Here is a 57,671-nt window from a genome sequence, read left to right on the forward strand (position 1 = left end):
ATGCCATGTCGGCACAGATCATCAGCCAAAATGCCAGCAACCCATTCTTTAAACCCTATGATACTTTTATGGAAATTCCGGCCTTCGATAAGATTAAGCCCGAGCACTTCCTCCCAGCATTTAAGGCGGGTATCGCTCAACAACACGAAGAAATCCAAGCGATTGTCGATAATAAAGACAAGCCGACCTTCGCCAACACCATTGAAGCGATGGAGTTTTCGGGCGATCTCGTGACCCGCGTATCCAACGTCTTCTTTAACTTAACTGGCGCGGATACCACTCCAGAGCTGCAAGCGATTTCCAAAGAAGTCTCGCCAATGTTATCGTCGGCCGAAGACGATATCTTATTGAACGATAAGCTGTTTCAACGCGTTAAAGCCGTTTATAACAGCAAAGACAGCCTAAAGCTCAACACGGCTCAGGCCAAATTACTGGAAGACACCTATAAATCGTTCACCCGTGGCGGTGCTAACCTCAGCGAGCAGGATAAAACCAAGCTGCGCGCCCTGAATGAAGAAATCGGCAAACTTAACTTAGCCTTTGGCGACAATCTGTTAGCCGAAACCAATGCCTTCGAGCTCGTGATTGATAAGCAAGCTGACTTGTCTGGTTTACCCGCCGATGTGATTGCCACCGCCGCCGAAACCGCGAAAAAACGTGGCCATGAAGGCAAATGGGTATTTACCACGTCACGCCCGTCTATCACGCCGTTTTTAACGTATGCCGATAATCGCGAACTACGCGAAAAACTCTATAAGGGTTATATCGAGCGTGGTAATAACAATAATGCCAATGATAACAAAGTCATTCTGGCAAAAATTGCCGCGCTACGTGCCGAACGTGCGCAGCTCATGGGCTATAAAACCCATGCGGATTTTGTGTTAGAAGATCGTACCGCCAAGACGCCTGAAAATGTCTACGGCTTACTCAATAAAGTTTGGCCAGCAGCCCTTGCCCAAGCCAAAGCTGAAGTTGCGGATATGCAGGCGTTAATCGATAGCCAAGGCGGCAAGTTTAAGCTGCAAGCTTGGGATTGGGATTACTATGCCGACAAAATCCGTGTCGCGAAGTACAGCTTTAATGAGCAGCAAACTCGCCCTTACTTCTCCCTCGACAGCACCCTAAAAGGCGTGTTCTACACAGCCAATCGCCTCTATGGTTTAACCTTTAAAGAACGTACCGACTTACCCAAATACAACCCCGAAGTGCGTACTTGGGAAGTGTATGATAAAGACGGCAAGCTTATGGCCATCTTTATGGGCGACTATTTTACCCGTGATAGCAAACGCGGCGGCGCTTGGATGAACTCGTTCCGCAAGCAATACCATATGAATGGTGTCGATTCTAAACCCATTATAGTCAACGTGTTGAACTACCCTCGCCCAGCGGGTAATGAACCTGCGTTGCTCACCTTCGATGAAGCCAGCACCCTGTTTCATGAGTTTGGCCATGCGCTGCACGGCATGTTATCCAATGTCGAATATCGCTCACAGGGCGGAACAGCAGTACCTCGCGACTATGTGGAGTTCCCTTCACAGGTCAACGAAAACTGGATGACTCAGCCCGAAGTGCTCGCGCAATTTGCTAAGCACTACAAAACCGGTGAAGTGATCCCGCAGGAACTGGTGAAAAAAATCCAAGCCGCCAGCAAGTTCAACCAAGGCTTTGCGACCGTTGAATATATGGCCGCCACAAAGCTCGATTTAGATTGGCACACCCTAACCGATACCACGCCTAAGGATGCCGCCAAGTTTGAGGCCGACTCGTTAGCTGCCATGGGATTGATTAATGAGATCAGCCCACGTTACCGCAGCACTTACTTCTCGCATATCTTCGCGGGCGGTTATTCAGCCGGTTACTACAGCTACCTCTGGTCGGATATTTTGGGCGCCGATGCCTTCGAAGCCTTTAAAGAAAATGGCATTTTCGATAAAGCGACCGCCGATGCCTTCCGTAACAACATCTTGTCTAAGGGTGGCAGTGACGACCCTATGTTGATGTATAAAAAATTTCGTGGAAAAGAGGCAGGAATCGAACCGTTGTTGCGTAGCCGCGGTTTACTTGCAGAGTAATCAACCTCCAGCACGGTAAATGCCATGCTGGCGTTTTACCAAGTATCTAATCAAAAACAAACGGGGAGCATATAGCTCCCCGTTTTAATTACAAATTTTAATGACTAATTAATTCTTATCGGCAAAGACAGAACTTGAGTTGCCACACCACTTGGGGTTTCAACTTCGACAATGAAGGTACCCGCGTTAGGTTTTTCCTCACCCTTGATCGACACACTAAACTCACGCCCAGCATTATAATTGCTACTTGGCCATGTATATTCTGCACCACTAGCTATTGAACCTGCACTTGCTTTAAATCGAACGATGGTGCCAGCAGGCATTTGTTGGTTGTGTAAATCAGAGATGGTGAAGTAAACCGTTGCGGCATCCTTACCAATAATATCAATACTCTGGTCTTTACTTAGGCTATAGCTATCGTCAATAAGTACATCTGCTCTAGGTGTTGCATAAGCTGTACTTCCTGACATCACTATCACTAAACTGCCTCGAACATAGAGTGATTTGGGTTCAGATATTCCATCTGCACAACCAGCATGAGCAGGTACAGAACAAAGCACACCATTGTATTTACTGTCTTTGAGATCAAAAACACCGTTAGAGTTAAAATCGATTAACTCTTCTAGCTCTCCCCCCGCTTGGCCTCCAGACTGTTGAGGGTTGAAAAAACCGTCCTCATTATAGTCGTTAAAAGCATCATCTAAATCGAAAGGTTTACCGCTCACATCTTTTTGAGTTAAAAAGGCGCTAAATTCGGATGCATCAAAGCGGCCATTACCATTTAGGTCAGGGAAAGATTCCTCGCCAATCGCGGTAGCCGTTATGGTTGCTCTACCGCCGTATTTTTGGCCGTAAACGTTGCCTAAATTAGCTGCAAGTGTAGCAACAGGTGGACGAACTAATGCGCCAGTAGCGTCTATCAACGTTTGGCCTTCAGGTCTGGCAAGTTGACTGGTCCATACCACACTACAAGTCCCTTTTACCGTTTGACAAGCATCCTCAATCGCACCACCTTCAGTAGTGAATGAAACTGTAGTTCCATCTGGTACAGGGTTGTTAAATGCATCCGCTAAGCGAGCAGTCACTGTTACTTTAGTACCATCAACATCCCAACCTTCAGCATTCAAAGTCGATGCAGATAGTGAAAAACTATCTTGGTCAGGAATGCCTGTAGATACTATTAATTGACTAGATTGACTAGAGATAACTGGGGACGAACCTGCGACAACACCTGTAACACGAACAGAAGTAGCCACTGTACCGGTTTTAACGACAGTTTGGACAATCCCTTGGTTGTTAGTCGTTGCACTTACGGGATCTAGCTCGATACCACCAGTTGTAGTGTTAAGACTAAAGTTGACCAGCTGATTGCTCACAGGATTACTGTTAGTATCCAACACCTTGAACTTAACTTCAGAAGACTCTGCACCACCCGTACCTAAAATGGCAATGTTTTGTGGTGTTGCGGAAAGAAATACGATACTGCCAACATTGGCTGGTAACACATTGATTGAAGCAGTAGCAGAAAGGTTTAAACCACCAGCATTGGCCGTAACATTAATGGGATCGGGACCCAAACACCCCTTAGCTAAATAAGTGGTAGTAGCAACTCCATTCACAGAAGGAACAGGAGAACTAATCTCTGCTTCTGGAGAAGATTTAGTGGAACATGAAGAAGAGAATTTTACATCGACAGCTTGAGTAAATGGCTTACCTTGGTCATCCTGAATCACTACAGAAATTGTGGCTGTGCCACCTGCGGTTAAGTCTGTCACGCTGACACTTGCTTTACCAGCAACAAATGGATTGCCACTGCCCATTACAACATTAGTTGCACCCACCACGACCACAGCCGTACCTTTTTCACCACTGGCAAGCGAAGCAGTAATGGTTCCGGCACCTAAGGTATTACCAGCATAAATATCAACACTCGCTTTTCCTTGAGCATTGGTTACTGCAGTTTTTATAGGTAAATCACCAATATCATTATCAAAAGTCACAATCGTAGGTTTATTAATACCTGTCACTGTTGCGGTGAGTTTTCCAGGATTTAATGAGGTAATAGTTTGAATTGCGTTTCCGTTCGTGTCAGTGAGAGCAAGATTAACTTGCGCACCACCGCCAGCCTCACCACCATCGCCTTTCATAACAAAGCCAATTTTGCCAGATTCGCCTGTATCAATTTTTGCAGTCACTGTACCAGCACCTGCGATAGTTGCAGTATTTAATATAATGGTCGCAATACCTTCGCCATTAGTTAATGCTGTCGCTGTAGAAGGGTCAAATGATCCGATATTGGCGCTACTTAAACTAAATGTCACCAATTCACCAACTAACGCACCGGCTTTGGAGTCAACAACTTTCGCAGTTACTGTTGCGGGAGCTAAAGCGGAAATATCGGTATTGGAAATACCCATAGTGACAGTGATAACACCTGGGGTTGGGGGGGTGCCGGAGCCATCATCGGAGATACTGCCTCCGCCTCCACATGCAACCAAAAAAAGTGAACATAGTCCTGCGAGAAAAACCTTATACGCTGACTTCATTGTCAGGCTCCCTGTTATTCTAATGATAATACTAAGATTGACGCTTATAACTTATAGGCTAACATTACACAATTTTCACGTAACTTTTCCATTACTCTCTTATTTTATTTTGCATATTTTGAACTTAGTTTAACATTAGAACTCATTTAAACTTCTGCATTTTCTTGCTAGTCTTGTCGTCGCCAATATTAGAACGTATAAAAAACACACAGGAACCCCCATGGCAACCTCATCACAACATAAACTCGGCCTTACCAGTAAAATTTTAATCGGCATGGTTACGGGTATTGCAATTGGACTATTTCTACGTAATTACTTTCCGGATAGTGCATTTATTAAGGATTATATTACCAACGGCTTTTTACATGTTATCGGTACGATTTTCATCTCAAGTTTAAAAATGTTAGTCGTTCCACTGGTATTTATTTCCTTAGTCTGTGGGACATGTTCCTTAAGTGAACCCTCAAAATTAGGGCGATTAGGCGGCAAAACATTAGCCTTTTATTTATTCACAACCGCTATAGCCTTAGTACTAGCTATTATCAGTGCAGTGATAGTCCACCCGGGTAATGCTTCACTCGCGTCAGAGAAAATGCATTACGTTGCAAAAGAAGCGCCGAGTCTCGCTGATGTATTAATCAGCATAGTGCCGACCAATCCAATGCAAGCCATGAGCGAAGGCAATATGCTGCAAATCATTATTTTTGCAGTGATTTTCGGGTTTGCTATCGCTCATATTGGCGAGCGTGGTAAACGTATTGCTGTATTGTTTGAAGATTTAAACGAAGTGATTATGCGCGTAGTGACCCTGATTATGCAGCTTGCGCCTTACGGTGTTTTTGCTCTAATGAGTAAACTTGCCTTAACTCTCGGCGTAGAAACTTTCAGCAGCGTGGTTCAGTATTTCTTTGTCGTACTCGTCGTATTGCTTATTCACGCTTTTATTGTATATCCCATTTTACTCAAGGTGTTTTCAGGTTTAAGTCCGTTGATCTTTATTCGCAAAATGCGCGATGTACAGTTATTTGCCTTTTCCACCGCCAGCTCTAACGCTACCTTACCTATTACCATAGAAGCTTCAGAACACCGACTTGGTGTAGATAATAAAATCGCCTCTTTTACCCTGCCATTAGGTGCCACCATTAACATGGATGGTACGGCTATTATGCAAGGTGTCGCAACGGTATTTATCGCTCAAGTATTTGGCATTGAGTTAACCCTTACCGATTATGCGGCGGTGGTTGTAACCGCGACTCTGGCCTCGATTGGTACTGCAGGCGTTCCTGGTGTTGGCCTTATAATGCTCGCGATGGTGCTTAACCAAGTTGGCCTCCCCGTTGAAGGTATTGCGTTAATTATTGGTGTCGACCGACTACTGGATATGGTACGTACCGCAGTAAACGTCACTGGCGATTGTGTGGCCACAGTCGTGATCGCTAAATCAGAAGGCGAATTTAATGAAACCGTCTTTAATAATACTCAAGCTGGCAAAGTTGCCCCAAGCTTCGATGAGCAAGTCCATAAAATAGATTAAAAATATCCCTATAATTTATCGTTTATGTGATCATTCCAAGCCCAACATTGTTGGGCTTGTTTATTCTCCAATATCACTATTCTGTGAACAAGCAAATAGAATAGTCCTTTAAACATCGCTATATTAGCCTGCATCAATATTGGCGTTGGAGAAGATTATGTGGTGGAGAGTGAGTTGGATGATTGTCGCCTTTTGGCTGTTAAGCGCACATTTTTTACGGTATGACCAGCTTGTATTCACAAGCCTTTTTGCTATAGCACCTTTTTTCCTGCTTATTAAACAACCACTTGTGATTCGAATAGTTCAAGCCGCTTTGTTTATCAGTGTCATCACCGTTTGGGGAACCACTGCAATCGATGCTGTACAGATACGGCTCGCTCATGGAGAGCCTTGGTTAAGACTGGCGATCATCATGGGCAGCGTAATGCTATTTAGTTTAGGTGCAGTGTGGAGCGGCAACGGCATCTGGAATAAAGCGAAATAAAGGCAATAGCCATTAACAATACATTAAAGATAATGACTTCAAAGACAATGGATTAGTACTTATTTTCGCCACTAACGAACCTTGGTCAGCCGAGGTTAAGTTCCTTGTGGGTAAGATAAGACAATATTTGGCTCCCGCGTATAATTTGCGTACACTGAGTCCAGTCGACGTTAAGGCATGAGTATTATGAGAATTTTGGTTGTTGAAGATGATCTTATTTTATCCCATCATCTAAAAGTACAGTTAAGCGATTTGGGCAACCAAGTTCAAGTGGCCCTCACTGCCAAAGAAGGTTTTTTCCAAGCAACCAATTATCCCATAGATGTTGCCATTGTCGATTTAGGTTTGCCCGATCAAGATGGTATTAGTCTTATCCAACAATTACGTGAAGAAGGCGTTAAAGCCCCCATTCTTATCCTCACAGCGAGGGTGAATTGGCAAGATAAAGTTGAAGGCCTCAATGCGGGCGCTGACGATTATTTAGTTAAACCCTTCCAAAAAGAAGAACTTGTCGCAAGACTTGACGCCTTAGTCAGACGTAGCGCCGGCTTTGTCAAACCAGTCATTACCAGTGGTGAGTTAAAACTTGATCTTGCCGCTAAACAAGTAACGCTCGGCAATGACATTATGGAAGTCACCGCCTTCGAGTACCTTATCCTCGAATATTTAATGCGCCATTGTCATGAAGTCGTCGCAAAACAGCGGCTATTAGATGTCATTTATGGCGACAAAGAAGGCGATCCTAATACTATCGAAGTGATGGTGAGTCGCTTACGTAAAAAACTCACCCGCGATGGCATTGATAATCCGATAGCCACAATCCGTGGCCAAGGATATAAATTCAATCTGCCATGCAACTAAGGCTCAAATTCAAGAAACGTCTGCTTACCCGGATGTTTCTCACCTCGTTATCTATCATCACCTTAGTAGGGTTTGGCCTCGCTTGGATGGTCAACATTCTGCATGCGCAAAATAGTTATAACGAAGAAACCGCCCAGCTTATCGCCGAAATCCCCCAAGTGGCCGCCGAACTTAGAGAACATGATCTTATTCCTGATACCAGTGCTTGGTTAGAGGAAAACAACAAGCAAGAGCGGTATGTAATCGCAAGTTGTGATGAGAAGTTTAAACAAGTATGGACCTCATCCCTCGCTGTTGACCGTGGCCTCTTCGATACCTGCGAACGTTTCAACGAAATCCGTAACGACTCTCCGCCCTATTACCTCACCATGGCCGATGACAGAGGTTACTTTGTGTATTTGCTCGCGGTAGAAATCGCTGGCGTACATTACAACCTGCTTGTAATGAAAGATGCAGCCAAGCTCGAGCAGGAATACAGCAAATTCAGTAAACGCACCTATATCCGTCTGGCCATGGTGCTCGCTCTCGCACTGATTCTGCTGGTCAGTGCGGCATATTGGGGGATGCGTCCACTCGTAAGGATGCAAAACGAGTTGCAGTCGATAAACCAAGGTAAGACTAAGTCACTTTCAGAAGGTTACCCCGTTGAGCTTGAAGGCGTAACTCAAGCGCTTAACCAACTATTACAGCAATCGAGCGCCCAACAACAACGCTATCAAAACGCGATGAACGATCTGGCGCACAGCTTAAAAACTCGTCTTGCCGCCGTTCACGCCATTACCGATGATACAAGTCTGACAAAGCAATCTGCCAATGAAAAAATCATGGAGCAGATCAGCCAAATGGATCAGCTGGTTAAATATCAACTAAAACGCGCCATGTTAGGTCGCCAGGGATTAAAGCAGGAACACACCGCGATTGCCCCACTTGTTGAGCAACTCGCACAAATGCTATTTAAAATTTACCGTGACAAACAGGTGAAATTTAAGGCCAACATCCCGACTAATTTATTGTTTCCCGGTAATAAAGGCGATTTAATGGAACTCTGCGGTAACTTAATGGAAAACGCCTTCAGGCTATGTATTAGCCAAGTACAGGTAACAGCACATTTTAATCAGCAGGGTGATTTTGAATTGATCGTCGAAGATGATGGCCCAGGCGTAGAAGAACAATTTAGGCAAAAAATTATTCAGCGCGGCGTAAGAGCCGACAGCCAATCGCCAGGACAAGGGATTGGCTTAGCCGTATGTGATGAAATTGTCAGTAGCTATGGCGGAAGTCTAAGTATTGAAGAAAGCCATCTTGAAGGCGCGCGATTCAGAATTACCATCCCAACCTAACTATCCTATGCATAAACAGCATAAAGCTGCTCGGCGCGATTAAACATCACCCAAGAGGTGGCAATGTACTTATCATTACTGATAGGCATATTGCCACGATGGGAATGAGTAAAACCTGCTGGCGCAATCACCATTGTGCCTTTTTTAGGTGCGATTTTACGCTGCTGATAATAAAACTCGGTCTCGCCGCCCTCTTCTACATCATTTAAATAAAACATGTAAAGCACCACACGGTGTAAGGCCTCGTTGTGGTTAAGCTGAGGAAATTGCTCTGAATGCCAGTGGGGATATCCACCTTTATTCTTTTGATATTTCTGAATATTAATACTACCACTGCGGTATAAATATTTGACCAATGCTTCGGCTCTCGGCTTACCAAGACGCTCAAAATTCGTTGGCGTTAGAGTCACAGCTTGACCTTGTTCATCACTAACAGAAACCGCCACAGCCCCCATCAACGCCATCGAATATTGAGTAAAATAATCAGCGGTCCCCTTAAGGGTATAAGATAACAACTCATTCTTAAGTGGCTGTAAATCTATGAAATTATCTAGTGTAAGATCTCGACTGATCTTTTTTTCAAGATCTACCCCATTACCGGTTTGCCCATCAACCACACCTGAGTGGTTTTCGAACGCAAGAATGAGACGATCACATAGGTCTTCAGGTATCGCATTAGGGTATACTTCGATAAAATCCATATAGGCTCAATGCTTCGGTTATTTTCCAATCTTACTATGCTGACATGTTAGTTAAGTAATTGTAAAGCTGCACCATTGATATAAAATAACGCCATTGGCTTCACGATAACAAAAATATGAAAAAAAGCTGTAAAGTATCAATTTATCAATTACAAGTGGGTAATTTTGTGCGGTTACCCGTTGCTTGGAAAGATCATCCTTTTTTATTCAGTAGCTTTCACATAAAACAGGCTGCGCAAATTGAATTAATTAAAAATCTCGGTATTGAACACGTAATTGTCGATTTAGAGCGCAGTGAAACCGCACCGTTAAATCCTGAGGCCATTAATCCTATCAAGCTGCCACCGAGTCCTGAACTGCACGATCTTAAAAATGATATGGATGTCTATAAGGCTGAGCAAATCGAAGTCCAGAAAAAACTACGCCGAGATATTCATAAAACGGAACAAAACTTCACCCGTTCAGTGGCCATGATGCGCAGTATGATTTCTAAACTACGCAATCGGCCATTGAATGCCGTTGATGATGCTAAGGTGTTAGTCCACAGTATGGTGGAACAGCTGTTAACTTCCGATAATCTAGTACTGCACTTAATGAGTGACGCCAAACCGGATGAGAGTATTTACTACCATTCGTTAAACGTTGCCATACTGGCCATGCTGATTGCCAAAGAGATGGAATGGGATCGAAGTGAAATTGAATTAATCGGTTTAAGTGCGCTATTTCATGATGTGGGTAAACTCAAAGTGCCACCGCAGATTTTGAAAAAGACCACACCTTGGTCTGCGCCTGAGCTTAATTTTATTAAGCAACATCCCCTTCTTGGGATTGATTTACTCAAACTGGCTGAGAATTTCCCTGAGGCTGCCTTCCCTGCTATCACCAATCACCATGAGTTTCTTGATGGCACAGGTTACCCCAAGGGATTGCAGGAAACGGATCTTGATAAGATGTCCCAGCTATTAGCAGTAGTGAATGAATATGACTCCCTGTGCTACCCAGGTAATCAGGGTAAAGCTCGTATGCCATACGCCGCGTTGGGACACTTGTATAAACAATATAAAACAAAATTAAATCAGGAATATATTGGCAAAATGATCAAGATGCTTGGCATTTATCCCCCGGGAAGTGTGGTGGAATTGTCAAGCGGCCAATATGCGATGGTGATGTCGGTCAATCTGCAAAAGCTACTTTGCCCTAAAATCCTCGTTTACGATGCATTAGTGCCAAAAGATCAAGCGCCTATCGTTGATCTTGAAATCGAAGGGATCAGTATCGTCCGCTGCCTTCCTCCCGCGGCACTACCTGAAAAAGTTCACGAATATCTCAACCCTCGAGAACGCGTCAGTTATTACTTTGGTGGCGATAGCCGCAAATAATCCCCATAAAAAAGCCGGAGAAACTCCGGCTTTTTGCGAATACTTTGCGATTAAATCAAATTGGCCAATTACAGCCAATGCTTACGCTTAAAGAAAAAGTAAGTCCCCGCAGCGCTCGCAAGCATCATTAGAATCGCCATCGGATAACCATATTGCCATTCTAGCTCTGGCATACCATTAAAGTTCATTCCGTAGCTACTCGCGATCAGTGTCGGAGGCAGAAAGACAACGGCAGCGACCGAGAAAATTTTGATGATCTTATTCTGCTGTAATCCACTAAAACCCATCGCAGCATCCAGCAAGAAGTTTAACTTGTCGAAGATAAACTGGCTGTGTGGCATTAAAGACTCAATGTCCGAGAGCATTTCACGTAAGTCTTTTAAGTGTTCATCGGATAATTGCCCGCGGTAATATCGCTGCATATAACGTAGTGAGCGCTGGGTATCGAGCAAACTTAAGCGAATCTTACCGTTAGAGTCTTCTTGCAATGTGATCAGCTTAAACACATCATCAAGCTCTTCACTGTCAAAAACCTGCTCACCGACATTTTCAAGCACGGTATACACGTCTTCGATCAAATCAGAGAGATAATCCACTTTTAAATTAAATAGTTCGAGAAACAATTCCTGAGGGGTTGATACTTCTAGCCGACCTAACCGCAGATAGTTTCGTAATAGGCGGATAAGTCCGACATCCTCTTCGCGGATAGTCAGTAGAAAATTAGTACGCAGGTTAAAGGAAACGTTCACCCCACGCACATCTTGCCCCACCCGTTGTGGGAATAAGGAATTGATATGCAGCCCGTCGCTGTTTTGATAAAAACGTGCCGACGCCTCAATCTCGTTGATATCTTCTTCGTCTGGCACTTCTTCAACTGAAAAATGACTTAACCACTCTCGCTCTGCATCATCAGGTTTATAAAGATCCAACCATATGGTCGACGCCGGAATACTGTCCTGAGTGTTAATCTCTGTCACCGTCAACTGACGGTTTTTATAGACGTAGGCAGTAATCATGTGTCCTCCTGAAAAAAACTTAAGCTAAAAAGTCCACTTAAGTGCAGGCTAAAAAATTGTCGCTAGTTTAACGCATAACTTCGCAATGAAAAGGCGGGAGAGATAAATTCGTAAAATAAATATGCCTTAGTCTTCGAGGATCTCTAGTCGCTCAGCATTTGAAAAACGAATATGTACCCCCTCAACAGTGACCATCTTTGCTTCTGAGATATCGCCTTTACGGGCATGATAAACACCGAAACTGTCACCCGATGGGGATACAATTGTCACGGTCACCACTTTATGCTGATCGTGCCAATACCACACACTGTAGCTTAAAACACAAAGCCCCAGCAGTAAAAATACCCCACTGATAGCGTAGCGCCGCAATAGACTCGGTAACACAGGCGTATTTTGTAATGACGCTTGAACCACACCAGGCTTACGTTTAGCGAGCAGCAAAATCGCCATAATGATGACGGCGAGGGTGAGCAGCAGTTTTGTTAACAAGGTACACTCCAGAGGAACTAACTCGCAGTAGTATAATCGACAAATAAAAGGGAAACTGTCATTAAGATCAAGCTTATGAAACTCTTACTCAGGGGCTTGGACATTAATTTTGAATCGAAGATAACACCAAAAGATGACAAACAAAGCAAAGTTAACAATCCTCAAATTGTTTTGCCATCCTGCGAATTTGAGTTAACGGCACACCGTGACGATTACGTTCAGCACACAGTTTTTGATGAACAGGATCTGATGGATCACCAACAAGTATAATTCGCACTTGATAGCCAAGGGCTTTGGCTGCGGCCTCGTAAGCCATGTACTCCCAGCGGCAGAGATTAGTATTATCACAAATCACCACAGGCTGGGCATTGCTGAGTGCTTGAATAAATGCAGTTAAATTACGTTGATGGTATTCGGAAAGTTTTTTCGCATCGAATCGATACACCTCTCCCTCGTAGAAAAAACTGTCGGTCGAGAAAATACCACCTTGACGGACGCGCAGCGCATATTCTAACGGCAGATTAGCGACAAACTGTTCAACCCAATAGGATTTACCGCAGCCCGGCAAGCCACGCATGATAATCGCCAGTTTTTGCGCCATGGGCTCGTTGCTCATTCTTTTAAATCAGACTCGGCTAAATCGGAGCCAATCACTTTGCCTGCGAGTATAGTATCGACTAATTTAGGCACCAACTCCCCTGCCTTACCGGTTAAATGATATTGAAACTGGCTGTGTCTATCGGGCGATTGTAAATTAACCTCGACAGTTTGCGCCCCATGATGATTGGCCGTGTCAACAAAACCCGCTGCGGGATATACCGTGCCCGAGGTACCAATGGCGATAAATAAATCACAATTATCGAGCGCATCGTGAATTCTATCCATGCCTAACGGCATTTCACCAAACCACACCACATGGGGACGTAACCTTTGTGCAGGAATACAACACGTACAACAGTTGTTTACCCCAAAGGGTTCTCTTAATAAAAAGGTCTGACGGGAGCGAGGACAGCGGCCTTTAGATAATTCCCCATGCATATGCAGTAAGCGACGCGATCCAGCCCGCTCATGTAAATTATCAATATTTTGGGTGACAACCAATAACTGTCCAGAAAACTCAGCCTCTAACTTGGCTAACGCTTCATGAGCCGCATTAGGCATCACAGTACCACTGTGTAACTGCTCCCAACGGCTGTTATAGAAACGTTCAACAAGCTCGGCATCTCGGGCATAACCTTCGGGGGTGGCTACATCTTCAATATGATGCTCCTCCCACAATCCATCTTGATCGCGAAAGGTTCGTAATCCCGACTCGGCAGAAATACCCGCGCCAGTTAATACCACAATATGTTTGTACATACTGTTTCCTTTTATTGTAATTATTCTATTTATTGTCCCGAATTTTTCGCATCCTGAACATTATTCCTTGGTATAACCTTACAAAAACTATGCTTGAATTGCCGCAATTTATTGCGATTTCACGCTCAGTAACACAATTTATCTGCATATAGCCCCATAAAGCTAGAACAAAGGTTTAAGTTTTTAATTTGAGCCTCTATAATGGCAATCACTATCCACGGATGAACCTATTGGTTCTGCAATCAAGAGATTAGCAATGACAGATGGAAATCAAGCGCTAAAAAAAGCCGGTTTGAAAATCACCCTGCCACGAGTCAAGATCCTAGAACTGATGCAAGGACCTGAAAACCAACATATCAGTGCAGAAGACTTATATAAGAAACTGCTCGATTTAGGCGAAGAAATTGGTCTAGCGACAGTTTACCGTGTATTAAACCAGTTTGATGATGCCGGCATAGTCAGTCGTCACCACTTTGAAAGTGGTAAAGCCGTGTTCGAGTTATCGACTCAGCATCACCACGATCACTTAGTTTGCCTGTCTTGCGGTAAAGTAATTGAATTTTCAGATGAAGTGATCGAACGTCGTCAAGAAGAATTGGCCAGTAAACATAATATTAAGCTGACAAACCACAGTTTATATTTGTACGGCCATTGCACAAATGACACCTGTGATCATAACGACGAATAAGTTCGCTCGAAGGCATATTTCAATCGTGTCTTAGCTGTAAGCTATATCATAAAAAAACCAGCCATCGGCTGGTTTTTTATTAAAATACAAATGGTTAGTTATAAAGTTTTGGCGTAGACGTTGACTTTATACCCCATAAACTCGCTAGGTTCACGCCAATGCATTCCTATGCGTTTAGCCACTGCTTCAGAACCTAAATTCCCCTCTAAGATCAAAGCGATGATTTGCGTAATGCCAAACTGCGGGAACACGCTGATTGCTGCTTGAGCAGCTTCGGTACCGATGCCTTTGCCCCAATATTCAGGAAAATAACGATAGCCAATTTCGACTTCGTTAAACTCAGGAATAAATTTTGGCCCACAAAAACCAATCACCTTGCTATCAGCCTTATGCTCAACAGCCCAGCGGCCAAATCCCCGTTGTTGATAATCCTGAAGGATCACATTGTGGAACAGTTCACGAGCTTGCTCACGCTCAGTAAAAGGCTCGGTTGGAATGTATTTCAACATCGCAGAGTTACTGTTCATCAAATAGAGGGCATCGATATCCTGTTCGGTAAAGGGTCTAAGAATTAAACGCTCTGTCTGTATAATCATATTGGCTTCCTTCATATTGCCCTCTATATACTCACTCATGTCCAGCTTAGCAACTAACGATGAAAATCACCGCTACGCTCTGGCTGATAAACAATTTCTTCAATACGGACTTTTACCATTGAGCCCCCTGGGCCTGGCCACTCGATTTCATCACCTTGTGATAAGCCCAATAAGGCACTGCCTACGGGAGCAAGGATGGAAATGGTGCCCTCACCCGTCGCATCCTTAGGATAAACTAAACGCAAACAAAAAGTGTCGTTACTGGATGACACACTAAATTTCACTTCAGAATTCATCGTCACCACATTAGCGGGCATCTGCGCTGCGGGCACAATGTCTGCTCGGTCGAGTTCCGCCTCCAATGCTGCACGTCCCGGAAATGCATTCGCAGGTAATGACTCCAGCAGACGCTCGAGTCTTTCTAAATCGATTTCAGAAATAATAATCTTTGGCGTTTTCACAGTCTTTCCCTCATGTAAATAGATGCCCCTTAGGGTTAGCCATCTGCTCTGGGCTTATCCTCCCCCAATGGGATAAGCCAATAAAAAATACGCTCGCAGCTTAATGCCGCAATCGTGTGATAATTAAGTACAAGATTTATAGCTGAACAGCCATGGTGCCATAAGCGTAAGGCTTAGGGTTGTGGCTCTACGGATACATTTGCACGTCAATCAGATTATGACGCCCAGTAGAGAACCCCAATCTAACCCTTTGCCAACTAAAATGCTAGCCTGCATGGTGTTAGCTTTGTCCATTCTCACACTTCCACCAGAGTACTGGCTAACAGATGCACAATAAAAAAGGCGCCTTAGGCGCCTTTTCGTGTGTTAACGGTTAGATTACCAACCGGTTTTAGCACGCAGCGCTTTGCCGATATCCGCTAACGAGCGGACAGTGGTCACGCCCGCTGCTTCTAATGCAGCAAATTTGTCAGCAGCAGTACCTTTACCGCCGGCGATAATCGCACCCGCGTGACCCATACGCTTACCCGCAGGAGCAGTAACACCCGCGATGTAAGAAACAACTGGTTTAGTCACGTTAGCTTTGATATAAGCTGCCGCTTCTTCTTCAGCAGTACCACCGATTTCACCAATCATCACGATGGCTTCAGTCTGTGGATCGTTTTGGAACATTTCCAATACGTCGATGAAGTTAGTGCCTGGGATTGGGTCACCACCAATACCTACGCAAGTAGATTGGCCGAAACCTTCGTCAGTGGTTTGCTTAACCGCTTCATAGGTCAGCGTACCAGAACGAGAAACGATACCCACTTTACCTTTTAAGTGGATGTGACCTGGCATAATACCAATCTTACATTCACCTGGGGTGATAACACCTGGGCAGTTTGGACCGATCATGCGAACGCCAGTTTCTTCTAGCTTCACTTTCACTTCCAGCATATCCAGTGTTGGGATACCTTCAGTGATACAAACGATAAGCTCAATACCACCGTCGATAGCTTCGAGGATAGCGTCTTTACAGAAAGGCGCTGGAACGTAGATAACAGAAGCCGTTGCACCAGTCGCAGCCACAGCGTCTTTCACAGTGTTGAACACTGGCAGACCTAAGTGCTCGCTGCCGCCTTTACCTGGAGATACACCACCCACCATTTGCGTACCGTAATCGATAGCTTGTTGAGAGTGGAAAGTACCTTGACCACCGGTAAAGCCTTGGCAAATTACCTTGGTATCTTTGTTAATTAATACAGACATTATTTGCCCTCCGCAGCTTTAACTACTTGCTCAGCCGCATCAGTCAGACTGTTAGCTGCAATGATATCAAGACCTGATTTAGCTAATACTTCACGGCCTAATTCAGCGTTAGTACCTTCTAAACGCACGACAACTGGCACTTTAACGCCAACTTCTTTAACAGCGCCAATGATACCTTCTGCGATCATGTCACAACGAACAATACCACCGAAGATGTTAACCAGAACGGCTTTTACATTGCTGTCAGACAGAATGATCTTGAATGCTTCAGCAACACGTTCTTTCGTCGCGCCACCACCTACGTCGAGGAAGTTAGCTGGCTTGCCGCCGTGCAGGTTAACGATGTCCATAGTACCCATCGCCAGACCAGCACCGTTCACCATACAACCTACGTTTCCGTCCAGCGCAACATAGTTCAGTTCGAACATTGCTGCGTGAGCTTCACGGGCGTCATCCTGTGATGGATCGTGCATTGCTTTGATTTTTGGTTGACGGAACAGTGCGTTGCCATCAATACCAATTTTGCCGTCTAAGCAGTGCAGGTTACCTTCAGTGGTGATAACCAGTGGGTTGATTTCAAGCAGTGCGAAATCGTGATCAACGAACATCGTTGCCAGACCCATGAAAATCTTGGTGAATTGCTTCATTTGAGTTGGGTTTAAGCCCAGTTTGAAGCCAAGATCACGCGCTTGGTATGGCTGAGGACCCGTCAGGGGATCGATGATCGCTTTGTGAATGAGTTCTGGCGTTTCTTCGGCCACTTTCTCAATCTCAACACCGCCTTCAGTTGAGGCCATAAACACCACACGACGGGTGCTACGGTCAACTACTGCACCTAAGTACAGTTCGTTAGCGATGTCGGTGCAGCTTTCTACTAAAATTTTAGCAACTGGCTGACCTTTCTCATCTGTTTGATAAGTCACCAGATTTTTGCCTAACCAGTGTTCGGCAAAGGCTCTGATTTCTTCTTTATCGCCAGTGACTTTAACGCCACCCGCTTTACCGCGGCCGCCTGCGTGTACTTGACACTTAACAACCCATAAATTTCCGCCAATACGGCCAGCTGCTTCTACAGCTTCTTGGGCTGTATCACAAGCAAAACCTTCTGACACTGGTAAACCATATTCGGCAAATAAGGATTTTGCCTGATACTCATGCAAATTCATGATGATCTATCCGTATACTTCTAATCAAATCCAACTGGCCCGTTTGGACCAGTCACGAGGGTATGTCTTACTTTTGTCTTTAATAAACTCTTTAAACTGAATCGTTTATTGAGTTGAATTACAGATCAAGCAGCAGACGAGTTGGGTCTTCCAAGAAGTCTTTAATGGCGACTAAGAAGCCAACTGACTCACGGCCATCAATAATACGATGGTCATATGAGAGAGCTAGGTACATCATGGGCAGGATTTCAACCTGACCATTGACTGCCATTGGGCGATCTTTAATGGCGTGCATGCCTAAAATTGCGCTTTGTGGCAGGTTTAAAATTGGGGTAGACATTAACGAGCCAAATACACCACCGTTAGTCACAGTGAAGTTACCGCCAGTCATATCTGCCACAGTCAGCTTGCCATCACGGCCTTTAATCGCCAGATCGCGTACTGCTTTTTCGATATCAGCCAAGCTCATGGTATCGGTGTCACGCAGCACTGGTGTTACCAGACCACGCGGCGTAGATACTGCGATGCTCACATCAAAATAGTTGTGATAAACGATGTCGTCACCGTCGATTGACGCGTTCACTTCAGGGAAGCGTTTCAAGGCTTCAGTTACCGCTTTCACGTAGAAAGACATGAAACCTAAACGGATACCGTGGCGCTTTTCAAAGATATCTTGATACTGCTTACGGATATCCATGATGGGCTTCATGTTCACTTCGTTGAAGGTCGTGAGCATTGCGGTAGAGTTTTTCGCTTCTAATAAACGGTTAGCGATAGTCTTACGTAAACGTGTCATTGGTACACGTTTCTCGCTGCGACCCGCCGCTAAAGGTTGTACCGCAGGAGCCGCAGGTGCTACAGCCGCTTTAGGTGCAGACTTGATAAAGGCTTCAACGTCTTCTTTAGTGATACGTCCACCCACACCAGTGCCCTTCACTTTGCTAGCATCAACATTGTGTTCAGCCAGTAAACGGCGTACTGATGGGCTTAACGCATCGTTAGACTCTTCTGTCGCAGCAGCAGGTGCAGCAGCTTCAGCTTGCGCTTTAGTCACTTCTTGTCCAGAAACCGCACCAGCAATAAACTTAGCAATCACTTGCTCGCCCAGAACGGTGTCGCCTTCGTGGAATAGAAATTCACCAATATGACCATCTTCTGGTGCAACCACTTCTAGCACCACTTTGTCAGTTTCAATATCAACCAGATTTTGATCACGAGAAACTTGTTCACCCACTTTTACGTGCCAAGTGGCGATAGTTGCGTCGGCAACAGATTCTGGCAGTACGGGTACCTTGATTTCGATACTCATGAAAAACGATCCTTTTTATAAAATGTCTATGACTACAGTCTTATCAATTAGAGCTTTAACGCACTGTTCACTAAAGATTCTTGTTGGTGAGCATGCAGCTCTGGGTAACCACAAGCTGGTGCAGCAGACGCTTCACGGCCAGCATAGGTCAGTTTTGCACCCGCAGGGATAGCAGCCCAGAAGTGATGTTGGCTAGAGTACCAAGCACCTTGGTTTTGCGGCTCTTCCTGACACCATACAAAATCCTTCACATGTTGGTAATCAGCTAAGGCTGCAACCATTTCTTCATGCGGGAACGGATATAACTGTTCGACACGGATTATTGCTACGTTATTGATATTTTCTTTACGGCGTTTTTCCAGCAGCTCGAAGTATACCTTACCGCTACAGAACACCACGCGATCGACCTTGCTCGCCTCTAACGTATCGATTTCACCGATCACGTTTTGGAAGCTGCCATTAGCCAATTCTTCCATGCTAGAAACCGCTAATGGGTGACGTAGCAATGATTTAGGTGACATCACGACCAGTGGACGACGCATTGGGCGCACCACTTGGCGACGCAGCATATGGTAAACCTGAGCTGGCGTTGATGGCACACACACTTGCATATTGTGGTTAGCACACAGCTGCAAGAAACGCTCTAAACGGGCGCTTGAGTGTTCTGGACCTTGGCCTTCGTAGCCATGTGGTAACAGCATGGTCAGACCGCATAAACGGCCCCATTTCTGCTCACCAGAGGACAAGAACTGGTCGATAACCACTTGCGCACAGTTGGCAAAGTCACCGAATTGGGCTTCCCAAATCGCCAGACCGCCAGGTTCAGCTGTTGCATAACCGTATTCGAAGGCGAGTACTGACGCTTCAGACAATACTGAGTCAGTGATGTCGATTGGGCCTTGGTTTTCGGCAATATTACGCAGTGGTAAATACGTAGTCGCATCGTTTTGGTTGTGCAGAACCGCATGACGGTGGAAGAAGGTTCCACGACCAGAGTCTTGACCAGTAATACGAACACGTTGTTTATCTTCAAGAATCGTTGCGTAAGCTAAGGTTTCAGCAAAGCCCCAGTCGAGTAACTTCTCACCTTTTGCCATCGCGACGCGGTCACTATAAATCTTAGCAACACGGGATTGCAGTGAATGGCTTTCAGGCACGTAGCTCAACTTATCGGCTAGTTTCTGCAAACGTTCGATAGGCAGTGAAGCGTCATAGGCTTCATCCCATTCGCGACCAATGTAAGGAGTCCAATCCACGGTGTGCAGTGTCATTGGACGCCATTCTTTCACTACGCAATCACCTTGATCTAAGGCATCACGATAAGTGTTGATCATGCTGGTCACATCATCGGCAGCAATGGTATTTTCTGCGATCAGTTTGTCAGCGTAAATCTTACGTGGCGTTGGGTGTTTCTTGATCTTGGCATACATCAGTGGCTGAGTTGCACTTGGCTCATCAGCTTCGTTGTGGCCATGACGGCGGTAACACACTAAATCAATCACCACATCACGTTTAAATTCGTTACGGTAATCAACGGCCAACTGCGCAACGAAGGCAACCGCTTCTGGATCGTCTGAATTTACGTGGAAAATCGGCGCCTGTACCATCTTAGCGATGTCAGTACAGTATTCAGTTGAACGCACATCGTGGTGATTTGAAGTGGTAAAGCCCACTTGATTGTTGACAACGATGCGGATACTACCACCCACTTTAAAGCCACGGGTCTGAGACATGTTGAATGTCTCTTGTACGATACCTTGACCAGTAATGGCAGAGTCACCGTGGATAGTGATTGGCATCACCTGTAAACCATCTTTACAACCGCGGCGGTCTTGACGAGCACGTACAGACCCCATAACCACAGGGTTAACGATTTCAAGGTGAGACGGGTTAAAGGCCAGCGCTAAATGCACATTGCCACCCGGTGTTTCAAAGTCAGATGAAAAACCTTGGTGGTATTTCACGTCACCAGAACCATGAGTATCAGCATGCTTACCCGCAAACTCATCAAACAGTTCAGCAGGACGCTTACCTAATACGTTCACAAGGACGTTCAAACGACCGCGGTGAGCCATACCGACGACGATTTCTTTAGTGCCCGCTTCACCTGCACGATAAATAATTTCGCGCATCATAGGTACTAGTGCATCACCGCCTTCTAACGAGAAACGTTTCGCACCAGGGAATTTAGCACCTAAGTATTTTTCAATGCCTTCAGCAGCATTTAGGCCTTCAAGAATGCGGGTCTTAACGTTTTTATCGTAGTTAGCTTTACCTAAGGATGGTTCGAGACGTTGTTGGATCCAACGCTTTTCATCGGTGTCGGTAATATGCATGTATTCGGCGCCGATAGAACCACAGTAAGTGGCTTTTAGCGCTTTGACTAAATCAGCCAACTTCATGGTTTCGCCGCCATGGGCGAATGAGCCAGTATTGAACTCACGCTCCATGTCTTCTTTAGTTAGACCGTGGAATGCGGGATCTAAATCGGCAACAGGTTCACGTTTCCACAAACCTAACGGGTCAAGGTTAGCACCTTGGTGACCACGGAAACGGTGGGCGTTGATTAGCTGTAGCACTTTAACTTGCTTAGCATCCAACTCAGGATCGGTCACACGAGCTGCGCTCTTATGACGTCCTTCCATCGCTAAACTGCGAAAATAATCACGTACTTTTGAGTGGGCCGCTTCTGGCGCGTCTTTTGAGGCACCGTTCACCGGAGGGAGATTATCAAAAACCGCACGCCAATCGTCAGAAACTGACTGAGGGTCTTCTTGATAGGCTTCATACATCTCTTCTACGTAGGTCGAATTTGCACCACTTAAGTGAGATGATTCGAGCCAGGCTTTCATGATGCCTTGGTGCATTTCTATTCCTTTCAAACTTTATACACGTGCTTAGCCATAGTTTTTTTATGTGATCTCAGGTCAGTACCTTTGATACATAATTTCTGCCGCCCCTAGAATATCCAGATTTCACGGCGCGTTGTCTTCCATTACATACACAAAAGAGCCACCTTCTATGCCCAGAAAGTGACTCTTTGAGAGCTATATTATTATTGATTTCAGCTCAGGTTCTCGCATTACACCGCTCGCTTAAGCAGCATTGACTTAATATGACCGATTGCTTTGGTCGGATTAAGTCCTTTTGGACAAACGTCAACGCAGTTCATGATGCCGTGGCAACGGAATACGCTGTAGGCGTCGTCCAGCTCAGAAAGACGTTCTTCTGTTGCTGTATCGCGACTGTCGATCAAGAAACGGTAAGCATGCAGCAGACCGCTAGGACCGATAAACTTATCAGGATTCCACCAGAATGATGGACAAGCCGTTGAACAACAGGCACACATGATACATTCATAAAGACCATCTAAATGGGCACGTTGTTCAGGTGACTGTAAATGTTCACGAGCAGGCTGCTTATCATCGTTGATAAGGAAGGGTTTAATCTTCTCGTATTGCTTGTAGAACTGAGTTAAATCAACCACTAAATCACGTACAACTGGCATACCTGGCAGTGGACGGATTTCCAACTTCTTACCTTTAAAAGTAGAGATTGGGGTAATACAAGCCAGACCGTTTTTACCGTTCATGTTCAGGCCATCGCTGCCACAAACACCTTCGCGGCAAGAGCGACGGAACACCAAGGTTGGGTCTTGTTCTTTTAACTTGATCAGTGCATCGAGCACCATCATGTCAGTGCCAGCAGCCACTTCAAGGCTGTAATCCTGCATGTAAGGTTTTGTATCTACATCAGGATTGTAGCGATAAACTGCAAATTCCAATTTCATCTTTGCAACTCCTACTAGTAGGTACGTTTCTTCGGCGGGAAAGCTTCACGCAACTTAGGCGCCATATTCACAGCACGACGGTCCATGGTTTCAGTCACAGGGTCAAACAAACTGTGGCATAGCCAGTTTTCATCGTCACGCTCTAAATAGTCTTCACGTGAGTGAGCACCACGGCTCTCTGTACGGAAGTTAGCAGCATAAGCGGTAGCAATCGCCGTCGCCATCAAGTTGTCTAATTCTAAACACTCGATACGTTGGGTATTAAACTCACGAGAGTTATCAGACAATTTAGCATTTTCTAAACGCTTACGGATGGCTTTTAACTGCTCTAAACCTTCAGCCATGGCATCGCCACGACGGAATACAGAGAAGTTTAATTGCATGCAAAGTTGTAAATCCTTACGGATTTGCACAGGATCTTCGCCATCTTTATTGTTTTCCCAGCGTTGTAAACGTGCCAGAGAAGCTTGAATATCAGCATCAGTCGCATCCTTAGGATCGGCAGTCTCATCGAGCGCTTTACCTAAGTGTTGACCAGCTGCACGGCCAAAGACCACTAAATCTAGCAATGAGTTACCGCCTAAGCGGTTCGCGCCATGTACAGACACACAGGCAATCTCACCCACAGCAAACAGACCCACTACGTCTTGCTCAGTGCCGTCAGCATTCTTACGAATAACCTGACCGCTCACCTTAGTTGGCAGCCCACCCATCATATAATGACAAGTTGGCAGAACAGGGATCGGACCATCAGCCGGATCGATGTGAGCGAAGGTACGAGATAATTCACACACGCCAGGTAGACGTGCTTCTAAAGTCTCTTTACCTAAGTGATCGAGTTTCAGTAAGCAGTGTGGGCCTAATGGACCATCTAAACCACGGCCTTCACGGATTTCGGTCATCATAGAACGTGCAACTACGTCACGAGATGCCAAATCCTTCGCGTTTGGTGCATAACGCTCCATAAAACGCTCACCGTCTTTGTTTAGCAGGTAACCACCTTCACCACGACAACCTTCTGTCACAAGTACACCCGCACCAGCGATACCGGTTGGGTGGAATTGCCACATTTCCATATCTTGCATCTGAACGCCAGCACGCATTGCCATACCGACACCGTCACCAGTGTTAATGTGAGCGTTAGTGGTAGAAGCGTAGATACGACCAGCACCGCCTGTAGCTAATACAGTGGCTTTGGCTTTGAAGTAAACGATTTCACCAGTTTCGATTTCAATCGCAGTACAACCTACGATGGCACCGTCTTGGTTCTTCACTAAATCGAGGGCATACCATTCAGAGAACACTTGGGTTTTGTGTTTTACGTTCTGCTGGTATAAGCAGTGAAGCAGTGCGTGACCGGTACGGTCTGCCGCTGCTGCGGTACGAGCCGCTTGTTCACCACCGAAGTTTTTAGATTGACCACCAAAAGGACGTTGGTAAATCTTACCATTTTCGAAACGAGAGAATGGTAACCCCATGTGCTCAAGTTCAATAATGGCTTCTGGGCCGGTTTGACACATAAATTCGATAGCGTCTTGGTCACCGATAAAGTCGGAACCTTTTACGGTATCGTACATGTGTTGTTCCCAATGGTCTTCATGGGCGTTACCCAGCGCAACGGTGATACCACCCTGCGCAGACACAGTATGAGAACGGGTTGGGAATACTTTAGATAAAAGCGCACAGCTCTTACCTTCTTTAGAAATCTGTAGTGCTGCACGCATACCTGCACCACCGGCGCCGATCACTACAGCATCAAATTCGCGTACTGGAATACTCACTTAGACACCCCACACAATAACAATGCCGGCCGCTAAATAGCAGAAAACGGTAACGACAAAGGTGAACTGTAATACACCGCGTAACGATGTGCACTTGACGTAATCCGTCAATACTTGCCATACACCAATCCAAGCGTGAACAAGCAATGCAACTAACGCGAGCAGTGTAAACACTTTCATTGGCAGAGCACTGAAGAGGCCATGCCACACGTCATAGGTGAGAGGGGAACTACATGCAATAAAGCCAACCATGAAAATGGTGTAACAGGCGAGGATTACTGCACTAGCGCGTAGTAGAATAAAGTCATGAACACCACTGCGTCCAAAACTTGCTGCATTGGTTACCATACCCATAACCCCGCTAAAATTGAAAAGGCTACCGTTAACACAAATACAGCTTTCGCTGAGGCGGTGCCCGAAGCCAACTCTTCCCAACGACCGGTATCCATCACTAAGTGGCGCAGGCCACCGAATAAATGGAAGGTCAAAGCAGTCAAAATGCCCCAAATGATGAACTTCACAACAAAGTTATCAAACAGAGATTGAACGCCTGCGAAACTTTCAGCGGAGGCTAAAGATGAATTTAGCAACCAAATAAGAATGCCAACAGCGAACAGCATGATGACACCGGATACACGGTGAAGAATTGACACAATCGCTGTTGCAGGAAAGCGAATGGTCTGCAGATCTAAATGGACAGGTCTTTGCTTTTTCACGTTCTGCTCACTCAGCTCCATTGAGCATTTTTTTTGTTATGTGAACCGCTTTTGTACAAACTTTAAACTGAGTAATTAATCACAGCAAAAGTAAACACAAAAGCAAAGTTTAAACAAACAGATAACTATTTGAACACTCACTCATTTAACATGTAAACAAAGGGTGCTTTAACATCATCGTTTGCAGCCATTATTAGGCGGAGGCAAGTATACTCGCGGGAAATGTCAAATACAAACATCACAGAATGCAAATTTTGTTTTTTTAGGAAAATTTTCGCGTAAGTGCCAGCTGTAGCAAGGAAAGTAAAGCGTTTTATACCATGGTCTAACAAATTTAAACGCTTATTTAAATTGAAATGTGATCTACAATGGCTGTAAAGTAATGGCGGTTTGACATGCCGCACTCACAGATAAGAACGAAGTAAGGAGAACGGGGTATGGCTGATTTAAAAGCCAAATTAGAATTACCAGGGAATGACTCGATAGAGTTGCCAGTAAAGCAAGGATCCGCTGGTTTTGACGTAATCGACATCAGTAAACTTGGCAGCAAAGGTTACTTCACCTTTGATCCGGGTTTTCTTGCGACAGCCTCCTGCGAATCTGCAATTACCTATATTGATGGTGATCAAGGTATATTGTTACACCGCGGCTATCCAATCGAGCAACTTGCCGTTGACTCCGATTACCTAGACCTGTGTTATCTGCTGCTTTACGGTGAACTGCCGACAAAAGAGCAATATGCTGAATTTGTACACACAGTCAAAACCCACACTATGGTGCATGAGCAAATCGCCTTCTTCTTTAGAGGCTTCCGTCGTGATGCTCATCCTATGGCGATGTTGTGTGGTGTTACTGGTGCATTGTCTGCATTTTATCAAGACTCACTCGATGTCAACGATCCTCGCCACCGCGAAATCGCCGCTTATCGCCTAGTCTCCAAAATGCCAACGATTGCTGCTATGTGCTACAAGTACTCTTCAGGCCAGCCATTCGTTTATCCACGTAATGACTTAAGCTATGCAGGCAACTTCTTAAGCATGATGTTTGCCGTTCCTTGTGAAGAGTACAAGGTAAACCCAATTGTTGAACGTGCTATGGACCGTATCTTCATTCTTCATGCGGATCACGAACAAAACGCGTCAACGTCAACCGTACGTTTAGCCGGTTCTTCAGGCGCGAATCCATTCGCGTGTATCGCTGCGGGTATTGCTTCTCTATGGGGCCCTGCACACGGCGGCGCGAACGAAGCTTGTCTACAAATGTTAGAGGAAATCGGTTCAGTAGACCGTATTCCTGAATTCATTGCCCGTGCGAAAGACAAGAACGACCCATTCCGTCTGATGGGCTTTGGTCACCGTGTTTACAAAAACTTTGACCCACGTGCCAAAGTGATGCGTGAAACCTGTCACGAAGTGTTAAAAGAGCTAAAAGTACAAGATCCATTATTAGATGTCGCCATGGAACTTGAGCGTATTGCGCTGGAAGATGAGTACTTCATTTCGAAGAAACTCTATCCAAACGTCGACTTCTACTCAGGCATCATCATGAAAGCCATTGGTATTCCTACCAGCATGTTCACTGTACTGTTCGCATTAGCGCGTACTGTGGGTTGGATTGCTCACTGGAAAGAAATGTTGGATCAACCTGGTCACAAGATCAGCCGTCCACGTCAGCTTTATACTGGCGAGACTGCGCGTGACTTCGTCGACCTAGATAAACGCTAAGCACTGCGGTTTATTGATTCAAAGCGCCCTCAAGGGCGCTTTTTTATTGCCATTTATCTCACTCTAACTCTAGGCATGTTCTACTAAGACAGTAGCCCCTCACCCGATGACATGCTTCTTGCCCCACGATGAAAACTTATTTAGCATTTTTCATCACTTTTTAAACTTTTTAGCTACATCTGGCGTATTCATCTTAGCGCAAAATCGTCAAAAATAATAATTAACAAGTAAAAACAGCAACTTAACAAGTGGCACGTTTTATGCTATTTAGCATCATTATATTCAAACAATAGGTAACAGTTCTTATGGAAAAGTCTAAAATGATTAAGTTCGCCCTACCCGTTTTATTAGTGTCAATGTTGGCGGCTTGTGGTGAAGAGGAAGTAGCTAAAAAAGAAGAAAAATATGCTATTCCCGTTGAAACGACGACCGTGATTCAGGGTAATGTCTCTTCTTTTTACAGTACTACGGCCACCCTTGAAGCCCCACAGGAGGCGAATGTTGTCAGTCGAATCGCTGGCCTAATCGAAGCCATTAATGTGGAAGAAGGCGACCGCGTTAAGAAAGGACAAATACTAGCGGTTATTGATGCCAAACGTCAGCAATATGATTTAGATCGTTCCGAAGCGGAAGTTAAAATCATTGAGCAAGAGTTAAACCGCTTAAAGAAAATGAATAATAAAGAATTTGTTAGCGCTGACTCTATGGCCAAGCTTGAATACAACTTGCAAGCAGCTATTGCTAGACGGGATCTTGCCGAACTACAAGTGAAGGAAAGCCATGTGGTTTCGCCTATTGATGGCATTATTGCCAAGCGGTATGTTAAAGCGGGCAATATGGCTAAAGAGTATGGCGAATTGTTTTATATCGTTAACCAAGATGAATTGCACGGCATTGTGCATCTACCAGAGCAGCAATTAACCAGTTTGCGCTTAGGCCAAGAGGCTCAAGTATTTAGCAATCAACAGAGTAAAAATGCTATCCATGCAACTGTACTACGTATCAGCCCTGTCGTGGATCCACAAAGCGGAACATTTAAAGTCACTTTGGCCGTACCAAATCAAGACGCCCGCCTAAAAGCGGGGATGTTCACTCGGGTCGAATTAAAATATGACACCCATGAAAATGTGATTACCGTGCCCTACAGCGCCTTAATCAATCAAGATAATAAGCAAGCCTTGTACGTCATTGACGGTACCAATGCTAACCGTCGCGAAGTTCAAATCGGATACCGCGAAGGTGATTTAATTGAAATTGTTTCTGGTATCAAGCCTGGCGAGCTCGTCGTTACCCGTGGTCAGCAAAATTTGAAAGACCAGTCCTTAGTTGAAGTCATTACCCCACTCGATTTGGCCTCAACGAAGAACTGATAGGAGTCTTTCATGTCAATCATTAGCACCTCAGTTAAACGGCCAGTCACGGTATGGATGTTCATGCTGGCCATTATGTTATTTGGTATGGTCGGATTTTCGCGCTTAGCGGTAAAACTCCTGCCCGATTTAAGCTACCCCACCTTAACCATTCGAACCATGTACGACGGTGCTGCGCCCGTTGAAGTGGAGCAACTGGTCTCAAAACCCATTGAAGAAGCCGTCGGTGTGGTGAAAGGCTTACGTAAGATCAGCTCTATTTCTCGCTCAGGCATGTCCGATGTGGTACTTGAGTTTGAATGGGGCACCACTATGGATATGGCAAGTCTCGATGTGCGTGAAAAACTCGACACTATCGCCCTGCCGCTCGATGTTAAAAAGCCATTACTACTTCGCTTTAACCCCAACCTTGATCCTATCATGCGCCTAGCGCTGTCTGTACCAAATGCCACTGAGACAGAGCTCAAACAGATGCGTACCTACGCAGAAGAAGAGCTTAAGCGCCGCCTAGAGGCTCTTTCTGGGGTTGCCGCTGTGCGTTTATCCGGCGGTTTAGAACAGGAAGTGCATATTCAACTCAATCAGGAAAAATTATCCCAACTCAATTTGAATGCCGATGACATTAAGCGTCGCATCAACGAGGAAAACATCAACTTATCTGCGGGCAAAGTGATCCAAGGCGACCGCGAATATCTGGTACGAACCCTTAACCAATTCAATTCATTGGAAGAACTAGGGCAAGTGATCGTCTATCGCGACGCACAAACCTTAGTACGTCTATTTGAAGTCGCTACGATTACCGATGCCTTTAAAGAGCGCAGCGATATCACCCGTATCGGTAGCCAAGAATCGATAGAACTGGCTATTTATAAGGAAGGTGATGCAAACACGGTCGCCGTTGCCAAAAAATTGCGCGATGAGCTATTGAAGATCAACAAAGATCCTCAGCAGAACAAACTGGAAGTGATTTACGATCAATCCGAGTTTATCGAAAGTGCTGTCAGTGAAGTGACCTCTTCAGCGTTAATAGGCAGTATTTTGTCCATGCTGGTGATTTATCTGTTCCTGCGCAATATTATCCCGACGCTGATTATCTCTATCTCAATCCCCTTCTCGGTGATCGCTACCTTTAACATGATGTACTTTGCCGATATCAGCTTAAACATCATGTCATTAGGTGGTATTGCGCTGGCGATTGGTCTGTTGGTTGACAACGCGATTGTGGTACTCGAAAACATCGACCGCTGTCGCAGTGAAGGCATGAGTAAATTGGATGCTGCGGTAACGGGCACAAAGGAGGTTGCTGGCGCGATTTTCGCCTCGACAATGACGACGCTCGCGGTGTTTGTTCCCTTAGTTTTTGTCGATGGTATTGCTGGCGCCCTCTTTTCAGATCAAGCCTTAACGGTGACCTTTGCGCTCTTGGCCTCCTTGCTTGTTGCCTTAACCTCGATTCCTATGCTGGCCTCACGGGAAGGATTTAAAGCTTTGCCGGAGCTCATGAATAAAACGCCGAAGGAAAAACCGACCACTAAACTTGGCAAATTAAAACACTATAGTGCGACGGTGTTCTCCTTCCCGATTGTGTTGCTATTTAGTTACTTGCCGAGTGCCTTACTCACCTTAGTGTTGATTATTGGCCGCTTCTTTTCGTGGTTGTTTGGCTTAGTGATGCGCCCGCTGAGCAATGGCTTTAATGTTGTGTACCACAGTATCGAGTCTATTTACCATAAGCTACTGGCTTTGGCGCTGCGTAAGCAAATCATGACGTTACTACTGACGATTGGGATCACTGGTGCCTGTATTAGCTTGCTTCCCCGTTTAGGAATGGAATTAATTCCACCGATGAACCAAGGGGAATTCTATGTTGAAATACTGCTACCACCTGGCACAGCTGTGGGTGAAACCGATAGGGTCTTGCAACAACTGGCGATGTCGATTAAAGACAGACCAGAAGTGAAACATGCCTACAGCCAAGCGGGTAGCGGAGGGTTAATGACCTCAGACACCGCTCGTGGCGGCGAAAACTGGGGCAGATTACAGGTCGTACTTGGAGATCACAACGCCTATCATCAGGTGACGCAAGTGCTACGAGACACGGCGCGCCGCATCCCCGAGCTTGAGGCAAAAATCGAGCAACCTGAACTCTTTAGCTTTAAGACGCCATTGGAGATTGAGCTAACAGGCTACGATTTAACCTTACTAAAACGCAGTGCCGATAACCTTGTTAAGGCGTTGTCAGCATCTGATCGCTTTGCCGATGTAAATACTAGCCTGCGTGATGGTCAGCCAGAATTGAGCATCCGTTTCGATCATGCTCGTTTAGCCGCATTAGGAATGGATGCCCCGACGGTTGCCAATCGCATTGCCCAACGTGTTGGTGGCACTGTCGCCAGTCAATATACGGTTCGTGATCGCAAGATTGATATTCTCGTTCGGAGTCAACTGGATGAGCGGGATCAAATTAGCGACATCGATACCTTAATTATCAACCCTGACAGCTCCCAACCCATAGCCCTTAGTGCAGTAGCAGAAGTATCACTGCAATTAGGCCCATCGGCGATTAACCGTATCAGTCAACAAAGGGTGGCCTTGGTATCGGCAAACCTTGCCTACGGCGACTTAAGTGATGCCGTAGCCCAGGCGCAGCAGATCCTGTCTACGCAGGTATTGCCAGCATCGGTGCAAGCCCGTTTCGGTGGCCAGAATGAGGAAATGGAGCATTCATTCCAATCACTAAAAATTGCATTGATCCTAGCGGTGTTCTTGGTATACCTCGTGATGGCAAGCCAATTTGAGTCACTGCTGCATCCATTGCTCATTTTATTCGCTGTGCCAATGGCACTGGCAGGAAGTGTGCTTGGCCTTTATATCACTCAAACCCATCTAAGCGTGGTGGTCTTTATTGGCCTTATCATGCTGGCGGGGATCGTCGTCAATAATGCCATTGTATTAGTGGATAGAATAAATCAACTACGTGCTGAGGGCGTGCAGAAGCTTGAAGCCATTAAAGTCGCAGCGAAATCCCGTCTTCGCCCGATTATGATGACAACGCTTACCACTGTACTAGGTCTGCTCCCTATGGCATTAGGGCTAGGCGATGGCTCAGAAGTTCGCGCACCAATGGCGATTACCGTGATATTTGGCTTGAGCTTATCGACGTTATTAACCTTGATTGTGATCCCAGTGCTCTATGCCCTGTTTGACCGTAAAGAGTTTACGCATACCGCCACTGAGCAAGACAACACGGCAGAAACTGCGGAGGCTCGCCTATGAACCTCACCCATCTAGCGATAAAGCGCCCTGTCACCACCAGCATGTTTTTCTTTGCTATCTTGCTGTTTGGTCTGGCTTCTAGCCGTCTATTACCGCTCGAAATGTTCCCCGGTATCGATATTCCGCAGATTGTCGTGCAAGTGCCTTACAAAGGCTCGACTCCTGCAGAAGTGGAACGCGATATCACTAAGGTGCTCGAAGAGTCGCTCGCCACCATGGGCGGTATCGATGAACTTGAATCAGAGTCCTCCCAAGAGGGCGCTGAAATTGAAATCAATATGAAATGGGGCGAAAACGTTGCCACAAAAAGCTTAGAAGCACGCGAAAAAATCGATGCCGTGCGGCATTTATTGCCCAAGGATGTTGAGCGGGTATTTATCCGCCAATTTTCCACTGCCGATATGCCTGTACTCACTATACGCATTTCGAGCGACCGCGAGCTCTCTGGTGCATTCGATTTACTCGATAAGCAGCTAAAACGACCATTAGAGCGGGTGGAGGGCGTCTCTAAGGTGAGTCTCTATGGGGTTGAACAAAAGCAGATTGAAGTGCGGATCAATGCAAATAGACTCGCCGCCAGCGGTTTTTCAGCGACTGAATTACAAGCTCGTCTCGGGCGCGAAAACTTCGTGTTAAGTGCTGGCACCTTGAGAGAAAGTAACCTCGTTTATCAAGTCTCCCCTAAGGGGGAATTTAGAAACCTTGAGGATATTAAGGCGCTGGTGTTAATCCCTGGACTGACCTTAGGCGATGTTGCCGATGTACAATTTTCCCTGCCTGAGCGCAGTGAAGGACGCCATTTAGATCAACACTATGCGGTGGGTTTAGATGTATTTAAAGCCTCCGGCGCCAATTTGGTGGATGTGTCCGACCGTGTACTTAAAGTCATTGAGCAGGCTAAACAAGACCAACAGTTTCAAGGTATCCGTTTGTTTATTATGGAAGATCAAGCTTCAGGCGTGAAATCCTCTTTATCAGATCTACTGCTGTCGGGATTGATCGGTGCGTTGTTATCATTTGTCGTGCTTTATCTGTTCCTAAGAAACCTCAAGATGACCCTAATTGTGGTGTCCTCAGTACCAATTTCTATCGGTATGACGTTAGCCGCCATGTATCTGCTCGGTTACAGCTTGAATATTCTATCGATGATGGGCTTGTTATTGGCTGTAGGTATGCTTATCGATAACGCCGTTGTGGTCACCGAAAGTGTACTGCAAGAAAAACAAGGTAACTCACTCAAAACCAGCACCCAAGACAATGAAAACGCTGTTATGACGGGGGTCGATAAGGTCAGTCTTGCGGTACTGGCGGGTACTATGACTACAGCGATTGTGTTTTTACCCAATATTTTTGGGGTAAAAGTTCAGCTGACTATTTTCCTTGAGCATGTAGCAATTGCGATTTGTATTTCGCTGGCAGCATCACTTTTGGTGGCTAAAACATTAATTCCATTGATGTTAACTAAGTTCCACTTTGAGATTGCACCAGAGAAATCTGCGGGTAAATTGCAAAGTTTCTACAATCGCAGTCTTAATTGGGTGCTTCTCAGACCTTGGCGTTCTGGGCTGATCGCCATCGCGATTCTCGCATCTACCGCCCTGCCCTTGTCAATGGTCAAGCAGGACCAAGAGGACAGTCAAAGTAAAGAGCGAATTTACATCAACTACCAAGTTGAAGGGCGCCATAATCTCAACGTGACCGAAGCGATGGTGGGTCAAATGGAGGAGTATCTTTATAAAAATAAAGAAAAATTCCATATTGACTCTGTGTATAGCTACTATGCTCCCGACGAAGCCTCATCGGTCATCTTATTGAAAAAAGATCTGCCCATGTCCCTTGATGAACTGAAGAAGAATATTCGCAGTGGCTTTCCTAAGTACTCCATCGCTAAACCTCAGTTTGGCTGGGGTGACGATAACTCAGGTGTACGCGTCACCCTCACTGGACGCTCCACCTCAGAGCTTATCTATTTGAGTGATCAAGTGTTGCCATTACTCTCGACGATCAAAGGCTTAGTGGATGTACGTTCTGAAGTCAACGGTGCTCAACAGGAAGTGGTTATCCGTATTAATCGGCAAATGGCGGCAAGACTGGATTTAAAACTGAACGAAGTAGCTTCCAGCATTTCAATGGCACTAAGAGGGACACCACTGCGCTCATTTAGGCACGATCCAAACGGGGAACTGCGTATCGAAATGGCCTATGAGAAGGAATGGCAAAAATCCCTCGATAAGCTTAAGCAATTGCCGGTAGTGCGAATAGATCAACGTCTTTACACACTTGATAACCTTGCCAGTATCGAAATCCAACCTAGATTCGATACCATCAAGCACTATAATCGCCAAACTTCGCTGTCTATCGGAGCGAACTTGGATAATCTCACCACAGAGGAAGCCCAAACTAAGATCAAACAAGTGATGGAGAATGTGCGTTTTCCTGATGGCTATAACTATTCGCTACGGGGCGGTTTTGAACGCCAAGATGAAGATCAAAGTATCATGGCAATCAATATGTTACTTGCTATCGCCATGATTTACATCGTGATGGCGGCACTATTTGAGTCCTTGTTATTACCGACGGCCATTATTACCTCAATCCTCTTCTCGATAACGGGTGTGTTTTGGGCATTGCTGCTCACAGGCACGCCTATGTCGGTCATGGCGATGATCGGTATTCTGATTTTAATGGGTATAGTGGTAAATAACGGTATCGTCTTGGTCGATCAAATCAACCAAATGACACCCGATCTCGATAAGCTGTCGGACACCATTCGCGAAGTGTGTATTACCCGTTTGCGCCCGGTACTGATGACAGTAGGAACAACCGTACTAGGTTTAGTACCACTGGCCATGGGCGATACCCAAATTGGTGGCGGCGGCCCGCCATATTATCCGATGGCAATTGCCATTATTGGCGGCTTGTCTTTCTCAACCGTAACTAGCCTATATTTGGTGCCATTGTGTTATCAACTCCTCTATAGAATGCGTTACCGCGCCGCAGTCCGACTTGGCGAATCGAATCGTATCGCCCAAAAACTCTTACCGTGGACAGCGAAAGCATGATATGACGGGATAGCATGACATCACTCATTAAAAAGGCTGCATCGCAGCCTTTATTATTTTGTTAGCACCTTAAAACGGAGCATATATAACTGTTCAAGGCCGGGATAAATCTCGGCAATCACCAGTCGCAGTTCAGCTAAAGTCATATTTTCTTGTTGGGCGTGCAGTGTTGTGAGTCCAGACAATGTTATGGGCATTACCTCCAACACTTGGATGTCACAAAACCAACGATGAGTTTCAAAGGTCGACACTGGGAGGATTTGCCCTGGTATCACATGGGATTCAGCTTCATTACGTAACGTAATCGTTTTCTTGCCCATCAAAATATCGTGTTCAAAGCGTTCAAAAAAAGTGATGTCAGTTAACAAGGTTAATCCCTCTATTTATCCAGTCAAAATGCGATAGCACGGCACAAAATACAGCAAAACATGGTCAGTTTGCGCGATTTAAGTTAGAATTCGACCTCAATTGAGCCATTGGCCTCATATTCCTGCGCTTAGCGGGTGCGAACGACATTAGAGACTTTATGAACAAGAAACAAAAGATCATCAAAAAAATTGCGAAACGTGCTAAAGCCAGACTGAATAAAGTCGATCCAGCCACCATTGGCGCACCCGCAAAATCTGGCTATATCTCTAAGGCTGAACGCGCCAAGATCGCAGCACTTGCTGCGGCTGCAGAAATAGAAACAGCAGCAAGTGAGCCACAAGAGGCAATAACTGAGCAATAATATTGTTTAATAAAAACAAAATTATGCGCGAATGAGCCCAATAAGTAATGCCACAGCCAGACTGTGGCATTTTTATTTTAAATAGTCAGTTGTTAGTCACTACATACATTAACGCTTAGCATTATCCTGTTGCTCTATAAAGGGTATAACAGGCTCCATTTCTTGCTCTTCCGTCAATTGTGCCATCTGCGCGCAGGAGGATGAAAGTGGGCTAGTTGCACTCGGTAGATTCTGTGCCACCTCATTCGTCATCAATTCGTCCACATCGGCTGCTAAGCCAGCAACACCATGTCCGGTCGATGTCAACGCGACCTTATCAACTAAACGATAGGCAACCCAAACCCCTAAAACACCAAAAAGAATTGAGCCTATCACTTGGCCGATAAGTACCCCATAAACCCCGCCCCACTGCGCGCCCATATACACAAAGGGAACGGTACCTAAAGTCGCCTTGCCCACATTAAATAAGGTGGAATATTTGGCCTTACCCAAATTATTAAAGGAGGCGTTTGCGACAAATAAAATCCCAGAGAAGATAAAAAACACCGCAATATAGCTGCAGAAAAATTCAATAAGTGCCGCACTATCGCCCTTCATATCAAACAAACTGACGATCTGCGCTTTAAGTAAAAACAAAAGTAACGACATCACCACCACATACAAGGTACAAAATTGAATCGCCTTCGTTAAACTTTCGCGCACCCGATCGAATCGTCCTGCTCCAAAGTTTTGCCCAACAATAGGCCCAATAGCGCCGGATAAGGCAAAAATCATCCCAAAAGTGACAGGCACTAACCTGCCGAGTACCGCCCAACCCGCAACATAAGCATCACCAAAATCCGCAATTGCCCGAGTAACAAACGCATTGCCAATTGGCGTGGCAATGTTCGTGAGAATGGCTGGTCCTGCAATCGCGAAAATCGGTTTAAGATCGGCTTTAAAATAGTGAAGATTAAACCTGCCAAGGAGTTGATGTTTGACCACAACACCCCGACCCGCGATGATAAATACCGCAATACGAGCCAATACTGATGCCAGTGCAGCCCCTTCAATCCCCATCGCAAACAGGAAAATAAAAATCGGATCAAGCACGGCATTCACACCACCGCCCGCTAAGGTCGACATCATCGAAAGTTTTGCATCTCCCACGGCACGCAGCGCACCGCCAAGGGCCATCGCAAGGCAAATAAAAGGCAGTGAAGGTACCAAAATATACAGATAACTCTCTGCAAGCTCGGCAGTATGACCGCTGGCCCCCACAAGCGTGACTAACTCAGGAATAAAAGTCGTGACCACAATGCTGACCAACACACTAATGATCGTGGTCACCACCGCACTGTTAAGTAATAGGCGTTTCGCTAATTCGATATCCTTAGCGCCGATAGAGCGAGACACCAAGGCCCCGAGCGCAATGGAGAGACCTATGCCAATTGATGTGGTAAAAAATGAAATACTGCCCGCATAACCTACAGCCGCGGCTAATTCATGTTCGCCCAATAAGCTTAAGAAAAATATATCCAGTAAATCGACTACAAATAACGCAGAAATCCCCACCGCAGCGGTTGAACTCATCACGAGAATATGGCGAAGAATTGAACCTTCAACAAACTTAGCTTGGGTCATGGGGTTGTTTTACCTTATTAATTGCAAAAGCAAAGGCCAACACTGAATTGTTGGCCTTTGCTTTTATAGTCATCTATGGGTATTTAGGTCAAGCACTAAAGCAGCTTATGCCGCAATTGGGCTCATCTTCGTTTGGTGGTAACGCAGACGACTGATAGACAATGCAATTAACGCAAGCAGCGTTAACGACCCCATCACCACCCCTTGCCATTCGGCTTTATGCCAAAATAGCATCAAGTAAGGTCCACCCAAAGCGGCGCCTAAGTAATAGCAACACAGATACAGCGAGGTGGCCTTGGCGCGATCGCGGCTTGCGCGCATCGCCACAAAAGAGTTGCAACAACTGTGGGTTAAGAAGAATCCACATGCCGTCATCAAAAAGCCCATGCAAATGGTGGCTGTGGTATCAAACAGGGTCAATAAACTGCCCAACAGCATCAAACACCAAGACCATTGATATAACTTGTGCTGACCAAATTTTGCCAGCCACTTAGCAGTAAAATAGGAGGCCACAGTACCACTGGAGTAACACAAAAAAATCAAGGTCGCTTGAAAGCGGCTCCACTCGTAGGGCGCCGCCATCAAATGCAGTTGAATAAAGCTAAATTGATTCACCATCATCATAAAAGTGATCCCACCGATGGCATAGGCTAACCGCATTTGTGGATCGGTTAGATGGTGACTAAAGCCGTAAAAATCCTGAAGTAACCGAGCCCGTTTTGAGACTGAAGGCGCCGAGGTTTGCCCGCCAGATATCGCCTTAGCATCTGCGCCAGAAGGTAATAAAAAGCTCGTCAAGGCAACACCTGCGAGGGTCACTAAAAACAGTAGCCACATGGACTCCTGCCAAGATAAAAACTGCGACATCAACCCGCCCAGCAGACGCCCAACAATCCCGCCGATACTATTGGCCATAATGTAAATGCCCGCTGCTTTGAGCATAGTGCTTGGCGAGAGTTGTTCCTTAAAATAAGCCATGGCAATGGCAGGCACCGCAGCGAGCAATACGCCTTGTAAAAAACGCACATACACAAGCGCATTAAAGTCTCCAGCCCAAATCAGCAGCAGGTTCGACAATGCCAATAACCAAAGACTCACCACAATCGGCGTATGCCGGCCAATTCTGTCGGACACAACCGCATAAATTAATAGGGAAAATGCCAATGAAAAACTGGTCACAGAGAGAATGAGCGTAGCCTGCGATCCCGATACGGCAAAATGCTCAGCGATCAGCGGTAACATGCCCTGCATCAAATACAGATTGATATATACCACCACGGAAGCCACACACAGTGCCCACATCAGTCGGGTATCACGTTGTTTATTGTCGATAATAGTGTCTAACACGGCTTGCACTTTTAGCCTCGATAACGCCTCACTCTAAGAATAGACAAAGGTTAGCACTGGGCATAACATAACAATAATAGATAATTTATATCGACATTATTGATTTTTGTTATGGCAAATCTTTGATAACTGACATGGTTATCGCAAATTGTCGCGCGTAAGCGTGCATCACAAGCAAAAGGCTCACACTATGGATATACGCCAACTTAAACACTTAGATGCACTTGCAAATACTGGCAGTTTTACCGCCGCGGCCAAGAAGCTCAATATGGCGCAGCCTGCCCTAAGCCAAAGCATTAAACGGCTCGAACTATCTCTTGGCGTCACCCTGATCAACCGCACCAGCAATAAAAATGACAAGCACCTCGCGCTCACCGCCGAAGGCTTAGTGCTGCATCAACATGCCACGTTAATCCTAAAACAAATCAAGCAGGCCGAAGCGCAAATCCGCGCCATGGCGAATTTGACCTCAGGGGAAGTGCGGATTGCGGTGCCGGGTATGTTGGGCTCCTTCTATCTGCCCTCACGCCTTATGGCGTTTCGCCATCAATATCCCGAGTTAAAGCTGTCACTATTCGAAGGCGGTACCCGTGACGCACTGCGGATGTTACAACAGGAAGAAGTGGATATTGCTATCATTACTGCCCAAGATCTGCAGAGTGATTTTGATAGCCAATTACTGATCCGTGAGCAGATGGTGATCGCCATGGGCGCCGAGCATCCACTTGCCGAGCATTCTGCCGTGAGCTTAAACGACTTCTTTGACCATGAACTGGTAATGTTCAAAACCGGCTATTTTCACCGCGAGTGGATCCTCTCTCAGGCAAAAGACTTGGGTAAAAAGCCCAATATTGCCTTTGAGACCAATCTGATTAACTTGATCAAACAGATTGTGTCGCAGGGATTTGGTATCACCAGCGTGCTCGAAATGGCCATCAGTCCAAAAGACGATATTCTCGCCAAACCCTTTGATCCGCCAGTGTTTTTAAACCTGCATATCGCCTGGAAAAAACAGCGCCCCGTCAGCCAAGCCGACCGCGCCTTTGTGGAATTTTTAATGAAAAATCGATAATAAACAGGCAATAAAAAAGGGCCGATAATCTCGGCCCTCATCAGGGTTAACCCTTAAACATGCTAAGGTTAACTGGTTTCAGCTCGAACCACTTAACGCAGTTTACGGCGACCAAAAGCAAATGGCAGCAGTAATAAACTTAACCAGCCTAAAGCACCACCGTCATCCTTCTTCGGCGGAGTATCGGTAATAGAGACAGATACTAAGCTCGAATCGCTGTTGCCGTGGTTATCGGATACCGTCAGTTGGAATGACACGGTTTGTGCCGCGCCACTCACACTTGGCGCCACTAAGTTTAATTTGGCCGCTGCGGGGTCAAAATTAAAGCTTGCGCCACCTAACTGCGTCCACTTGTAGGTCAGCGGATCATTATTCGCATCCGATGATTTACTGGCATCGATAAACAACGGCTTACCTTCTTGTACTGACTTTGGGGCTTCAACCTTGGCCACAGGCGCCACTTCAGCAACATCAAACTGATAGCGCTGAGTCAAGGTTTCTGACGACGCATTGTTGACCTTGTTCGACAGGCTTAACTCATTATCAACACCTGCCTTACGTGGAACCAGCTCAAAGCTGATGTCTTTTGCTTCAGCGCCCGATGGCATCTCGATCGTCCAAGTGATCTTATTGCCATCTTGCTTGCCGTCATGGCTGATGTTAGCCACTTCATGGCCTTCAGGCAGCATAGCTTCTAAGTTATACACGCGTGTTACTTGGGTTTTATTGGCTTCGATACGGGTTTTCATCACCTTAGCCACGCCCGGTGTTAACTGACCGCTCAGCGTATTGCCCAGAGGCGACAGCACATCATCACCTACACGTTCAAAGACAACGGGGAGCTTCACTGGTGCTACTTTGTCATCGCCAGTGGTGAGGGTCAGCATAGCTAAACCTTCATCACCGACTTTGAGCGCGTCCTTCCACGTCAGCTTAACGTCAAAGTCATTGGTATCGCCAGAAAGCGTCGCCGTGAGGTTATCCTCAGCCGTGTCATAGAGGGTCAATTGTTTTAAACCAAACACGTCATCGGCCGTCGCTGATGAAGCGCTGTAGTTTTGCACAATCACATAGTAAGTGCCTTTAACAGGATTATTGAGTAAGACACTTTCCTCTGAACCATCTCTGGCTGATGAGCCCGCTCGCGCAAGTTTGCTGCCATCGTTTTTATCGAGTAGCACATACATATCAAGATCGGGCGATGTGGTGTAACTAATTGAGGTACGGAAATACAGAGCATTTTCATTAACGTCAAACTTAAACACTTTGACGCCATCATCAAGATCATCTGTATATGAAGCATTATTCGAGTCTTGCTTCACGCTTGACTCAATGGTTTGGCTCAGCTTGAGGCCCGTCACTTCGGCGCCAACGCTAGCAAAATCCACCGCCTTCAAGCCTTCAAGAGTGATCTCATCCGCATTACGAGTCGCTTGAATGCTTACCAAGTTTGGCAGGTTACGCTTACCAATCTTAGCCGCAATAGGCATAGTCGCCGTAGGGAAGCTTGCCGACTCTAGCACTAAGTTGCCAAAGCCCCAATCTGCACCCACTTGCGTTACATCGGCGGTGACAGTAATGATTTGGCTCGCACCTTTTTTCAGGGTAAAGCTTTCAGGCGATACCGTTAGTGCCAGCTTATCGGTCACCGCTTGGCCCTTCGCCGTCCAGCTACCATCTTGGGTTGCGGTTACGGTACGGGTCCAAGTACAGGTATTGACACAACGAGAATCAGCCATACTAGGCACGTTGAGCTTACGAGGATCGCCGTTCAATAAGGGATTTGCAATTTCATAGTTCAGTGCGCTTTCATCCATCACTAAACCCGCTTTAGCGGCTAAATCCACACGAATACGGCCAGCACCCACGTCAAACGGATCAGCAACGGTTTTAGCATCGGCTTTTTTCATCGCCTGAGCGGTCGTTGCAGTCAGCATTAATGCGGAGCGGATATTGTCCGGCGTCCAATCTTTATGCAGCGACTTTAACAGCGTGCCAGCACCCGCAACATGGGGACTTGCCATTGAAGTGCCCGACATGAGGGTAAAGTCGGCAGGATTTGTACCCGTTTTATCATGACCAAATTGTTGGTCAGAATAAGCGGCGTAAATATCCGAACCAGGCGCGGCCACCGAAGGCACAATCACATCATTGGTCGCATTTGGGCCAATCAGTGAGCCAGCCGATAACACATCGGCCTCACGGCTAATCGCTTGCGGTGTCGGGGTTAAAGTTAACTCTACAGCAGGATTGGCGGCCATGGCCTCGATTAAGGCAACGCCATCGGTATTACCAATAAATACCGCTGGTATATTTAATGTCTCGAGGGAAGCCATTTTTAAACGATCATTGCCTTCGCCATCTCGGTTATAGACGATCACCGCTTTAGCACCCGCAGCTAATGCACCCGATACTTTAGTTGTAAAATCGCATGTTCCCCGTTTAATGACCGCTATTTTGTCTTTAAAGGCATCGGCGGGGAAGACTTTACAACCTTCCACATTGGTCGCATCGACAGAGCCAGCAAACACAGGAAGTCCTTTAATCACTTCGGTTTGCACAGGGCCAGAGCCAGGGGTGAATTCAAATGTCTTACCATTAAATTCCAGCTCACGTACCACTTCACGATTGTGAGTCGAGTTAGCCACCGAGGTATACCATGGGGCATTTTTGGGAGTCGAATAAGGTGACTGGGTGATTGCAGCACTGGTTGCGGTTGCTGGGCGCGTATTCCCTGCTGCAACGGCAGCAAAAATACCCGCATTACGCGCCGCTAAAAAACCCTGTTCAGTTGCACTATTCCATGGATTACCGCCACCACTGATGGAGAAGTTAATCACATCCACGCCATCTTTAATCGCATCATCTATGGCTTTCAGAATCGGTACTGTCGGGCAACCAGAATACTTGTCACCCGCATCCCCAGGTCTACAGATTTGATATGCAATAATGTTTGCATGGGGAGCCACACCAGAGATTTGCGCAAACTTTAAGCCAGTTGCGATACCATCACCTTCTAGCTTACCAACCTCTCCATCAACATAAGGCACATCAAGCAAGATATTCCCTGCCGCGGTGCTGGCCACATGCGAGCCATGACCACCGTAGTCTTCACCATTTTTAGCGGGAGGCGTCGCACCAAAAATCTTTTCGTCGTCATAGATATCGGTGATTTCGGGGTAACTACGCACACCAATCAGCTTATCGTTACACATGCTGGCAAAATCGGTTTTACAATCACCAATATAAATCCCTTGGCCTAAGGGGTTTGTATGGTCATAACCATCCCCGCCAATATCGGCAAACGAGGCATGATCAGAGTTAATCCCTGAGTCGATGATCGCCACAACCACGCCCTCACCCATTGCCTTGGTACCAGTAGCACTACCGTCCCACACCTTTGGGGAGCCGATCAGTGCCTGACTCACATCGGTCTCAAGCTGCTCAATACGCTCACGTTCGATATAAATCACCTCTGGTAGTTCAGCCATTTTTATCGCTTGCGCCTGCGTCATACGCACAGCGATACCATTGAGTGCATATTGGTAGGTGGTTAATGGCTCTAGCGGTGTACCAATCGCTGCGCTGGCACTCGTCAAAAAGCGCTCTTGCTTAACCTTAAGGAAACTAACGTAGTTTTTCACCTCAGGAGCCGCGGCGTTAAGTTTAACATTGCCAGTCTTTCCTGTGCCTTTTGCCTGTGAGGTCGACTGTATATGTTGTGGGCTAGTTGCTTTGAAGCCAGGAATCTCCCCTTGATAATTCGCGACAGCACTGTCACGTAAGCGAACAATATAAGTATGCTCACCTTCGGCAAATTCTGGTTCAGGAATAAATTTTACATCTTGGTTATTAACTGCAGTTAATCTGCCTCGAGTTGAGTCATTTGATAATTCGGCTGGAATATCTAACTGTATTGTTTCACCCGTTGGAGATAATACTGTCTGTGCATTTGCTGCAGATGACAGCAGAGCCATAGACACTGCTAATGCAATTTTTGTTTTCATTGTCGCTTCCTTCGCTATATCGATTTATTTCTATAAAGTTCAATTTTTAATATTTATTCAGTACAGGAATCGATTAAATTTCTGTTACCAATAGAACTTCAGCTCAGCGTTTTAACACGGAGTGATACATATTGAAACACCTTATTAACGGAACAATTACCCATAAAAACAGTTAATAAGCATGACATACTCAATAAAAAATCGATTTTTAAAACATAATCGAATGGCAAACTGTTTACTTAAACAAAAGGAATTTTAGCAACTACTTAAAAATAAAAGACAAGTTATCTATCGCCATTAAGTAGCATAGAGAATCAAGAGAGAATTAACAGTTATGCATTCTGATTAAAAGATAAGAAAACAACTTAAATTTATAGATGAAATAATTTCAAATAGCTAAAAATCACATATGATAAACGCAATAAATAATCGCATTATGCCATCAACGTTACCGAATACCCCTACACCAAACAAGATGAATGATATTAAGCTCGAGATAGGAAATAAAAAATAATCGCGATTTACAAAAAAAAAGCCCTTACGAAAAGGGCTTTTAAAATAACACATGCTTTACTGATTAATCATCACCGCCTTCATCAATACTTCAGTGGTGTATTTACCATTATTAATCACGGGGAAACGATCATAGGTCTGGAAAATCACCTTGTCCTGGTACTTGATCATAGCCACTACGCCATAATTAATACGTTTATCGATTGATTGCGCGGGTAATAAGAACTTAAATGGCACAGGCGCTCGGGCGATATTAAAGCTTTTTTGAGCAATAATGGCCCCCGGAGTATTCAAATCGATAATGGCAATAGTAATTTCACTGCCTTGTGGCAAGATAATTTTCTCTAAATAACCCGCCGCACCATTGATGATAATGGGTGGTTCAGGTTGTACCGTTACGCAACCAGCCATCGTCAATGAGCTTAAACAGAATAGAATAAATATTTTTAATTTCAGTAACATATTAGCTTCCTTTTACCATACGGATCAGCCCCTCTTGGGTCGTCGATGCGACAAGCTCGCCCTGCTGATTAAAAAATTGTCCTCGGACATACCCACGCCCACCACTGGCATTTGGGCTATCGATACTATAGAGCAACCATTCTCCCATATTAATGGGTCGGTGGAACCACATCGCATGATCTATGGTTGCCATGCGGATGCCCGGGGTTAAAAACGACACGCCATGGGGCTGAGCCGCCGTGACTAAAAAATTAAAGTCAGAGGCATAGGCTAGTAAATATTCATGGATATGACTATCTGTTGGCATTGCACCATTCGCCCTTAGCCACACATAGCGATATGGCTCGGTTTCTTTAGGTGCGAAGGGATGCAGAGGGTTGACTAAGCGCATCTCAATTGGCGCGTCTTCCATAAACTTTTCAAGGATCCTTGCTGGGACTTTATCCCTTAAGGTCATAGCCAACTCATTTTGATTTAATAAACCTTCAGGGCCAGGCACCTGCGGCATCTGTGCTTGATGTTCAAAACCCACCTCGGGTTCTTGGAAGGAACAGGTCATATGAAAAATCGGCCGTCCCTTTTGTATTGCACTCACCCGCCTAGCACTAAAGCTGCCTCCATCGCGCATATTTTCAACTTCATACACTATGGGTAACTTCTCATCTCCTGCGCGTAAAAAATAAGAGTGAAGCGAATGCACTTGCCGCTCTGCTGGTACGGTTTGCTTAGCCGCGCTCAAGGCCTGTCCCATGACTTGCCCACCAAACACATGCCCAAATCCTAGGTCTTGACTTTGACCGCGAAACAGCCCGATTTCGATTTGCTCAAGGGATAATAATGATAAGAGATCGTCTAATACCTGACTCATGGGATCCTACGGAAAATTAGCAATGAATACCCAAGGGTAACCCAGTTCGACTAGGGCTGACCAGTAGGGAGTCACTTGGCATGGTGTTTGTTAACGATTTAACAAAACGCACGCCGAACTACTCAATTTTTATATGATGCTCAAGAGCGCTCTGCTTTGACCAAGCCAACACTTTATCCTCACCACAGGAATGTAAATTAACCGGAAAGGCATTGTGAAGTTCTGACCAATATTTCACGAGTTTATCGGGCGTACATTGTCCCTCACTAAAGTAGATAGACTGAAACTCAGCGAATCTGCCGTGGCTGACACTGCCAGCGCCCGCCAATAAATGCTGACCATTAGGGGCCTTTGGACTCACTAAAAACGCCACGGTCGCAGTCAGCGTATCAAAGCAAAATAGCGGTTGAATCGCAGGAGCTAAATGCTTTCGAGTCATAGCCGTTAATGCCTGAGGGCATAAGCTATTGATATAAATGTTATATTGCTCGCCCTCTATCGATAGGCTGTTTACCATTCCCACTAAAGCCATCTTGGCGGCACTGAATGCAACTTGGTGTAAATCACCAAAGAGTGCCGAAACCCCCGTTGTCATCAAAATCCGACCATAGCCCTGTGCTTTCATCGCTGGCCATATTGCTTGAGTCAGATAAAAACTGCCATTAACATCAACATCAAACTGCCGCTGCCACTCAGCTTGTTGAATATGCTCAAAAGGACGAGCACCATAAACACCGGCATTATTGATTAATATATCCACGCCCTGCCAACATTGAAGCAAGCTATTCACCATAGTCTTAACATCCATCTGTTGACTGACATCCACCTCAAAGCAAAGGCACTCGGCCCCGAGTTTTAAAATCGTCTCATGGGTTTGGCGCAATTCATCATTGCTATAGTCAGCATCTGGGTGTTTTGGGCGTTTAGAGGACACCTTAGGTTGGTCGACAAGCACCACTTTGGCGCCCCGCTCTGCCAACATAATGGCATAGGCTCTCCCTAGCCCAGCGCCAGCTCCGGTGATCAACGCCACTTGGTTATCGAAACGCATCCTATCGAATCCTTATCATTGACATAAAGGTGACGTGCTCATTCTCCAGCAGCTAAGCCCGATGACTTGCCTTACACTCAAGGCTCAATCAGCGTTAAGTTACTGGCTTTACCAATGACATACGGGTAAACGGCATAAACTATAAAAGCACAGACAATGTGGATTTTCTTTGACATTGGCGGCAAATCTTTTCCCTAACCGCGAAACATCTGTGCGCCAATTCAAACTCTATTACATGCGTGTATTAGATAGTACTCACTTTAGGGTAATTTCTTGTTATGCTATGGCGCTGTTCACTACTCATTCCTTTTTAGATAACGACTAGACATCATGAATCCTTGGATTTTAGCCATCAGACCTCGCACCTTACCCGCGGCAATCGGTCCCCTGTTAATTGGTAATATTCTGGCGCTGCACCTTGAGCGTTTCAGTTGGTTAATTGCCGTGACATCGATGTTGTGCGCGATTTTATTGCAGATCGCTGTCAACCTCGCCAATGACTATTTTGATTTTAAAAATGGTATCGATACTGCCGAACGTATTGGCCCAGTTCGCGTGACGCAAAGCGGGATGATCCCAGCCTATAAAGTACGTAATGCGATGATCTTCTGCTTATTACTCGCATTAACAGTAGGTTCCTATTTGATTTGGCACGGTGGTTGGCCAATAGCGATTTTAGCGGCGGCGGCGATTTTAGGCGCCCTCGGCTACAGCGGCGGTCCTTATCCTTTAGCCTCACACGGGCTAGGCGAAGTTGCCGCCTTTGTGTTTTTTGGCTTAGTGGCTGTGGTCGGCAGTTATTATTTGCAGGCAGGTGATACTAATTTGAATGCGTGGCTACTTGGCTGTGCGATTGGCTTATTTAACGCCGCCATTATGTTAGTTAACAACACCCGCGATATTCGCACCGACACCCAAGCGGGCAAACATACCCTAGCCGTGAGGATTGGCGAGGCACAGGCCAAAGTCTTGTATCAAGCCTTAATTTACTTACCCTTTGGTTTAGTGATCGCGGGATTCTTACTGGGCATTCTGCCTGGATTACCGGTATTGTTGGCGGGTTTATCTCTGCTTATCGCCCGTAAACTCAGTAGCGATTTCTATGCTGTATCGGGTGAGGCGCTTAATCCACTATTGGGACGCACAGCAAAACTTACTATGATTTTCAGTACCCTATTCAGTGTGGGACTGGTGTTTACCGCTTAAGCTGGAATACCAACATCTCAGAGTTGTCCCCATTACTGAGTAAGAGCCAGCCACCAATTGGCTAAAATAGACAAGGCTAAAAATACAAAAAGGTTCGTCATGATGCGCCAAACGCACAACATGATGAACCTTTTGCTTTTAGGGACAAATTAAGACCAGAGATAAGCCGAGATTGCCGTGTTAAATAACACGCCACTAAATTGATGCGTGGCTTTTGGCGTCTGTAAATGCGCCGCTCCAAAACACACATGTAAAGGAATTAAATGCTCTTCCCTTGGGTGGCTAAAACGCGCCTCAGGCGCCGATTGCCAATCGATTAATTGTGCCTTGGCGTGGTTATCGCCTGATGTCACTACATCGGTTAACCAAGTATCAAACGCTTGGCTGCGAGGCAACACCTTAGGATCGCCAGAGAAAAACGCGCGCATATTGTGAAACGACATACCAGACCCCACAATCAGCACCCCTTGGGTACGTAATGATGCCAATGCTTCACCGATAGCAATATGGGCACTCGGGTCCAAATGCTGCACTAAAGACATTTGCACCACAGGAATGTTGGCCTCAGGATACATCAACTTAAGTGGCACAAAGGTGCCGTGATCGAAGGCGCGTTGATTATCCAACCGTACCTCAATGCCGCTTGCCTTAAGTAAACTGGCAATGGTTTCGGCGAGCTGCGGCTCACCGGGTGCAGGATAAGAAAGCGTATAAGCCTCAGGGGGAAAACCATAGTAATCGAACAACATACCAGGATGAGAATGGCTCGACAGTGTCACCTGCGCCTCTTCCCAGTGGGCAGTAACTAATACAATCGCCTTGGGCGTGGGAATAGTCTCTGCCACTTTGGATAAATATGACCGTAATTCCCGATGATTTGCATCATTGAGTAATGGTAAAGGCCCGCCACCATGGGGAACAAACAGCACTGGCATTTGAGCCGAGTTCGCGTACGTCATAGTAAATGTCTCTTGATTAAACCGTGAGTTGTCACTTGTAAATTAAAACTTGTCTGCGCGGTGGCCAAAATCAGAAAACCGCTTTTATGTCCACCAGCTGACGTTGGAAACGCACTAATCTATCAACGGTTTCATCGAGCTTGATGATTAAAAACAACAGCGCAGATAAAGACAGTGCGGGTAACGCGCTCAGGGTGGTTTCGTAATTAAAGTGGTAGTAAATGGCCCCCATCATCACCGACAGTAATGCTGTTGCCGACAGGACTCGAGATTCACGCCAGCCAATGCCAATGGCACCCAGCACTTCAATCACACCGATAAAGTAGCCAAAACCCGTTGGTAAATTCATCACGCTAAAGGGCGCATGGAAAAACGGCACGCTGAGTAACTTACCCATGCCCGAGAATAAAAACACTATGCTCATGGCGAGCGTTACCAAAGCCGCCGCACGATTTAAGGTATTGGCACAGACAAAGAGTTTTTGAGGGTCAGCCTCAGCCGCGGTTTTATTTTCACCTTTGGCAAAACATAATTGATTGATTGACATAACGACCTCATTACTCATCACTTTTAGACCTAATTCCGTATAAACTCTTACTAAACAGTATCCTAAACGCAAAGTAGTGGGCTCGTATTTTGTGCCCACTACTGTCATATGGCGAGATTATGCGCCCACACAAAATAAATAAATATGGAATAATATCTAACATCTTCTAAAATAATTCTTTATTTGTTTAAGGGTATTGCCATGACCTTAGAACAACTGCTGATGTTCAATACCGTCGCCCTCGCTGGCTCGCTAAAGGCCGCCAGTGACAAACTCCATAAGACCCAGCCTGCGATCAGTCAGAGCATTAAACAATTGGAATCCCAGCTAGATGTAGTGCTGTTCGACCGCCAAGGTTATCGGTTAGCACTGACCCAAGAGGGACGAAAACTATTGCAATACGCCCAGCGCGTACTGAATGAAGCGCAGGAAATGCGCCAAGTGGCCAAGCATTTAGCCAAAGGTAACGAGGCCAGTATCACCTTAGCCTTTGAGGCCTCCTTTAATCTTGCTCGAATCTTGCCGATGTTAGAGTGCACACAAAATGAGTTTCCACATACACAAATTATTCTTAAACAAGAGTATTTAACTGGGGCACTCGAAGCCCTAAATCAAGGCAAAGCCGATATTGCGATTTCAGCTGGCGGTATCGAGCTGCTCCGCTCAAGCAATTATGAGCTTGGTTATTTATTTTCAGGGAGTTTATTGGATGTGGCTTCCCCCCGTTTACTGAGCCGTTATCCCCACCTAAGTAATGTAAGGCAATTGGTGAACGAGTACCAAATTGTGATCCAAGATACTGGCACTGGCACCGCCAATATCGAATTTGGGGTGCAAGCTGGGCAGCGCCGTTGGTATGTGAATGATTTTTATACGAAGAAAATGCTTATTCAAGGAGGGATGGGATGGGGAAAACTTCCCTATTATATGGTCGAAGAAGCCATCGCAGAAGGAAGCTTACAACAGCTTGAACTACAAGAAAGACAAAACCTGATCCAACTCGATTACTATGTGATGCGGCCGCCCCACTCGCCACTAGGCCCTGTGGCACAGGCGCTATGGGACAATTTAGTGCAACTAGCCGTTAAGCCAAGCTAATAATTGACCTCTTTTGATATCACACTATCTGTATATGTAATCTGTATATGTAATCTGAATATGACATTCGTTAATCAGTCATATTTTGAAGGCTGGCTGCCTTGATAGAAGCTAACAGTTCAGCCTAAAGGAGCACTTAAATAAATGCGCGTGACACTCTGATACGGTTTTCATCATGCTTATTCAGTAAAAGCCTATTGTTGTTTTATCGCGTAATTTGCAGCCGCGATGACGCAATTTTCTCCACATATTACTCAGTTATGCTATCCAACAAGCAATTAACTCAGCGCCGATAATAAATAATTGACCAAAAATCAAACTGCTCGCCTTTGGCGGCGCACCAATCCGGAAACGACTCAGCCACTGCATGAGTGGAATACTCCTCCCAGCAATTTATCATCGACTGGTAATAATCATGCCGGTTTTGCAGCCTTGATTTACTCTCCTGCGTTTGTAATCGCTCGATTAATGTGTGTACTGACGCTAGTGAACCTTTTGCTCGCGCTATATCGCCCAACAATACAGATTCAGATAAATGGTGGGTCTGAAAATCGACACTGCTTAAATGGGCCAACGCAACTTGAGTAAGACAAATTTCATCGTTAGGCTCAAGCGCCAACGCCCTTTCATAGGAGGCGATATCCTCACCAATATAGCCTAACCATTTGTGGGGAATGGGATTATTGGGCTCATCTACTGCCCATTGGGTTAGCACACCTTTAAGCAGTACGATAAGGGGATAAGCGAGTAACTGGTGTGTTTCACGCTGCCAATAACCTAAGGATGATAGTTCTTCAGCTATTTGCCTTTGTTTAGTCAAGGATTGGCTCTTACAGTGCGACACAAATGTATTCACCGTCGCAATCGCTTGCTTCTTTAGTCCTTGCTCTTTTTGCAGGCAATATTCGCCAAACAGTTCATACCCCTTCAGAGCCGAATACTGAGTCCCTATCGACTTTAATCCTTCAAAGTTATCGCTATTCCAGTAGTTCATATTGAGACTTGAGTTGGTGAGACCTTCGGGCTGAACAATGCAACCACTCGTATGGAAAAAGTACATGGAATAATGCAAACATGGTCCATGGTAATCATGCGCTAAAGCCGAGTGAAGCACGGCCCCAAGGCATAAAAGCAGATTGTAATCTCTAAACCCATCGTGAACCAGATAGTTTAGCGCTAAGCGGTTATATTATTGGTCGTTTTACGATAAAGCCTCTGATGTTAATAGGCTCATATTAATAATTAACTCATAATAAAGGGCCTTGCGGCCCTTTATTCACCTTTTAACTTCGCTAAATGGCTTACTGAATTTCTTGCTTGGCGAGTGCGCGATCTAACTTAGCACGCTCCACTTCAGGCGAGGCTTTAACCGCTTGAATTAAGCCAATTAAATCAGTACCTTCTTCGGCGGCCAGCAGCAATAAGTTATTGTCATTCTGCCAATCAACTTTTAAACCGTGAGTCTTAGCAAAATCATCGGCTGATACACCTGGTTTTAGCTTAACCACTAACTTTCCGGTCATTTCGGCAAAGGGTTTACCCGATTGAGTCACCACTTTCTGCCCTTTAACCAATTGCTTAGCCTGTTTAACCCCAGTCTCAGTTTTAACAAAGTAGGGTGTATCTAAACCGAGAAACTCGGCACGGCTCACTTGAACACCTTTAGACTCAGCTTGAGGTTCAGTGAGTTCGATCTTGTCATGTGCCATTGCTTGAACTGACAGTGAAAGTGCAACAGCTACTAATGATAAATTTAACGCTTTCATTGGTTACTCCTTAAGATGCAGACTTGGCGGCATGGCCATGGAAACGAATTGACCAACCTTTCAGTTTGCCATCGGCTTCGTTAGGGATTGAGATATAGCCTTGATCGTATTTAACAAATCGATAGCTACCGCTATTCACATCAATCAGCTTGATTGTCCATTCACCTTTTGATGATTCGCCATAGAAAGCATTTGATAACATAGGTGTTGCATCATAGCCTTTAACAAGATCATCCGGGTCATTCTTATCCATCACCCCTTGATAAACTAAACCGTTATAAGGTGTCATCAACACACTCTTAGTACCTGCAGGCGAAATCAGCTCTACCGCTAAATCCGGTAGACGCAGGTGATCGGCAGTCAGCTCAATTTGCACGGCTTCAATCACTAAATCGTCAGCGACTACTTGGGTATCCGTCACGCCATTAATATCGGCATCGGGAATCGCTTTGGTGAGCGCTGCGCTTGCTTGCCATTCGGTTACGACATAGTCACCTAAGTCCTGTGCATAGGATTTGGCGAGCTTAACGGCTTCAGTTAAATTCACTCGACCAAAACCATAGAGGTTATGGAATGAAAAACCCGCCGCGTTTTGTAACCAACTAGGGATAGCCGCATACACTGGCGCACCTTCCCCCTCACCAATGGTCACGGTTTTAGGCGCAATATCCGCATCAACTTTGGTAGCGGTCTTCGCCAAAATATAGCGAATATCACGCCAAGTGAGATCTGGATTAGCACTCATAATGACAGCGACAGCTCCCGAAGTGTTAGGTGCCGCAGACGAGGTACCGTTCATTGTCGATGTGTAATCACAATTGGGGTTTAACGGGTTTAAACCACCGTGGAATGGCGTGCTTGGTCTATCTTCTGCGATTGCAGAGCCCTTCACACATCCCATAAAGTCGGTAGTAACTATCGCAGGATCATTATCACCATACTCACCACCGGGTGCTGTGACAAAAATATTCGAGCCCACGGATGAATAGCTAGAAAGTTTACCCTTAGCATTAATTGCACTAACAACTAAGTTATAAACGTTAGCATTGTCAGAGGACATGTTGGAATTATGGAAAGGTAAGCCGTGGTTAGCGGGATTTTCCGTCGTTGCCGTGAAGTAATCTCCCGGTAACCAGAAAGTACGGAAACGATAATAGTCATACCCATTACCCGCGGACTTAACGAAAATACTGCCTTTGCCATCGAAGCTTTGCGTTGCAATATCTTGATAGACTTCGGTTTCATCCTCATCAAACCCATGAGGGAATGGCAAGCTGTAACCATAGCTTTGGTTAAAAACGCGTGCACTATCGCTATAGGCACTGGCACCGTGGGATTTAGCAAAGTTTTCAAATGTTTGTACGTTTGTCACTTTACCCGTTGGATCTTCATCTAAAAAGTTAAAGCCAATTAATTTTGCCTTAGGTGCCACACCGCGACCACCAATACCGTTCCAACCTTCTGCAGCAATAATCCCTCCTACTGCTGTACCATGAGCTGCTGTAGCAGACCCAGAGAAAGGTGTTGGATCAACAGTACCTGTAATTAAATTGTATGAACCACCATTTACAGTGTTATTTGTTAGATCTGGGTGAGCAATTTCTAAGCCGCTATCGACCACCGCGACAATCACACCTTGTCCCATAGCATTATCTGAAATTGCACCGCTCACATTCATATCTTCACCGGCAACACCGCGGTTAGCCGCAAAAGCATTCTGCCCAGTGTTTTTTAAATGCCATTGGTAGGTAAAGAGTGGATCGCCATGCTTAATATTGATTGTCAGATTGGCTTCAGCCTGTAATTGGCCATCGGAGACTTTGAACCGAACCACCTCTGTCCCTTCATTGGCATCAGATGCATAGGTAAATTCACCCGTGCTTTTATTGACTAGCGTAAAGGTGCCGAGTTTGAGATCAGCAGGGTCCACTAAAGAATAAGTTAAACCACCTTCGGCATCCGTCCCCTCAAGTTTTCCAGTAAAAAGAATCGACTGTGACACATCAACAGTCATATCCGCTGTGGTCGGGGCAGTATTCACTTTAGGCACAGGTGCCGGAGTCTTCTTATCATCGCTCCCACAACCAGCCAATAAGGCCGCCGTGATGCTTAATGCAACAATGGACATACGCATAATAGACATTCCTTCTTCTCATTACTTATTACAACTTAATTTGGCGTGATAATGTTGATTAACATTATTCCGCATTAAGTTCTGTTATTTTAGTTATACCCTATGAACTCTTATAAAATACAAGCATCAAATGGGAAGCAAAGATTTAACACAAAGGAAATAATTATGAAAACAAATATAAACAGAATGAAAGACTGAATAGGTTTATTCGATTATTTTATCAGCAGATAAAATTAAGAACAGATAAAGACAGACAATAAATAAGACATCAAAAAATAGATTAAAAACAAAAAGATAATAATTTTATTTGCTTTTTTAAAATTACAAGACAACAAACTGTTTAAATTACATAAATTTTTACATTTTGAATCTTCAAATTCTTTAAAAATATTAAAATAGCAAAATTAAACCGCCCCAAAATATAGAATGGCAAACGGTTAAGCTGTCATATTATTAACATTTATAAAACAAGTTTGAGTTATTAAACAGATACGACCAATAAAAAAGCCCCTATTTCTAGGGGCTATTCAAATTATTTTATCTAGAGTTTAATTAAAACTCTGTTTGTGGCACTCCAATCTAAATGGTATTTCTCACCGGCTGGCTTATCTAAACGTTCAAAAGTATGGGCACCAAAAAAGTCCCGTTGTCCTTGGAGCAAATTAGCTGGCAAGGTCTCACTGCGATAACTGTCGTAATAGGCCAGTGCCGAGCTAATGCAAGGCACAGGGATCCCTTGCATAACCGCCGCCGCCACAGCACTGCGCCACGCTGTTTGTTTTTCTGATAAGGTAGTTGCAAAGGTGTCTGCCATTAACAAACAACTTAAGTCAGCATCCGCTTGATAAGCTTGGGTTATCGATTGCAAGAAGGTGGCACGAATAATACAACCCGCACGCCAGATTTTCGCGATCTCAGCAAAATCGAGTTGCCATTTTTGCTCCTGCGCCGTCATCGCCATCAGTTGGAAACCTTGAGCGTAGCAACAGACCTTAGCGCAATAGAGCGCACTCTCTAAGGCATCGATTAAGACGGCTTTTTGGTTTTCATCCATCGCAGGAGATAAGGGGCCCGCAAGCTTTTTACTGAGCTCAACACGAAGGGATTTTTGGGTGCTCACCGCGCGCGCATAAACCGCTTCGGCAATAGTGGGAGCCGGACAACCTATTTGTAAACTGCTGACCGCAGTCCAAAGTCCAGTGCCCTTCTGCCCTGCTTTATCGAGGATCATCTCAACTAACGGTTTACCCGTTAGCGGATCCGCCTGTTTGAGCACCTCGGCGCTGATCCCCATCAGATAACTGTTTAAACTGCCCTTATTCCAGCGTTCAAACACCTCACCTACCTGTGCTGCGCTCATGCCTAAGCCATCGTGCATTAACTGATAGGCTTCGCAAATCAGTTGCATATCGGCGTATTCAATGCCGTTATGCACCATTTTCACATAATGCCCAGCACCCGCAGGCCCAATATAGGTCGTGCAAGGTTCGCCTTCGGTCACCGGATTTCCCGGCTCAAAACGCTCAATCGGCAGCCCCGTTTTAGGGTCAACCTTAGCGGCAATAGCCTTCCAAATCGGCGCAACATGTTGCCATGCACCAAGATCGCCACTTGGCATTAATGAAGGCCCAAAACGGGCACCAACCTCACCGCCCGAAACGGCTGAGCTGAAGAAGATAAATTTGCCTTGATAACGCTTTTCGCGTTCAACGGTGTCAGTCCAAAGACTATTGCCCGTATCGATTACGATGTCGTCCGCTTCGATACCAGCAGAAATCAGGGCATGACATACCCCATCCACAGGTGCACCCGCAGGGACAGATAGCACGAGAATACGGGGATGAGTGAGGCTGGCTAACATTTCTGAAAGATTAGCACAGCCTGTAATACGCAGATCCTGTCCTACACGTTCTTGTTTTTCTTGTTGTAAAACCCCGTTGACTTTAACAGGATCGAGATCGAAGGCACTGACGCGATATTGATTGTCGGCGATGTTTAGCGCAAGGTTTTTACCCATTACGCCAAGGCCTATCACGCCAATGTCATTAAGATTGCTGTGGTTTTGCATTATATAATTCCCACGGGTCACAGAGGTTAGAAATAACCAATTTGGAGCAGTAATTATATCGGCCTTTGTAACTTAATTACCAGAGAGAAGAGACAATGCATACGATTGGCAAACTCGATTGCAAATCAAGATGCGTTGTTTTTTCAGGAGAATATTCCCAAATCTCATAAACATCTTTACCAATCGTATACATCTTGGGCAAGTTCTTCCTTGGGGAAGTAAATTGATTAATGAGCGAGTTTTAAGCCGAGTACGCCAAGCAAAATGAGGATTAAGCTGGCGATTTTCAGCAAGCTCACTCCCTCGCCTAAGAGAATAATGCCCGCAATTGCCGTGCCCATGGCACCTATGCCAACCCACACCCCATAAGCCGTGCCTATCGGCAATTGCTTAACGGCGAGGCCCAGTAGCAACACACTGAACGCCATGGAGAGCAAAGTAAACACACTCGGCCACAAGCGAGTAAAACCATCGGTGTATTTGAGTCCGATGGCCCAACCAATTTCAAAAAGTCCAGCAAGAATTAACAGTAACCAGCTCATAGAGAACTCCCATACGGGGTCGTCCCCAAATTGATATCGGCGTATTTAGGGTCGTCCCTAAGCCGTTGTGAAATGTTAATGGGTCAAAAGCAATAAGGATAATGAATGTCCGCAGTACCGCTTAAGATCCGGCGCCTTAATAGTGCACTGTCGACGCAAAGCTCTATTAAGAATGCTGGCTAGACTACCAAAATGTGACGAATAAGGGCAAGTGCTCTAAGCATTCGTCTAAATCTAAATAAGAAAGCGATAATCTAAAAAGACTATCGCTTGCTCTTTTGTTTGACGATCTTAACTTTTTAAGTCGTTAACTTGAGCCGCTCACTCTAGCCCACTAAAGCATCGGCATAGCCCATGCGGGTTAAGGTCGTGCGGACTAAATCGAGGGTCTGCGGATCTTCAATGGTCGCTGGCGCCGTATATTGCTGATTATCGGCAATTTTACGCATAGTGCCGCGCAGGATTTTACCCGAGCGAGTTTTCGGCAGCTTTTGAATCGCGCTCACCAACCTAAAGGACGCAACGGGACCAATTTCTTGGCGAACGAGGGCAATTAACTGCTTATGCAGCTCCTCATCCGTAATAGTCACGCCCTTTTTAAGTACCACTAAGCCTAATGGCACTTGGCCCTTTAATTTGTCATCAACACCAATCACTGCGGCTTCGGCCACATCGGGATGCTGGCACAGCACCTCTTCAAACCGCCC

At 45.5% G+C, this 57,671-nt stretch carries 46 protein-coding genes (2 of these 46 only partly in view); 15 read left to right on the forward strand and 31 right to left on the reverse strand.

The window, feature by feature from the left end:
* Positions 1-2,072, forward strand: partial view of a M3 family metallopeptidase gene (locus JM642_RS11920; protein WP_203431863.1) — the 3' portion only. Its footprint begins 157 nt before the window's first position; the window shows 2,072 of its 2,229 coding nt (coding positions 158-2,229); the start codon falls outside the window, past its left edge; its stop codon occupies positions 2,070-2,072.
* A gap of 104 nt (positions 2,073-2,176) precedes the next feature.
* On the opposite strand, the gene JM642_RS11925 is transcribed toward JM642_RS11920, so the two are convergent.
* Positions 2,177-4,618, reverse strand: coding sequence for a hypothetical protein (locus tag JM642_RS11925; protein ID WP_047536594.1), 2,442 nt, complete (start codon positions 4,616-4,618; stop codon positions 2,177-2,179).
* A gap of 220 nt (positions 4,619-4,838) precedes the next feature.
* On the opposite strand from JM642_RS11925, the gene JM642_RS11930 reads away from it, so the two are divergent.
* The 4 genes from JM642_RS11930 to JM642_RS11945 all read left to right on the forward strand — a co-directional run bounded on the left by JM642_RS11930 (position 4,839) and on the right by JM642_RS11945 (position 8,837).
* Positions 4,839-6,152 carry a dicarboxylate/amino acid:cation symporter gene (locus tag JM642_RS11930; RefSeq protein ID WP_203431864.1) on the forward strand — a complete coding sequence of 438 codons (1,314 nt, stop codon included), beginning with the start codon at positions 4,839-4,841 and terminating at the stop codon, positions 6,150-6,152.
* 157 nt (positions 6,153-6,309) lie between these two features.
* The gene (locus JM642_RS11935) at positions 6,310-6,636 is read left to right on the forward strand and encodes a hypothetical protein (protein ID WP_037417429.1); all 327 of its coding nucleotides are present in this window, start codon (positions 6,310-6,312) and stop codon (positions 6,634-6,636) included.
* Between the two features lie 186 nt (positions 6,637-6,822).
* Positions 6,823-7,497 (forward strand): response regulator, encoded by a 675-nt coding sequence (locus JM642_RS11940; protein ID WP_011072043.1) that lies wholly within the window; start codon positions 6,823-6,825, stop codon positions 7,495-7,497.
* Positions 7,488-8,837, forward strand: a complete 1,350-nt coding sequence (locus tag JM642_RS11945; RefSeq protein WP_037417434.1) for a sensor histidine kinase — start codon at positions 7,488-7,490, stop codon at positions 8,835-8,837. The genes JM642_RS11940 and JM642_RS11945 overlap by 10 nt, the downstream gene beginning before the upstream one ends.
* Positions 8,838-8,842: 5 nt before the next feature.
* Here the strand turns inward: JM642_RS11945 and JM642_RS11950 are convergent, their stop codons facing one another.
* A complete protein-coding gene (locus tag JM642_RS11950) occupies positions 8,843-9,538 on the reverse strand; it encodes a 2OG-Fe(II) oxygenase (RefSeq protein ID WP_037417437.1) in 696 nt (231 codons plus the stop codon).
* A gap of 116 nt (positions 9,539-9,654) precedes the next feature.
* Between JM642_RS11950 and JM642_RS11955 the strand changes: the two genes are divergently transcribed.
* A complete protein-coding gene (locus tag JM642_RS11955; protein WP_203431865.1) occupies positions 9,655-10,917 on the forward strand; it encodes a DUF3391 domain-containing protein in 1,263 nt (420 codons plus the stop codon).
* 68 nt (positions 10,918-10,985) lie between these two features.
* On the opposite strand, the gene corA is transcribed toward JM642_RS11955, so the two are convergent.
* From corA to cobB, 4 genes are all read right to left on the reverse strand, one after another.
* Positions 10,986-11,933, reverse strand: coding sequence for a magnesium/cobalt transporter CorA (corA, locus tag JM642_RS11960; RefSeq protein WP_037417441.1), 948 nt, complete (start codon positions 11,931-11,933; stop codon positions 10,986-10,988).
* 126 nt (positions 11,934-12,059) lie between these two features.
* The gene (locus tag JM642_RS11965; RefSeq protein ID WP_169546773.1) at positions 12,060-12,422 is read right to left on the reverse strand and encodes a hypothetical protein; all 363 of its coding nucleotides are present in this window, start codon (positions 12,420-12,422) and stop codon (positions 12,060-12,062) included.
* A 151-nt stretch (positions 12,423-12,573) separates the two neighbouring features.
* Positions 12,574-13,023, reverse strand: coding sequence for an ATP-binding protein (locus tag JM642_RS11970; protein WP_203431866.1), 450 nt, complete (start codon positions 13,021-13,023; stop codon positions 12,574-12,576).
* A gap of 11 nt (positions 13,024-13,034) precedes the next feature.
* Positions 13,035-13,781: a Sir2 family NAD+-dependent deacetylase gene (gene cobB, locus JM642_RS11975; protein ID WP_037417445.1), complete on the reverse strand. Its 747-nt coding sequence runs from the start codon at positions 13,779-13,781 to the stop codon at positions 13,035-13,037.
* Between the two features lie 256 nt (positions 13,782-14,037).
* Between cobB and fur the strand changes: the two genes are divergently transcribed.
* Entirely contained in the window at positions 14,038-14,469 is a 432-nt protein-coding gene (fur, locus tag JM642_RS11980; protein ID WP_037417447.1) for a ferric iron uptake transcriptional regulator, read from the forward strand.
* 98 nt (positions 14,470-14,567) lie between these two features.
* On the opposite strand, the gene JM642_RS11985 is transcribed toward fur, so the two are convergent.
* From JM642_RS11985 to sdhC, 10 genes are all read right to left on the reverse strand, one after another.
* Positions 14,568-15,065, reverse strand: coding sequence for a GNAT family N-acetyltransferase (locus tag JM642_RS11985; protein WP_037417581.1), 498 nt, complete (start codon positions 15,063-15,065; stop codon positions 14,568-14,570).
* 53 nt (positions 15,066-15,118) lie between these two features.
* Positions 15,119-15,526, reverse strand: a complete 408-nt coding sequence (gene rnk / locus JM642_RS11990) for a nucleoside diphosphate kinase regulator (RefSeq protein ID WP_037417450.1) — start codon at positions 15,524-15,526, stop codon at positions 15,119-15,121.
* Positions 15,527-15,904: 378 nt separating this feature from the next.
* The gene (sucD, locus tag JM642_RS11995) at positions 15,905-16,777 is read right to left on the reverse strand and encodes a succinate--CoA ligase subunit alpha (RefSeq protein ID WP_037417452.1); all 873 of its coding nucleotides are present in this window, start codon (positions 16,775-16,777) and stop codon (positions 15,905-15,907) included.
* Entirely contained in the window at positions 16,777-17,943 is a 1,167-nt protein-coding gene (gene sucC / locus JM642_RS12000) for an ADP-forming succinate--CoA ligase subunit beta (protein WP_037417455.1), read from the reverse strand. The genes sucD and sucC overlap by 1 nt, the downstream gene beginning before the upstream one ends.
* Before the next feature lie 118 nt (positions 17,944-18,061).
* The gene (gene odhB / locus JM642_RS12005) at positions 18,062-19,252 is read right to left on the reverse strand and encodes a 2-oxoglutarate dehydrogenase complex dihydrolipoyllysine-residue succinyltransferase (protein WP_037425611.1); all 1,191 of its coding nucleotides are present in this window, start codon (positions 19,250-19,252) and stop codon (positions 18,062-18,064) included.
* A 47-nt stretch (positions 19,253-19,299) separates the two neighbouring features.
* Positions 19,300-22,119 (reverse strand): 2-oxoglutarate dehydrogenase E1 component, encoded by a 2,820-nt coding sequence (sucA, locus tag JM642_RS12010; protein WP_037417459.1) that lies wholly within the window; start codon positions 22,117-22,119, stop codon positions 19,300-19,302.
* 215 nt (positions 22,120-22,334) lie between these two features.
* Entirely contained in the window at positions 22,335-23,042 is a 708-nt protein-coding gene (locus JM642_RS12015) for a succinate dehydrogenase iron-sulfur subunit (RefSeq protein ID WP_037417461.1), read from the reverse strand.
* A gap of 14 nt (positions 23,043-23,056) precedes the next feature.
* Complete coding sequence (gene sdhA / locus JM642_RS12020; protein ID WP_047536607.1) at positions 23,057-24,823, reverse strand: succinate dehydrogenase flavoprotein subunit; 1,767 nt, start codon at positions 24,821-24,823, stop codon at positions 23,057-23,059.
* On the reverse strand, positions 24,824-25,171 hold the full coding sequence (sdhD, locus tag JM642_RS12025) for a succinate dehydrogenase, hydrophobic membrane anchor protein (RefSeq protein ID WP_011622411.1): 348 nt from the start codon (positions 25,169-25,171) through the stop codon (positions 24,824-24,826).
* Positions 25,165-25,560 (reverse strand): succinate dehydrogenase, cytochrome b556 subunit, encoded by a 396-nt coding sequence (sdhC, locus tag JM642_RS12030; protein WP_037417467.1) that lies wholly within the window; start codon positions 25,558-25,560, stop codon positions 25,165-25,167. The genes sdhD and sdhC overlap by 7 nt, the downstream gene beginning before the upstream one ends.
* A 416-nt stretch (positions 25,561-25,976) precedes the next feature.
* Here sdhC and JM642_RS12035 point away from each other — a divergent pair, with 416 nt between their 5' ends.
* From JM642_RS12035 to JM642_RS12050, 4 genes are all read left to right on the forward strand, one after another.
* On the forward strand, positions 25,977-27,263 hold the full coding sequence (locus JM642_RS12035; protein ID WP_037425617.1) for a citrate synthase: 1,287 nt from the start codon (positions 25,977-25,979) through the stop codon (positions 27,261-27,263).
* Between the two features lie 305 nt (positions 27,264-27,568).
* Entirely contained in the window at positions 27,569-28,633 is a 1,065-nt protein-coding gene (locus JM642_RS12040; RefSeq protein WP_037425620.1) for an efflux RND transporter periplasmic adaptor subunit, read from the forward strand.
* Between the two features lie 12 nt (positions 28,634-28,645).
* Positions 28,646-31,909 carry an efflux RND transporter permease subunit gene (locus tag JM642_RS12045; RefSeq protein WP_037425622.1) on the forward strand — a complete coding sequence of 1,088 codons (3,264 nt, stop codon included), beginning with the start codon at positions 28,646-28,648 and terminating at the stop codon, positions 31,907-31,909.
* Positions 31,906-34,971: an efflux RND transporter permease subunit gene (locus JM642_RS12050; protein WP_037425623.1), complete on the forward strand. Its 3,066-nt coding sequence runs from the start codon at positions 31,906-31,908 to the stop codon at positions 34,969-34,971. The genes JM642_RS12045 and JM642_RS12050 overlap by 4 nt, the downstream gene beginning before the upstream one ends.
* A gap of 53 nt (positions 34,972-35,024) precedes the next feature.
* Here JM642_RS12050 and yqfB read toward each other — a convergent pair whose 3' ends face one another.
* Positions 35,025-35,339, reverse strand: coding sequence for a N(4)-acetylcytidine aminohydrolase (yqfB, locus tag JM642_RS12055; protein WP_203431867.1), 315 nt, complete (start codon positions 35,337-35,339; stop codon positions 35,025-35,027).
* Positions 35,340-35,497: 158 nt separating this feature from the next.
* On the opposite strand from yqfB, the gene JM642_RS12060 reads away from it, so the two are divergent.
* On the forward strand, positions 35,498-35,701 hold the full coding sequence (locus JM642_RS12060; RefSeq protein ID WP_203431868.1) for a DUF2986 domain-containing protein: 204 nt from the start codon (positions 35,498-35,500) through the stop codon (positions 35,699-35,701).
* A 108-nt stretch (positions 35,702-35,809) separates the two neighbouring features.
* Here JM642_RS12060 and JM642_RS12065 read toward each other — a convergent pair whose 3' ends face one another.
* The gene (locus tag JM642_RS12065; RefSeq protein ID WP_069454763.1) at positions 35,810-37,324 is read right to left on the reverse strand and encodes an MATE family efflux transporter; all 1,515 of its coding nucleotides are present in this window, start codon (positions 37,322-37,324) and stop codon (positions 35,810-35,812) included.
* A 105-nt stretch (positions 37,325-37,429) separates the two neighbouring features.
* Positions 37,430-38,680 carry an MFS transporter gene (locus JM642_RS12070; protein ID WP_047537240.1) on the reverse strand — a complete coding sequence of 417 codons (1,251 nt, stop codon included), beginning with the start codon at positions 38,678-38,680 and terminating at the stop codon, positions 37,430-37,432.
* 181 nt (positions 38,681-38,861) lie between these two features.
* Here JM642_RS12070 and JM642_RS12075 point away from each other — a divergent pair, with 181 nt between their 5' ends.
* Positions 38,862-39,743, forward strand: a complete 882-nt coding sequence (locus JM642_RS12075) for a LysR family transcriptional regulator (protein WP_047537243.1) — start codon at positions 38,862-38,864, stop codon at positions 39,741-39,743.
* A 92-nt stretch (positions 39,744-39,835) separates the two neighbouring features.
* On the opposite strand, the gene JM642_RS12080 is transcribed toward JM642_RS12075, so the two are convergent.
* The 4 genes from JM642_RS12080 to JM642_RS12095 all read right to left on the reverse strand — a co-directional run bounded on the left by JM642_RS12080 (position 39,836) and on the right by JM642_RS12095 (position 46,644).
* The gene (locus JM642_RS12080) at positions 39,836-43,750 is read right to left on the reverse strand and encodes a S8 family serine peptidase (protein WP_203431869.1); all 3,915 of its coding nucleotides are present in this window, start codon (positions 43,748-43,750) and stop codon (positions 39,836-39,838) included.
* A gap of 570 nt (positions 43,751-44,320) precedes the next feature.
* Positions 44,321-44,725, reverse strand: coding sequence for a YbaY family lipoprotein (locus JM642_RS12085; protein ID WP_037425639.1), 405 nt, complete (start codon positions 44,723-44,725; stop codon positions 44,321-44,323).
* 1 nt (position 44,726) lies between these two features.
* Positions 44,727-45,593 carry an acyl-CoA thioesterase II gene (gene tesB, locus JM642_RS12090; RefSeq protein WP_037417495.1) on the reverse strand — a complete coding sequence of 289 codons (867 nt, stop codon included), beginning with the start codon at positions 45,591-45,593 and terminating at the stop codon, positions 44,727-44,729.
* A 118-nt stretch (positions 45,594-45,711) separates the two neighbouring features.
* Positions 45,712-46,644: an SDR family NAD(P)-dependent oxidoreductase gene (locus JM642_RS12095; RefSeq protein WP_037425642.1), complete on the reverse strand. Its 933-nt coding sequence runs from the start codon at positions 46,642-46,644 to the stop codon at positions 45,712-45,714.
* Positions 46,645-46,974: 330 nt separating this feature from the next.
* Between JM642_RS12095 and JM642_RS12100 the strand changes: the two genes are divergently transcribed.
* Positions 46,975-47,850 carry a 1,4-dihydroxy-2-naphthoate polyprenyltransferase gene (locus JM642_RS12100; protein ID WP_037425645.1) on the forward strand — a complete coding sequence of 292 codons (876 nt, stop codon included), beginning with the start codon at positions 46,975-46,977 and terminating at the stop codon, positions 47,848-47,850.
* A gap of 149 nt (positions 47,851-47,999) precedes the next feature.
* Here JM642_RS12100 and JM642_RS12105 read toward each other — a convergent pair whose 3' ends face one another.
* Positions 48,000-48,809: a class III extradiol ring-cleavage dioxygenase gene (locus JM642_RS12105; RefSeq protein WP_037417503.1), complete on the reverse strand. Its 810-nt coding sequence runs from the start codon at positions 48,807-48,809 to the stop codon at positions 48,000-48,002.
* Between the two features lie 70 nt (positions 48,810-48,879).
* Positions 48,880-49,356 carry a DoxX family protein gene (locus JM642_RS12110; protein WP_203431870.1) on the reverse strand — a complete coding sequence of 159 codons (477 nt, stop codon included), beginning with the start codon at positions 49,354-49,356 and terminating at the stop codon, positions 48,880-48,882.
* 201 nt (positions 49,357-49,557) lie between these two features.
* Between JM642_RS12110 and JM642_RS12115 the strand changes: the two genes are divergently transcribed.
* Positions 49,558-50,454, forward strand: a complete 897-nt coding sequence (locus JM642_RS12115; protein WP_203431871.1) for a LysR family transcriptional regulator — start codon at positions 49,558-49,560, stop codon at positions 50,452-50,454.
* Between the two features lie 283 nt (positions 50,455-50,737).
* On the opposite strand, the gene JM642_RS12120 is transcribed toward JM642_RS12115, so the two are convergent.
* The 6 genes from JM642_RS12120 to JM642_RS12145 all read right to left on the reverse strand — a co-directional run.
* Positions 50,738-51,448, reverse strand: coding sequence for a hypothetical protein (locus JM642_RS12120; RefSeq protein ID WP_172589705.1), 711 nt, complete (start codon positions 51,446-51,448; stop codon positions 50,738-50,740).
* Positions 51,449-51,755: 307 nt separating this feature from the next.
* The gene (locus JM642_RS12125; RefSeq protein ID WP_203431872.1) at positions 51,756-52,220 is read right to left on the reverse strand and encodes a hypothetical protein; all 465 of its coding nucleotides are present in this window, start codon (positions 52,218-52,220) and stop codon (positions 51,756-51,758) included.
* 10 nt (positions 52,221-52,230) lie between these two features.
* The gene (locus JM642_RS12130) at positions 52,231-54,354 is read right to left on the reverse strand and encodes a S8 family serine peptidase (protein WP_172589671.1); all 2,124 of its coding nucleotides are present in this window, start codon (positions 54,352-54,354) and stop codon (positions 52,231-52,233) included.
* A 541-nt stretch (positions 54,355-54,895) separates the two neighbouring features.
* Positions 54,896-56,422: an NADP-dependent phosphogluconate dehydrogenase gene (gene gndA / locus JM642_RS12135; protein ID WP_088585740.1), complete on the reverse strand. Its 1,527-nt coding sequence runs from the start codon at positions 56,420-56,422 to the stop codon at positions 54,896-54,898.
* A gap of 227 nt (positions 56,423-56,649) precedes the next feature.
* Positions 56,650-56,964 carry a quaternary ammonium compound efflux SMR transporter SugE gene (sugE, locus tag JM642_RS12140; protein ID WP_037425659.1) on the reverse strand — a complete coding sequence of 105 codons (315 nt, stop codon included), beginning with the start codon at positions 56,962-56,964 and terminating at the stop codon, positions 56,650-56,652.
* 326 nt (positions 56,965-57,290) lie between these two features.
* Positions 57,291-57,671, reverse strand: partial view of a propionyl-CoA synthetase gene (locus JM642_RS12145; protein WP_144346041.1) — the 3' end only. 1,527 nt of this gene lie beyond the right edge of the window; the window shows 381 of its 1,908 coding nt (coding positions 1,528-1,908); its start codon lies off the right edge, out of view — the gene reads right to left on this strand; the stop codon is at positions 57,291-57,293.

The sequence above is a fragment of the Shewanella sp. LZH-2 genome (assembly GCF_016859145.1).
Classification (GTDB): Bacteria; Pseudomonadota; Gammaproteobacteria; order Enterobacterales; family Shewanellaceae; genus Shewanella; species Shewanella xiamenensis.

Excerpts from the sequence above, each read along its gene's own strand:
- JM642_RS12120 (WP_172589705.1), bottom strand. The coding sequence starts at position 51,448 with ATGAACTACTGGAATAGCGATAACTTTGAAGGATTAAAGTCGATAGGG.
- JM642_RS12095 (WP_037425642.1), bottom strand. The coding sequence starts at position 46,644 with ATGCGTTTCGATAACCAAGTGGCGTTGATCACCGGAGCTGGCGCTGGG.
- JM642_RS11925 (WP_047536594.1), bottom strand. The coding sequence starts at position 4,618 with ATGAAGTCAGCGTATAAGGTTTTTCTCGCAGGACTATGTTCACTTTTT.
- tesB (WP_037417495.1), bottom strand. The coding sequence starts at position 45,593 with ATGAGTCAGGTATTAGACGATCTCTTATCATTATTATCCCTTGAGCAA.
- sucA (WP_037417459.1), bottom strand. The coding sequence starts at position 22,119 with ATGCACCAAGGCATCATGAAAGCCTGGCTCGAATCATCTCACTTAAGT.
- corA (WP_037417441.1), bottom strand. The coding sequence starts at position 11,933 with ATGATTACTGCCTACGTCTATAAAAACCGTCAGTTGACGGTGACAGAG.
- sucD (WP_037417452.1), bottom strand. The coding sequence starts at position 16,777 with ATGTCTGTATTAATTAACAAAGATACCAAGGTAATTTGCCAAGGCTTT.
- JM642_RS12035 (WP_037425617.1), top strand. The coding sequence starts at position 25,977 with ATGGCTGATTTAAAAGCCAAATTAGAATTACCAGGGAATGACTCGATA.
- fur (WP_037417447.1), top strand. The coding sequence starts at position 14,038 with ATGACAGATGGAAATCAAGCGCTAAAAAAAGCCGGTTTGAAAATCACC.
- JM642_RS12050 (WP_037425623.1), top strand. The coding sequence starts at position 31,906 with ATGAACCTCACCCATCTAGCGATAAAGCGCCCTGTCACCACCAGCATG.
- JM642_RS12125 (WP_203431872.1), bottom strand. The coding sequence starts at position 52,220 with ATGAAAGCGTTAAATTTATCATTAGTAGCTGTTGCACTTTCACTGTCA.
- odhB (WP_037425611.1), bottom strand. The coding sequence starts at position 19,252 with ATGAGTATCGAAATCAAGGTACCCGTACTGCCAGAATCTGTTGCCGAC.
- JM642_RS11970 (WP_203431866.1), bottom strand. The coding sequence starts at position 13,023 with ATGGCGCAAAAACTGGCGATTATCATGCGTGGCTTGCCGGGCTGCGGT.
- JM642_RS11945 (WP_037417434.1), top strand. The coding sequence starts at position 7,488 with ATGCAACTAAGGCTCAAATTCAAGAAACGTCTGCTTACCCGGATGTTT.
- JM642_RS12015 (WP_037417461.1), bottom strand. The coding sequence starts at position 23,042 with ATGAAATTGGAATTTGCAGTTTATCGCTACAATCCTGATGTAGATACA.
- JM642_RS12110 (WP_203431870.1), bottom strand. The coding sequence starts at position 49,356 with ATGTCAATCAATCAATTATGTTTTGCCAAAGGTGAAAATAAAACCGCG.
- JM642_RS12045 (WP_037425622.1), top strand. The coding sequence starts at position 28,646 with ATGTCAATCATTAGCACCTCAGTTAAACGGCCAGTCACGGTATGGATG.
- gndA (WP_088585740.1), bottom strand. The coding sequence starts at position 56,422 with ATGCAAAACCACAGCAATCTTAATGACATTGGCGTGATAGGCCTTGGC.
- sugE (WP_037425659.1), bottom strand. The coding sequence starts at position 56,964 with ATGAGCTGGTTACTGTTAATTCTTGCTGGACTTTTTGAAATTGGTTGG.
- JM642_RS12100 (WP_037425645.1), top strand. The coding sequence starts at position 46,975 with ATGAATCCTTGGATTTTAGCCATCAGACCTCGCACCTTACCCGCGGCA.
- JM642_RS12085 (WP_037425639.1), bottom strand. The coding sequence starts at position 44,725 with ATGTTACTGAAATTAAAAATATTTATTCTATTCTGTTTAAGCTCATTG.
- JM642_RS12060 (WP_203431868.1), top strand. The coding sequence starts at position 35,498 with ATGAACAAGAAACAAAAGATCATCAAAAAAATTGCGAAACGTGCTAAA.
- JM642_RS11950 (WP_037417437.1), bottom strand. The coding sequence starts at position 9,538 with ATGGATTTTATCGAAGTATACCCTAATGCGATACCTGAAGACCTATGT.
- sdhC (WP_037417467.1), bottom strand. The coding sequence starts at position 25,560 with ATGGAGCTGAGTGAGCAGAACGTGAAAAAGCAAAGACCTGTCCATTTA.
- JM642_RS11930 (WP_203431864.1), top strand. The coding sequence starts at position 4,839 with ATGGCAACCTCATCACAACATAAACTCGGCCTTACCAGTAAAATTTTA.
- JM642_RS12080 (WP_203431869.1), bottom strand. The coding sequence starts at position 43,750 with ATGAAAACAAAAATTGCATTAGCAGTGTCTATGGCTCTGCTGTCATCT.
- sucC (WP_037417455.1), bottom strand. The coding sequence starts at position 17,943 with ATGAATTTGCATGAGTATCAGGCAAAATCCTTATTTGCCGAATATGGT.
- JM642_RS11935 (WP_037417429.1), top strand. The coding sequence starts at position 6,310 with ATGTGGTGGAGAGTGAGTTGGATGATTGTCGCCTTTTGGCTGTTAAGC.
- JM642_RS12040 (WP_037425620.1), top strand. The coding sequence starts at position 27,569 with ATGGAAAAGTCTAAAATGATTAAGTTCGCCCTACCCGTTTTATTAGTG.
- JM642_RS11955 (WP_203431865.1), top strand. The coding sequence starts at position 9,655 with ATGAAAAAAAGCTGTAAAGTATCAATTTATCAATTACAAGTGGGTAAT.
- JM642_RS11985 (WP_037417581.1), bottom strand. The coding sequence starts at position 15,065 with ATGATTATACAGACAGAGCGTTTAATTCTTAGACCCTTTACCGAACAG.
- sdhD (WP_011622411.1), bottom strand. The coding sequence starts at position 25,171 with ATGGTAACCAATGCAGCAAGTTTTGGACGCAGTGGTGTTCATGACTTT.
- JM642_RS12115 (WP_203431871.1), top strand. The coding sequence starts at position 49,558 with ATGACCTTAGAACAACTGCTGATGTTCAATACCGTCGCCCTCGCTGGC.
- JM642_RS12065 (WP_069454763.1), bottom strand. The coding sequence starts at position 37,324 with ATGACCCAAGCTAAGTTTGTTGAAGGTTCAATTCTTCGCCATATTCTC.
- JM642_RS12075 (WP_047537243.1), top strand. The coding sequence starts at position 38,862 with ATGGATATACGCCAACTTAAACACTTAGATGCACTTGCAAATACTGGC.
- JM642_RS12105 (WP_037417503.1), bottom strand. The coding sequence starts at position 48,809 with ATGACGTACGCGAACTCGGCTCAAATGCCAGTGCTGTTTGTTCCCCAT.
- JM642_RS12130 (WP_172589671.1), bottom strand. The coding sequence starts at position 54,354 with ATGCGTATGTCCATTGTTGCATTAAGCATCACGGCGGCCTTATTGGCT.
- cobB (WP_037417445.1), bottom strand. The coding sequence starts at position 13,781 with ATGTACAAACATATTGTGGTATTAACTGGCGCGGGTATTTCTGCCGAG.
- JM642_RS11940 (WP_011072043.1), top strand. The coding sequence starts at position 6,823 with ATGAGAATTTTGGTTGTTGAAGATGATCTTATTTTATCCCATCATCTA.